General features: G+C 60.6%; 45 protein-coding genes and 1 pseudogene. 14 read left to right on the top strand and 32 right to left on the bottom strand.

The genetic code is table 11. From position 1 onward, the window contains the following. Positions 1-8: 8 nt before the first annotated feature. Both msrA and BM017_RS10025 read right to left on the bottom strand, forming a co-directional pair. Positions 9-704, bottom strand: coding sequence for a peptide-methionine (S)-S-oxide reductase MsrA (gene msrA, locus BM017_RS10030; RefSeq protein ID WP_092243472.1), 696 nt, complete (start codon positions 702-704; stop codon positions 9-11). Positions 705-719: 15 nt separating this feature from the next. Continuing rightward, on the bottom strand, positions 720-2,420 hold the full coding sequence (locus tag BM017_RS10025) for a cytochrome c biogenesis protein DipZ (RefSeq protein ID WP_092243469.1): 1,701 nt from the start codon (positions 2,418-2,420) through the stop codon (positions 720-722). A gap of 245 nt (positions 2,421-2,665) precedes the next feature. On the opposite strand from BM017_RS10025, the gene BM017_RS10020 reads away from it, so the two are divergent. Beyond that, on the top strand, positions 2,666-3,376 hold the full coding sequence (locus BM017_RS10020; protein WP_092243466.1) for a response regulator transcription factor: 711 nt from the start codon (positions 2,666-2,668) through the stop codon (positions 3,374-3,376). After that, positions 3,373-4,839: a sensor histidine kinase gene (locus tag BM017_RS10015; protein ID WP_092243463.1), complete on the top strand. Its 1,467-nt coding sequence runs from the start codon at positions 3,373-3,375 to the stop codon at positions 4,837-4,839. Before BM017_RS10020 ends, BM017_RS10015 begins: the two co-directional genes overlap by 4 nt. Before the next feature lie 38 nt (positions 4,840-4,877). Here the strand turns inward: BM017_RS10015 and BM017_RS10010 are convergent, their stop codons facing one another. Beyond that, positions 4,878-7,133 carry an ATP-dependent DNA helicase gene (locus tag BM017_RS10010; RefSeq protein WP_092243461.1) on the bottom strand — a complete coding sequence of 752 codons (2,256 nt, stop codon included), beginning with the start codon at positions 7,131-7,133 and terminating at the stop codon, positions 4,878-4,880. Further along, positions 7,130-8,776, bottom strand: a complete 1,647-nt coding sequence (locus BM017_RS10005; protein WP_092243458.1) for a VRR-NUC domain-containing protein — start codon at positions 8,774-8,776, stop codon at positions 7,130-7,132. Before BM017_RS10005 ends, BM017_RS10010 begins: the two co-directional genes overlap by 4 nt. A gap of 186 nt (positions 8,777-8,962) precedes the next feature. On the opposite strand from BM017_RS10005, the gene BM017_RS10000 reads away from it, so the two are divergent. After that, entirely contained in the window at positions 8,963-9,187 is a 225-nt protein-coding gene (locus BM017_RS10000; protein ID WP_071488353.1) for a YgdI/YgdR family lipoprotein, read from the top strand. A 47-nt stretch (positions 9,188-9,234) separates the two neighbouring features. On the opposite strand, the gene BM017_RS29085 is transcribed toward BM017_RS10000, so the two are convergent. The 11 genes from BM017_RS29085 to BM017_RS09950 all read right to left on the bottom strand — a co-directional run bounded on the left by BM017_RS29085 (position 9,235) and on the right by BM017_RS09950 (position 26,391). Further along, entirely contained in the window at positions 9,235-9,399 is a 165-nt protein-coding gene (locus tag BM017_RS29085) for a hypothetical protein (protein WP_165447925.1), read from the bottom strand. 135 nt (positions 9,400-9,534) lie between these two features. Continuing rightward, positions 9,535-10,965, bottom strand: a complete 1,431-nt coding sequence (locus BM017_RS09995; RefSeq protein WP_092243453.1) for a polyurethane esterase — start codon at positions 10,963-10,965, stop codon at positions 9,535-9,537. Between the two features lie 87 nt (positions 10,966-11,052). Continuing rightward, on the bottom strand, positions 11,053-14,163 hold the full coding sequence (locus tag BM017_RS09990; protein WP_092243450.1) for an autotransporter serine protease: 3,111 nt from the start codon (positions 14,161-14,163) through the stop codon (positions 11,053-11,055). Between the two features lie 43 nt (positions 14,164-14,206). Next, positions 14,207-17,164: an autotransporter serine peptidase EprS gene (locus tag BM017_RS09985; RefSeq protein ID WP_092243447.1), complete on the bottom strand. Its 2,958-nt coding sequence runs from the start codon at positions 17,162-17,164 to the stop codon at positions 14,207-14,209. A gap of 30 nt (positions 17,165-17,194) precedes the next feature. Then, positions 17,195-18,529 carry a TolC family outer membrane protein gene (locus BM017_RS09980; protein ID WP_092243444.1) on the bottom strand — a complete coding sequence of 445 codons (1,335 nt, stop codon included), beginning with the start codon at positions 18,527-18,529 and terminating at the stop codon, positions 17,195-17,197. A 2-nt stretch (positions 18,530-18,531) separates the two neighbouring features. Further along, positions 18,532-19,845: an HlyD family type I secretion periplasmic adaptor subunit gene (locus BM017_RS09975; protein ID WP_092243441.1), complete on the bottom strand. Its 1,314-nt coding sequence runs from the start codon at positions 19,843-19,845 to the stop codon at positions 18,532-18,534. Continuing rightward, on the bottom strand, positions 19,842-21,593 hold the full coding sequence (locus tag BM017_RS09970; protein ID WP_092243431.1) for a type I secretion system permease/ATPase: 1,752 nt from the start codon (positions 21,591-21,593) through the stop codon (positions 19,842-19,844). Before BM017_RS09970 ends, BM017_RS09975 begins: the two co-directional genes overlap by 4 nt. A 103-nt stretch (positions 21,594-21,696) precedes the next feature. Further along, positions 21,697-22,071, bottom strand: coding sequence for a protease inhibitor Inh/omp19 family protein (locus BM017_RS09965; RefSeq protein ID WP_092243428.1), 375 nt, complete (start codon positions 22,069-22,071; stop codon positions 21,697-21,699). Between the two features lie 43 nt (positions 22,072-22,114). Continuing rightward, positions 22,115-23,548 (bottom strand): serralysin family metalloprotease, encoded by a 1,434-nt coding sequence (locus BM017_RS09960; RefSeq protein WP_071488361.1) that lies wholly within the window; start codon positions 23,546-23,548, stop codon positions 22,115-22,117. Between the two features lie 362 nt (positions 23,549-23,910). Next, complete coding sequence (locus BM017_RS09955; protein ID WP_092243427.1) at positions 23,911-25,017, bottom strand: DmpA family aminopeptidase; 1,107 nt, start codon at positions 25,015-25,017, stop codon at positions 23,911-23,913. A 9-nt stretch (positions 25,018-25,026) separates the two neighbouring features. Continuing rightward, complete coding sequence (locus BM017_RS09950; protein ID WP_071488363.1) at positions 25,027-26,391, bottom strand: APC family permease; 1,365 nt, start codon at positions 26,389-26,391, stop codon at positions 25,027-25,029. A 201-nt stretch (positions 26,392-26,592) separates the two neighbouring features. Between BM017_RS09950 and BM017_RS09945 the strand changes: the two genes are divergently transcribed. Then, the gene (locus BM017_RS09945; protein WP_092243423.1) at positions 26,593-27,378 is read left to right on the top strand and encodes a helix-turn-helix transcriptional regulator; all 786 of its coding nucleotides are present in this window, start codon (positions 26,593-26,595) and stop codon (positions 27,376-27,378) included. Positions 27,379-27,409: 31 nt separating this feature from the next. Here BM017_RS09945 and BM017_RS09940 read toward each other — a convergent pair whose 3' ends face one another. From BM017_RS09940 to BM017_RS09925, 4 genes are read right to left on the bottom strand one after another with little or no spacing between them, the layout of a single operon-like run. Next, positions 27,410-28,489: a polyamine ABC transporter substrate-binding protein gene (locus tag BM017_RS09940; protein ID WP_092243420.1), complete on the bottom strand. Its 1,080-nt coding sequence runs from the start codon at positions 28,487-28,489 to the stop codon at positions 27,410-27,412. A gap of 60 nt (positions 28,490-28,549) precedes the next feature. After that, a complete protein-coding gene (locus BM017_RS09935) occupies positions 28,550-28,891 on the bottom strand; it encodes a cupin domain-containing protein (protein WP_092243414.1) in 342 nt (113 codons plus the stop codon). Positions 28,892-28,917: 26 nt separating this feature from the next. Beyond that, the gene (locus BM017_RS09930; RefSeq protein ID WP_092243409.1) at positions 28,918-30,324 is read right to left on the bottom strand and encodes an NAD(P)/FAD-dependent oxidoreductase; all 1,407 of its coding nucleotides are present in this window, start codon (positions 30,322-30,324) and stop codon (positions 28,918-28,920) included. Positions 30,325-30,373: 49 nt separating this feature from the next. Continuing rightward, positions 30,374-31,183, bottom strand: coding sequence for a helix-turn-helix transcriptional regulator (locus BM017_RS09925; protein ID WP_092243406.1), 810 nt, complete (start codon positions 31,181-31,183; stop codon positions 30,374-30,376). Between the two features lie 257 nt (positions 31,184-31,440). On the opposite strand from BM017_RS09925, the gene BM017_RS09920 reads away from it, so the two are divergent. Further along, on the top strand, positions 31,441-31,713 hold the full coding sequence (locus BM017_RS09920; protein WP_058425948.1) for a DUF1652 domain-containing protein: 273 nt from the start codon (positions 31,441-31,443) through the stop codon (positions 31,711-31,713). A 76-nt stretch (positions 31,714-31,789) separates the two neighbouring features. Here BM017_RS09920 and BM017_RS09915 read toward each other — a convergent pair whose 3' ends face one another. Beyond that, positions 31,790-34,237, bottom strand: coding sequence for a UvrD-helicase domain-containing protein (locus BM017_RS09915; protein ID WP_092243403.1), 2,448 nt, complete (start codon positions 34,235-34,237; stop codon positions 31,790-31,792). Between the two features lie 218 nt (positions 34,238-34,455). On the opposite strand from BM017_RS09915, the gene BM017_RS09910 reads away from it, so the two are divergent. Continuing rightward, on the top strand, positions 34,456-35,151 hold the full coding sequence (locus BM017_RS09910) for a pirin family protein (RefSeq protein ID WP_092243400.1): 696 nt from the start codon (positions 34,456-34,458) through the stop codon (positions 35,149-35,151). A 114-nt stretch (positions 35,152-35,265) separates the two neighbouring features. Here the strand turns inward: BM017_RS09910 and pgm are convergent, their stop codons facing one another. From pgm to BM017_RS09885, 4 genes are all read right to left on the bottom strand, one after another. Further along, positions 35,266-36,909, bottom strand: coding sequence for a phosphoglucomutase (alpha-D-glucose-1,6-bisphosphate-dependent) (gene pgm / locus BM017_RS09905; protein ID WP_092243397.1), 1,644 nt, complete (start codon positions 36,907-36,909; stop codon positions 35,266-35,268). A 106-nt stretch (positions 36,910-37,015) separates the two neighbouring features. Further along, positions 37,016-38,422, bottom strand: coding sequence for an aminotransferase-like domain-containing protein (locus BM017_RS09900; RefSeq protein WP_092243394.1), 1,407 nt, complete (start codon positions 38,420-38,422; stop codon positions 37,016-37,018). Further along, positions 38,419-39,843, bottom strand: a complete 1,425-nt coding sequence (locus BM017_RS09895) for a hypothetical protein (RefSeq protein ID WP_092243390.1) — start codon at positions 39,841-39,843, stop codon at positions 38,419-38,421. The genes BM017_RS09900 and BM017_RS09895 overlap by 4 nt, the downstream gene beginning before the upstream one ends. A gap of 704 nt (positions 39,844-40,547) precedes the next feature. Continuing rightward, positions 40,548-41,570: a zinc-dependent alcohol dehydrogenase family protein gene (locus BM017_RS09885; RefSeq protein ID WP_071495692.1), complete on the bottom strand. Its 1,023-nt coding sequence runs from the start codon at positions 41,568-41,570 to the stop codon at positions 40,548-40,550. 247 nt (positions 41,571-41,817) lie between these two features. Here BM017_RS09885 and BM017_RS09880 point away from each other — a divergent pair, with 247 nt between their 5' ends. The 3 genes from BM017_RS09880 to BM017_RS09865 all read left to right on the top strand — a co-directional run bounded on the left by BM017_RS09880 (position 41,818) and on the right by BM017_RS09865 (position 44,755). Next, positions 41,818-42,732, top strand: a complete 915-nt coding sequence (locus BM017_RS09880) for a LysR family transcriptional regulator (RefSeq protein ID WP_010210548.1) — start codon at positions 41,818-41,820, stop codon at positions 42,730-42,732. A 152-nt stretch (positions 42,733-42,884) separates the two neighbouring features. Continuing rightward, entirely contained in the window at positions 42,885-44,135 is a 1,251-nt protein-coding gene (locus tag BM017_RS09875) for a tyrosine-type recombinase/integrase (RefSeq protein ID WP_092243384.1), read from the top strand. Positions 44,136-44,512: 377 nt separating this feature from the next. Continuing rightward, positions 44,513-44,755: a hypothetical protein gene (locus tag BM017_RS09865; RefSeq protein ID WP_139216850.1), complete on the top strand. Its 243-nt coding sequence runs from the start codon at positions 44,513-44,515 to the stop codon at positions 44,753-44,755. Between the two features lie 470 nt (positions 44,756-45,225). Here BM017_RS09865 and BM017_RS09860 read toward each other — a convergent pair whose 3' ends face one another. Continuing rightward, positions 45,226-46,080 (bottom strand): LysR substrate-binding domain-containing protein, encoded by an 855-nt coding sequence (locus BM017_RS09860; protein WP_092243375.1) that lies wholly within the window; start codon positions 46,078-46,080, stop codon positions 45,226-45,228. Positions 46,081-46,242: 162 nt separating this feature from the next. On the opposite strand from BM017_RS09860, the gene BM017_RS09855 reads away from it, so the two are divergent. The 3 genes from BM017_RS09855 to BM017_RS09845 are packed head-to-tail and all read left to right on the top strand — an operon-like array spanning position 46,243 to position 49,121. Then, on the top strand, positions 46,243-47,226 hold the full coding sequence (locus BM017_RS09855) for a hypothetical protein (protein ID WP_092243372.1): 984 nt from the start codon (positions 46,243-46,245) through the stop codon (positions 47,224-47,226). A gap of 18 nt (positions 47,227-47,244) precedes the next feature. Then, positions 47,245-48,213, top strand: a complete 969-nt coding sequence (locus tag BM017_RS09850) for a 2OG-Fe(II) oxygenase family protein (RefSeq protein WP_092244407.1) — start codon at positions 47,245-47,247, stop codon at positions 48,211-48,213. Continuing rightward, entirely contained in the window at positions 48,207-49,121 is a 915-nt protein-coding gene (locus BM017_RS09845) for a DMT family transporter (protein ID WP_092243369.1), read from the top strand. Before BM017_RS09850 ends, BM017_RS09845 begins: the two co-directional genes overlap by 7 nt. Positions 49,122-49,364: 243 nt before the next feature. Here BM017_RS09845 and BM017_RS09840 read toward each other — a convergent pair whose 3' ends face one another. The 3 genes from BM017_RS09840 to BM017_RS09830 form a co-directional block, all read right to left on the bottom strand. After that, positions 49,365-50,522, bottom strand: a complete 1,158-nt coding sequence (locus BM017_RS09840) for a hypothetical protein (protein WP_139216849.1) — start codon at positions 50,520-50,522, stop codon at positions 49,365-49,367. A gap of 224 nt (positions 50,523-50,746) precedes the next feature. Next, positions 50,747-50,983, bottom strand: a complete 237-nt coding sequence (locus BM017_RS09835; RefSeq protein WP_092243363.1) for an alcohol dehydrogenase catalytic domain-containing protein — start codon at positions 50,981-50,983, stop codon at positions 50,747-50,749. A 38-nt stretch (positions 50,984-51,021) separates the two neighbouring features. Continuing rightward, positions 51,022-52,644: a class I adenylate-forming enzyme family protein gene (locus BM017_RS09830; protein ID WP_170856064.1), complete on the bottom strand. Its 1,623-nt coding sequence runs from the start codon at positions 52,642-52,644 to the stop codon at positions 51,022-51,024. Positions 52,645-53,004: 360 nt separating this feature from the next. On the opposite strand from BM017_RS09830, the gene BM017_RS09825 reads away from it, so the two are divergent. Continuing rightward, positions 53,005-53,658: a TetR/AcrR family transcriptional regulator gene (locus tag BM017_RS09825; protein ID WP_092243357.1), complete on the top strand. Its 654-nt coding sequence runs from the start codon at positions 53,005-53,007 to the stop codon at positions 53,656-53,658. A gap of 27 nt (positions 53,659-53,685) precedes the next feature. Next, the gene (locus BM017_RS09820; RefSeq protein ID WP_092243354.1) at positions 53,686-54,726 is read left to right on the top strand and encodes a phosphotransferase family protein; all 1,041 of its coding nucleotides are present in this window, start codon (positions 53,686-53,688) and stop codon (positions 54,724-54,726) included. A 239-nt stretch (positions 54,727-54,965) separates the two neighbouring features. Here the strand turns inward: BM017_RS09820 and BM017_RS09815 are convergent, their stop codons facing one another. The 4 genes and pseudogenes from BM017_RS09815 to BM017_RS09800 form a co-directional block, all read right to left on the bottom strand. Further along, positions 54,966-55,499 carry an FAS1-like dehydratase domain-containing protein gene (locus BM017_RS09815; protein ID WP_092243351.1) on the bottom strand — a complete coding sequence of 178 codons (534 nt, stop codon included), beginning with the start codon at positions 55,497-55,499 and terminating at the stop codon, positions 54,966-54,968. Beyond that, the gene (locus tag BM017_RS09810) at positions 55,496-56,698 is read right to left on the bottom strand and encodes an acetyl-CoA C-acyltransferase (protein WP_092243348.1); all 1,203 of its coding nucleotides are present in this window, start codon (positions 56,696-56,698) and stop codon (positions 55,496-55,498) included. The genes BM017_RS09815 and BM017_RS09810 overlap by 4 nt, the downstream gene beginning before the upstream one ends. Positions 56,699-56,797: 99 nt before the next feature. Further along, a pseudogene (locus BM017_RS09805) lies at positions 56,798-57,358 on the bottom strand (SDR family oxidoreductase); the annotation flags it as partial. A gap of 28 nt (positions 57,359-57,386) precedes the next feature. Continuing rightward, positions 57,387-57,671, bottom strand: a 285-nt coding sequence (locus BM017_RS09800) for an IS66 family transposase (protein ID WP_139216848.1), incomplete at its 5' end; no start/stop codon positions are given.

The following is a 57,671-nucleotide window of genomic DNA, read 5'->3' as shown; positions in this document are numbered from 1 at the left end:
AACCGGGGTTACTGGTGTTTTACCAGCACCGGCTCGGCGCGGTATTGGTCGGGAAAGAGTTTCTTGAGCTGCGCCACCTTCGGAAGATCATTGATCACGATGTAGGGGTAGGACGGGTTCTCGGTGAGGAAGTCCTGATGATAGGACTCCGCCGGGTAGAACACCTTGCCCATCTCGATTTTAGTGACGATGGGTTTGTCGAAAGACTTGGCGGCGTCCAACTGGGCGATGTAGGCCTGGGCGACGTTTTGCTGTTCGGCGTTCTGCGCAAAGATCGCCGAACGGTACTGGGTGCCGGTGTCGGGGCCCTGGCGGTTGAGTTCGGTGGGGTTGTGGGCCACCGAGAAGTAGATCTGCAGCAGTTTGCCGAAGCTGATTTTGCTCGGGTCGTAGGTGACGGAAACCGCTTCAGCGTGGCCGGTGTTGCCGTCGCTGACGGACTCATATTGCGCCGTGCTTGCAGCGCCGCCATCGTAGCCGGACACGGCGTTCTTCACGCCTTGCACATGCTGGAACACCCCTTGAACGCCCCAGAAACAGCCGCCGGCGAACACAGCGGTTTGCAGGTTGCCAGCTTCGGCGGGCAGGTCCAGGGCGGGCGGCGCGATCACCACGGCGTCGTCGGCGGCGCCAAAGGAAAAGGCCGGGCTTTGACCGACGAACGCTGCGAAGGCCAGGACTGGCAGGTATTTGAATACATTCATGGCAGGCACTCCGGGTTAACCAAAGGTGAAGGCATACGCCGACACGTTGGGGTCAAGGAATTCAATGGTGAAGGTGCGGTCCTGCACGGCGCCCGGCTGACGCACCAGTTGGTACAAACGCTGTTCGGTGACGGTGCCGCTGCCATCCGGTGCGACGTCGGTGCCATGGGCACCGCCCGGGGCCTGGCCGTCGATCGTGACCTTGAAACGCACCGGCTTGCCGTCGGCGCCCGGGCCGAGCACCAGGTGCAGGTCGCGGGCGTGGAAGCGGTAGACGATGCGCCCACCGGCCTGGTCGAGAGTGGCTTGCTGGCCGCCGACGTTCCATTGGCCTTGCAGGGTCCACTGGTTGAGTGCCAGGGTGCCGGACTTGACGAAGTTTTCGGCGCGCTGCGAACCCAGGTAGGTTTCCGGCGACTGCACCTCGTTCATGTCCGGCGCTTGTTGCACGCCCTTGGCATCGGCTTCGATCAAGCCGCCCGCGACGTTCTTCGCGCCGGCTTCACGCAACAACTGCTGGATCACCCGCTCCGACTCGGCGTAGTCGCCTTCACCGAAGTGGTGGTAGCGAATCTGACCCTTGGCATCGGCGAAATAATGGGCCGGCCAATACTGGTTGTTGAACGCGCGCCAGATCTTGTAGTTGTTGTCGATGGCCACAGGGTAAGTGATGCCCAGGTCCTTCATGGCCTGGGTGACGTTGTTCACGTCGCGCTCAAAGGCGAACTCCGGCGCATGCACGCCGATCACCACCAGGCCCTGGTCGCGGTATTTCTCGGCCCAGGCCTTTACATACGGCAAGGTGCGCAGGCAGTTGATGCAGGAGTAGGTCCAGAAGTCCACCAACACCACCTTGCCCTTGAGTGCTTCGGTGGTCAGTGGCGGGCTGTTGAGCCACTGCACGGCACCGTCGAGGGGCGGCAGCGCGCCTTCGATCGCCAAGGTGTCGCTGTGATTGGCGGCCATCATCATCGCCCCGCCCGGCTGCACCGGCTTGGCGTTCAAGCGATCCACCAGGCTTTGTTCCAGGCCACCGGTGGACGCGGTCGACAGCCGCGACAGCACGCCCGTGTCGAGGCCCAGCGCAATCGCGGCCACACCGGCCAGCATCAACCCACCCAGGCCCCGGCGCAGCCATTCGCCGGCACCGAGGGACTTCTTCATGAAACCAAACACCTTACCGCCGACCAGCAACGCCAGCGCGAGGGAGGTGGCAGCACCGGCGGCGTAAGCCAGCAAGAGCAAGGTAGTACCGATGCTGGCGCCCTGCAGCGCCGCGCCGGTGAGCACCAGCCCCAGGATCGGCCCGGCGCACGGTGCCCAGAGCAGCCCGGTGGCCACGCCGATCAGGAACGACGCGCCCGGCCGCGGCCGGGCATCGGCCCCGGCGGCTTGCGACAAACGACTGCCGGCGGCCACCAGCGGGCGCGTCAGGCGTTCCGACAGTTGCGGCAACAACAACGTGAGTCCGAACAGGGCAACGCACAGCAACGCGAGCCAGCGCCCGTATTGATTGACCTGCACCACCCAACCGCCGCCCACTGCCGCCAGCGAGGCCACCAGGGCGAATGTCACCGCCATCCCCGCTAACAGCGGCAAGCCACTGCGCAAAAACGGCTGCCCGGTGCGAGCGAAGACAAAAGGCAGAACAGGCAGGATGCACGGACTGACGATTGTCAGCACGCCGCCCAGGTACGCGAGAACCAGAAGCCACATGGGATGGACCCTTATAAGAAAAAGACATTGGCTTACGCCGTCGCGAACGTCATGGCGACATCCAGGTCGCCACTGGCCAGGAGTATTTGTCGGCGTGAGTACATGGTGTTTTCCCTCTTTGAAGTAACGGGAATGTTGGGCTGTTTACCGTCGCGAAATCCTCACGCAGAGTTAAACAATTCGTGATAACTACACTGTTGCAAAAGCCGCACAATGCGCGAACTACAAGCGAAGGTTTCTCTTACATGGATCAGCCCAAACGTGTCCTGGTGGTCGAGGACGATGCCCATATCGCCGACCTGATCTGCCTGCACCTGCGTGATGAACAGTTCGACGTGGTGCACAGCGCCGATGGCAATGAAGGCCTGCGCCTGCTGGAGCAAGGCGGCTGGGATGCGCTGATCCTCGACCTGATGCTGCCTGGCGTGGATGGCCTGGAGATCTGCCGGCGCGCCCGTGCCATGACGCGCTACACCCCGATCATCATCACCAGTGCACGCTCCAGCGAACTGCACCGCATCCTCGGCCTGGAGCTGGGCGCGGATGATTACCTGGCCAAGCCGTTTTCCATGCCGGAACTGGTGGCCCGGGTGAAAGCGTTGCTGCGCCGGGTCGACGCCATGGCGCGCAACCTGAAGATGGACGCCGGCAGCCTCGACCTCTGCCAGTTGTTCATCAACCCACTGACCCGTGACGCCACCCTGCAAGGCCAGCGCCTGGACCTGACCCCACGGGAATTCGACCTGCTGTACTTCTTCGCGCGCCAACCGGGCAAAGTGTTCTCGCGCATGGACTTGCTCAACGCGGTGTGGGGCTACAGCCACGAAGGCTATGAACACACGGTCAACACCCACATCAACCGCCTGCGGGCCAAGGTCGAAGCCGACCCGGCCAACCCGGCGCGCATCCTCACGGTGTGGGGCCGTGGCTACAAGTTTGCCGAGAGCCCGCCATGAAGCTCACCCTTACCCAGCGCCTGTCGCTGGTGTTCGCGGTACTGCTGTTGATCTGCAGCGGCACCTCGGCGTGGCTGCAGGTGCGTTCCAACCACATGCACGAGCTGGAGGTGGTGCAAGGCCTGTCCCGCGATCTCGCGGCGCACATCGCCCGCGACACCCAATTGATGGACACCGACGGCCTCAAGCCCGACGCCGTGCGCAACCTGTTCAGCCAGTTGATGCTGGTCAACCCCAGCGTCGAGGTGTACCTGCTCGATATCGACGGCCGCGTGGTCGGCAACGCCGCACCCAGCGGCCACCTGTTGCGCGACAAGGTCGACCTGGCGCCCATCCGGCGCTTCCTCGCGGGCTTCATGCTGCCGATCCTCGGGGACGACCCGCGCAGTGTCGATGGGCGCAAGGTATTCAGCGCCGCGCCACTCACCGCCGGCGGGCAGCAGATCGGGTTCCTGTATGTGGTCCTGCTCGGTGAAGCCCACGATGCGTACGACGCCAAGGACGCCACCGGCATGGCCTTGAAGATCGCCCTGTGGTCCATCGGCCTGGTCGCCCTGCTCTGCCTGATGGCCGGCCTGATCGCGTTTGCCTGGATCACCCGACCGCTGCGTCAACTCACTGACAAGGTTGGCCAGTTCGACATCAATGGCGCGCCCAAACCGGCAGAATCCGTTGCAGTGCCACTCACCAGCGGCGATGAAATCGCCGTGCTGGATCGCGCCTTCGCGCAAATGGAGAACCGCCTGGGCGAACAGTGGCGCGCCATCACCCACCAGGACCAGGAACGCCGGGAAATGGTCGCGAATATCTCCCATGACCTGCGCACACCGCTGGCCTCGTTGCACGGTTACCTGGAAACCCTGTCGCTCAAGGATGCCAGCCTCAGCCCTGAAGAGCGCCGCCGCTACCTCGGGATTGCTTTAGACCAGAGCCGCAAAGTCGGCGGCCTGGCGCAATCGCTGCTGGAACTGGTGCGCCTGGAGCATGGCTTTGTGCAGCCGGTGATCGAAGGTTTTTCATTGCCGGACCTGGTGCAGGACATCTTCCAGAAATTCGAACTGACTGCCGAGGCACGCGGCATCACGCTGACGGCCAGCCTGCCGCCGCAGGTGCCGACGGTGCAGGCAGACCTGGGGTTGATCGAACGGGTGCTGACCAACCTGCTGGACAATGCCCTGCGGCATACCCCGGTGAACGGCGAAATCGAGGTCATCCTGACGCCTCAAACCCACGCGGTAGCCGTCACCGTCAGCGACAGCGGCCCGGGCATCGACGCCGAATTACGCGAAGGCCTGTTCCTGCGCGCATTCACCATTGGCGGCGCCCGGCGCGACGGGGGGTTGGGCCTGCGAATCGTGCACCGCATCCTGCAACTTCACGGGCGCAGCATCAGCCTGGTGGACCGCCCCGGCCGAGGCGCAACCTTTACGTTTTCCCTGGAAACCCGAGCATCAGCGCGTTGACCGGCCCCGGCACCAGCCTCATTGATGGCAGGAAAAACTCAAGCCAGCGCCCACCAGCGCGGCAACAACTGGCGTACCTGGCCTTCGCCGAAACGGTCATCGATCAGCATCACCACGCCACGGTCCTGCTGGCTACGGATCACCCGCCCCGCCGCCTGCACCACTTTCTGCAGGCCGGGATACAGGTAGGTGTAGTCGTAGCCAGCGCCGAAGATCGCGCCCATGCGCAGTTTCATCTGTTCATTGACCGGGTTCAGTTGCGGCAACCCGAGGGTGGCAATGAACGCACCGATCAAGCGTGCCCCCGGCAAGTCGATGCCCTCGCCAAATGCGCCGCCCAGCACGGCAAAGCCGATGCCCTGGCTGTGTTCGGTGAACTGGTCGAGGAACGCCTGGCGCTCGGCCTCGGCCATGCCGCGTGACTGCTGCCATAGCACGATCTGCGGATGTCGCTCGGCGAGCAACTGCGCAACCTGTTGCAGGTAATCAAAGCTTGAGAAAAACGCCAGGTAGTTGCCAGGTTGTTGCGTGTACTGGCGGGCAATCAGCTCGACGATTGGCTCCAGCGAGGCCTGGCGGTGCACAAAGCGCGTGGAGATTTCAGCGACGATGCGCACCTGCAACTGCTCGGCCTTGAACGGTGACTCCACATCGACCCAGGCCGTATCCGCCGGCAAACCCAGCAAGTCGGCGTAGTAATGTCGGGGGCTCAGGGTCGCGGAAAACAGCACGCTGCTGCGGGCAGCCGTCAATCGCGGGCGGATGAATTCGGCGGGCACCACATTACGCAGGCACAGGGTGGAACTGCTGCGTTTGCCGCTGAGCTGGCGCTTGCTGATGTCGAAAATGAAGTGCTCGTTGAACAGCTCCGCCACCTTGGCAAATTGCAGCACATCGAAATAGAAGGCTTGCAGGTCGCCGCTGAGGGACTCGGGGTGCTCGTTGAAGTATTCGCCCATGGCGCTGGCGCACAGGCTCAGGGCCTGCAACAGTTTGTCCGGGCGGGCGGCGTAGGCCTGGTACGGCGCAAGCTGGTCCTTGTGCAGCGCGTTCCACTCACGGTTGAGGCGCTGCAAGGGTTTCTTCAACGGTTCCGGGGCGCTGTCGCGCAGGGTCTTGAGGTGGTACTGGTCGAGGCTGGCGCTGTACATCGAACGCGCCCGTTCGACCAGGTTGTGAGCCTCGTCCACCAGCACCGCTACACGCCATTGGTTGAGCTGGGCCAGGCCGAACAGCATGGCGCCAAAGTCGAAGTAGTAGTTGTAGTCAGCGACCACCAGGTCAGCCCAGCGCGCCATTTCCTGGCTCAGGTAATACGGGCAGACCTGATGCGCCAGGGCCACGTCACGCAGGTTGCGCTGGTCGAGCAGGCGCACCTTGGACGCGGCGATGCGCGCGGCGGGCAAGCGGTCGTAGAAGCCCTTGGCCAATGGGCAGGAGTCGCCATGACAGGCTTTGTCCAGGTGCTCGCAGGCTTTGTCCCGCGCCACCAGTTCCAGCACACGCAACGGCAAGCCGGGGCTGCTGGCATACAGCACTTGGGCGGCGTCCAGGGCGAGTTTGCGGCCGGGAGTCTTGGCGGTGAGGAAGAACAACGTGTCCAATTGCTGGGGCGCCAGGGCCTTGAGCAACGGGAAAATCGTGCCGATGGTCTTGCCGATGCCGGTCGGTGCCTGGGCCATCAGGCAGCGGCCGGTGCTGACAGCCTTGTACACCGACTCGGCCAGTGAGCGCTGGCCAGGGCGAAAATCCGCATGGGGGAACGCCAGGGTCTGCGCGGCGCCGTTGCGCGCTGCGCGGTGTTGCATTTCCTGCTCGGCCCAGCCGAGGAACAGCGCGCATTGCTGGTTGAAGAACGGCTCCAGTTCACTGGCTTGAAAGCGCTGGTTGAGCAAGGTCTCGCCCTCACCGACGATATCGAAGTACACCAGCGCCAGGTCGATTTGCGCGAGCCCGAGTTTGCGGCACATCAACCAGCCATAAACCTTGACCTGGGCCCAGTGCAATTGCCGATGGTTGGCGGGCTGGGCATCGAGGTCACCGCGATAGGTCTTCACTTCTTCAAGGCGGTTGGCATCCGGGTCATAGCCGTCCGCCCTGCCCCGCACCGTGAGTTGCTGGTATTGCCCCTCCAGCGCCACTTCATTCTGGTAGTGCTGGCTGCGCCGCGACGCTACGGTACGGTGGCCGGCGATGCCTTCCTGGGCGCTCGGCGACGGTGTGAAGCGCAGGTCGAGGTCACCGACCTTGGCCGTGAACTCGCACAGCGCCCGCACCGCGACGGTGTAGCTCAAGCGGATTGTGCCCAGCGCACATAGCAGACCGTCACCGGCATCTGGTACTCGCCGCAGAACTCCAGCCAGCGCAGCTGGTTGTCTTGCAGGCGATCGCCGGGGCCTTTCACCTCGATCATGCGGTAGGTCTTTTGCGCGGGCCAGAACTGGATCAGGTCGGGCATGCCGGCGCGATTGGCGCGGATGTCCAGCAGCAGCCGCTCGAACCAGTAGCGCAGGTGCTCGGCGGGCAAACAGGCCAGGGCCTGCTCCAGCAGCTCTTCGCTGAGCAGGTTCCAGAACACGAAGGGCGACTGGATGCCCCATTTGTCGCGGTAGCGTTGGCGGATAGTGGTTTTGTAGCGCTCGTCCTGCAGTTGCTCGAAACACGCGGCGAACAGCGGCGCACGGCGCTGGTGAAAATCCGCGCTGTGCAGGTCGGCGGGGCCGCGCTGGAACGGGTGGAAAAACGAACCCGGCAACGGCGCAAAAATCACGTCCCAGCACAGCAGGCCGAACAACGAATTGATCAGGCCGTTTTCCACATAATGTACCGGCCCATCCGGCTCGCTGAGGTGCGCCTGCACGCAGTACTCCACCGACATCAAGGGTTCCGGCGGAGTGAGGGCCAGATCCAGGCGCGTGACCGGCCGTGGCTTGACCTTGGGCAACGCCGGCTCGCCCAGTTTGCGGCGCAGGCGTGGGATGACACGCAGCAAGTGCTGCTGTTCGGCGGCGCTTTCCGGGGCCTGTTGGGCCGTGTTCGCCAGGGCCATGGCCTGGGCGTAGTCCTCCTGGCGCTCCAGCACGCGGATCAACCGTGAGCGGGCACCGGGGTAGGTGCAGCTCCGGTAAATCCGCTCCGCCACGGCCAGCTCGGCAGTGCGTTCGCAATATTGACCAATCTGGAACAACAGCTTGGCGCGGCGTTTTTCCAGCCAGGGGTTATCGGTGTCCAGCGTGGCGATCCCGGCCAGTACATCTTCCAGCGGCTCACCGGCCTCGAAGGCCTGCTGGCAGTGGTGCAGGAACAGATACCCCTGCACATCGTCACGATGGCGCAAACCACGGGATTCGGCGCAGAACTCGACCTTTTCATAGGTGTAGATGCCCAGGTCAGCCAATACAAACTCGGACCAGTCCTGATGCAGGTTGCCGAAGAACATCAGGCGCAGACGGTCGCACAGCTCCATCACCGTGAGGCTGAACAACCTGTCGGCCAGCTCGGGGCACCAGGTGGCAAAGCTGCGGCTGTCCATGAATTGCGCCGACAGCCCTTCCAGCCAATCGGTTTTCTTGCCTTTGGGCTGGTCTATCCACGGCTTGAACGCGGCCAGGATTTCAGCTTTTTGCAGCACGGCGAACAGCTCTTCAAAGGCCAGTAGGTACTGATCGTCCACCCAACCCAGTTCCATCAGCGGCCCGGCAGCCGCATGGGGGCAACCAATCTCCAGGTAATTGAGCTTGCCGGCCCGAAAATGCACGCCCTTGCGCATCACCATACGCACCAAAAGCGCCTGGGACGCCTGCGGCAACCTGTCAAATTGCTGAATAAAAAGCTGTTCGTCCGGGTCCAGCAAATCGGCATAGCGCTGTGCCAGCCAGAGCAGCACTCGGCGGAAGTTATGCAGGTAATACAGGGGATCGTCGAGGGGGTTGGCCATTTCACGCGCTGATCGAATACTGGTTATGCATACAGAGTGCCGTCCCAAATGCCCTGTTGCAATCGGTAATAGATAAATGGCACCTGCAACTTTTCTCATAAAAGTGATCAGATGGGAGAATCGATGGCGTAACATTTGTCGCCCGCCGCCTCTGGCGCGGGACTTTTCAAGGTCAAGGTAAGGGTTATGAACATGAAGAATCTGGGGCTGCCGCTGGTTGCACTCACTTTTCTGGTACTGGCCGGTTGCGCAACGCAAACCGTAGTGACGCTGCAAAATGGCACGCAGTATTTGACCAAGGACACCCCCAACGCCAAGACCGCCGACGGTTTCTACGAATTTACCGATATCGCCGGCAAGCGCATCCGAGTCAAAGCCGCCGATGTCGCGACGGTTATCAAAGAAAAATAACAATGAAAAGCCCCGCAGTGCGGGGCTTTTTTTGCATTATCGCTCGGTTAATAGCGGTAATACGGGTGGTAGTACGGGTGATAGTAGGGATGGTAATAGTACGAGTGGTAGTACGGGTGATAGCAGCACGGGCCAGGATACGCCGGGTACACCGCACACCCAGCCAACCCCAGCAGTACCAGGGCGCACAGCAACAATCGCAATCGGGACATGCTCGGTTCCTCCCACGTCATCACGCGAAACGGCTCGCTTGATCGTTAAACGCAGGCACACCGAGCGATCCGTCGCGACAACCAGGTAGATATTTATTTACCGAAGGATTTCCACGCCGCTGCGTTTAGCCTTATTCAACCGATACTCACACCGTCCGCCCAGAGGCCGCCTTGCCCGATGCCGACCAAGGTCACTGAGTCGGCGCCAAAGGTGAGCACCGTATCCGCGCCGACCACTTTTGCATGGTCACGCAAGTCGGTGCTGCCTTCCACATCCTTGAACACCAACTTGTCCGTGGGTTGATAGCCGATCACCCGATCGTTACCGAAGTGGCCGCTGAACAGGAAGGTGTTGTGCCCACTGTTGTCGCGAATGGTGTCATTACCCTTGCCCCCCTCGATAAAGTCCACGCCCTTGCCGCCCTGGATCAGGTCATTGCCGTCGCTGCCGATGATGAAGGTATCGCCTTTGTGCGGCTCGGCATTGCGGTTGAGGTCCTGCACCCAGGTGTTAGCCCGTGCCGGGTCGGACAGGTTGGCCACAATCACCGTGGAATCGCGGGTCATCTGCTCGTAGAAGCCCGACTCCAGGATGCGCGTCATGCCATCGCCATAGCCGGTGGGCAGGTGCGAGATCCAGGTCGGCAGGTTGACGATGGAAAACGGCATCACATTCCACAGCGTCGACGCATAGTGGTCGTTGAAGCTGACGATGTTGTCGGTAGTCGACGCATGGGGGGTGTCGTGCACGCCCAGGGACGACAGGTTGAAGGACGAACCATCCAGGGCCCGGAACACCGGGTCGTTTTCGTAGCCGATATTGAGCACCTTGTCGCCGGCACTCTGGGTCGGCGAGGCATAGGCCACGTAGTTGGCGTCCTTATAGAAGCCGGACCATTTGCTGTTGCTCAGGTCGGCCATGCTGTTGACCGCCAACCCACCCAGGCTATGCCCACTGACCACCACGTCCTTGCCGCTCAGGCCATGGGCGCTGGCGTAGTCGGCGACATTTTTGAGCAAACCGCCAAAGGCTTCGCCGGCGTAGTTCTTCGCGTAGTCCTTGGGCCCCAGGGCCGCGAGCAAGTCGCTGACCAGATCGCCGATAGAATCGCTGACCAGGGTTTCCCGTGGTCCGGAGGTGCCGCGAAAGCCAATGCCGATTTCCAGCAGCTTGCCGGCATCATCGTACTTGCCCAGCACCTCGACCTGGGCCGTGGTGTAGCCGGCCTTTTCGCCGAAGAAGGTACCTCGTGCATCGACGTTGCCGCCGTAGCCCAGGGCACTGGCGCTGATCGGCGTCCATCCGGCCTTGTGCACCGCGTCCAGGGCGGCTTTTTCCGAATCCGGGTTCCACGGGATGCCGGGGATCACGCCCTGGGAATCGGTGCTGCCGAGCAATGCGCCGACCAGCGTGGCGGGCAGGCCAAGCCCCAGGCCATTGTGCTGGTACCCCACGGCAAAGCCGTTATCCAGGTTGTGATAGGTGTACAACGTGATCGCCATTGCATCGGCGAACAACGCCTTGGAGCCCTCGGCACCGAGGTTTTTATAGTCAAAGATCCCCATGGGGTGTGCCTCTCTTTTGTTGGAGTTGTCGAGAAAGCCAAACCTGCGGGTGCCGGTGTGCCGGCTCCCGCAAAGGTCGCTGAACCCTCAGAACGCCCAGTCCAGGCTCAAGCCCACGCCATGGACTTTTTCCTTGCTGGCCAGCAGGCCGTTGTAGTCAAAGTTCACTCGCGCCTGCTTGTTTAACGTCAGGCTCACCCGCGCCCCGACCAGCGCCGCATCACGCACCATCGGCGCACTTTCCACCGCAAACGACGGGCCGCCCGAGGCAAACGCCAGGTGCTGTTCAGAGTCATTGCTGCTGAGGTTGTGCTGCCAGCCCAGGGTGCCGGACACCTCCAGTTGCTGGTGGTCATTCACGGTGAAGGTTTTCAAGGCACGCATACCCAGGGTGCTCAGCACCAGGTCGCGGCTGTCGTCGCGACTTTTGAGTGCAGCAGCGTCGCCTTTTTCGGTCACGCCATCGCTGTCCAGGTGCACGTAGGCCAGGTTGGCGAACGGTTCCAGGGCCAGCGGTTGCAGATTGACCCGGTAGGCCGCTTCGGTGAACACCTGGGTGCTGCGTGCATCAACCTTGGCTTTCTGTTTGCCTGAAACATCGCCGTATTGCAGGTCACGTTTCACGTCTGCGCGGTGCCAGCTGTAGGTGGCGCCGCCGCTCAGGCGCCAGGCGCCGATCTCATGCCCGGCGTACGCACCGAAGTGATAGCTGTCGACCGAAGCACGGGAATGGGTACCGCTGCCCATGTTGAGTGACGTGTCGCTGTAACCGGCGACCAGACCGATGCGCGTGGCCTCGTCGAGCGCACCGTCCACCCCCGCGAGCATGCCGCCGACGGACGTGGTGTAGCCGGCCGTATCGCTGCGACTGTCGGTCTTGCCCCAGGCGCCCAGGGCCTTCACCCACACGTTGCCACGGCTGTCGAGCGTCTCGCTGGGTGCGCCCATCTCGCCATTGCGCAGGCGCTCGCCCACGGCTTCACGCACGTAGCGGCTGTCGTTGACCAAGGCCGTTTCCAATGCCGGGTAGATTTCCCCAGACAGCTGCTGGAAAGCCCCTTGCGCCGATGCCGCGTTCGGCGCCGACAGCAGGCTTTCATACACGGCGTTGCCCGCGCCCAGTTGCTCAGCGGCGCTGGCCACGGCGCGCTGGTTGTCCGTGGCGCCCACGCTGGCAAAACTGTTGGCGTTACGCGCCACGTCCAGTTGCACGCCGTTGGCCGCGTAATTCAGGTTGCCGCCAAGGAACAGGTAGTTGGGCAGCACCGCGCCAAAGCTGCCGGTAATGCCGCCGGCGGCTTGCAGGATGTTGTACTGGCGCCCGATCAGGCTTTGCGCCTGGGCACCGCTGAGCAGTGTCGGGCTGTTTTCCAGCGCGAGGGTCACCGTGCCGCCGTTCAAGGTGGCAGTGCCTCCCGCCACAATGCGATCGCTGTTGGTGGGCGACAGCTCCACGGCATAGGTCGACCCGGGCTCAAAGGTGACGTCCCCGGCCACGTTCAGCGTGCCGATGGAATTGCCCGGCGCTACGGTGCCGCCGTTTTTCGCCAACAACGAACCGATGCGCCCGCTCCCCCCAACCACCCCACTCTGGCTGACGGTGACGTTCGAAATGACTGAGCCGTTGATGGCCAGCAGGCCCTGGTTGACCAGCGTCGGGCCGCTGTAAGTGCTGGAGCCGGTGAGCACCAAGGTGCCGATACCTTGTTTGGTCAAGCCGCCGTGTCCGGCGATGTCATTGCTCCACACGTCCAGCCCGCAATGCACATCGTTGCACAGCCGCTGTGTCGGTTTGCCGGCATCGACCACCGCGCCCACGCCCGGCAGATCCGCGACAAACTGGCCGCTGCCATAGGCGCCGTCGATGCGGAACTCGGCGGGGATGTCCTCGGCCGTGACAAACATGCCTGGGCCATTGATCGCCTTGCCCAGATTGATCATGCCCCAGCCATACAGCGAGTCGATGCCCGGTGCGCCGAGGTCGGTGGCGGTGGTCTTGAGCAGCGTCGAGATCTGGTCGCCGCTCATGTACGCAAAACGCTGCATCAGCACGGCCGCGCTGCCGGCCACGTGAGGCGCGGCCATGGAGGTGCCGTTGAAGTTGGCATAGTCGGTGGTGAGGTTGTCCAGATTGGTGCCATTGATGACGGAGCTGTAGATCCTGGTACCGGGGGCCGACACGCAGAAGCTCGCCGCGTAGCCGCAACGCGAGGAGAACGTACTGATCACATACGGGTCGGCGCTCGCAGTGTCCGGGTTCTGCTGCAAGGCCGCGACGGACAGCCAGTTGGGCGCAATCTCGGGCACAAAGTACGCCAGCCCGGAAATCGCATCCGGGTTGTTGCGGTTGTAGTCGTTGCCGGCGGCGAAGATCGTCAGTACGCCGCTGCGGGCCGCGTCGATGGCGCCCTGGTAGGCGCCCCCGGCGATCGTACCGAGGATCGGCCGGATGTTATTGAACTGCGCCTGCGCTTCATTGACCGTGAAATTCGGGAACGCCGGGTCGCGTCCGCCCTGGGCGTATTGGTCGCCGATGCCGATGCCCCAACTGTTGTTGATGATCCGTGCGCCACTGGCGACCAATGCGTCCCAGCCGGCCTTGTACACCGCGCCATCGTTGCCAAGGATGATGCCGTCTTCCGGGCCTGGGTCGCCGTTCTCGGCGCTGATGATTTGCGCATCGAAGGCCACGCCATGCATCGGCCCGCCATCGCGATTGCCCGCGGCGATACCGCCGACATGGGTGCCGTGGTTGCCCAGCTTGCCGTTGGAGCCGAGCGACGGCGTGCCGTCATAACGAAACGCATCGCCGGCCTTCACCGGGATATACGGGTCGGTGTACTGGCGTATGCCTTCAGTGACAATCGTCACGACTTTGCCGGGGCTGGCGAACTCCGGATGCTGGGCGTACACCGGCTGGTCGAAGATCCCCAGCTTGACCCCCTTGCCGGTATAGCCCGCGGCATACGCGGCGTCGGCATGCACGGCGCCCAGGCCCCAGTCGGCCTTGAATTCAGTGCTGCGCCAGCTGGCGGCGTCACCCAGCTTGCCGGTTTCCACATAGGGTGCGGCCTGGGCGGTTCCCAGGCTTGCCAGGCAGCACAGCAAGGCACCGTATGGCACGCTGCGGGTCGCGTTGAGCGGGTAGCCCAAGGCGGTGTGGATGGCGGTTGTTAACCCTGACTTGCTTTTGTTCACGCTGACCTTCCTTAGTTTTCTTATTGAACGTGTGTAAGTCGCTTCAGAACTGCCAGTTGAGGCTCAGCCCCACCCCCTGGGTTTTCTCCCGTCCACCCAATTGGCCGTTGTAATCAAGGTTGACCCGCATGGCCGGGCTCAACGCCAGGCTGGCCTGCACGCCGACCAGCGCGGCGTCCCGCAGCAACGGCGAACTGCCCACGGCGAATGACGGTCCACCGGCGACAAACGCCAGGTGCTCTGCGGATTCGACGGCGGTGAGGCTGTGTTGCCAGCCCAGCGAAGCGGAAAGCTGCAGTGGCTGGTGATCGTTCAGGGCAATGGTTTTCAACGCACGCACGCCAAGGGTGCCGAGCACGGCGTCCCGGCGATCACTGCCACGCTCAAGCGCGGCGGCGTCGCCTTTTTCGTGGAAGCCGTCACTGTCCAGGTGCACATAGGCCAGGTTGGCGAACGGCTCCAGCGCCAAGGGGTGCAGGTTGATCCGGTAGGCGGCTTCGGAGAACAGTTGCGCCGTGCGCGCCTCCAGTTTGGTTTTCTGCTTGCCGCTGACGGCGCCGTAGTGCAGGTCGCGCGTCACGTCACCGCGATGCCAGCTGTAGGCGCCACCGGCACTGATGCGCCAATCACCCAGCTCGCGCCCGACATACGCGCCGAGGTGATAGCTGTCGATGGACGCCGAGGCATGCGTGCCGCTGCCCATATTCAAGGAGCTGTCGCTGTAACCGGCGACCAGGCCCACGCGCGTCTGCTCGTCCAGCGCACCATCGACCCCGCCCAGCAGGCCACCGAGGGACGTGGTGGAACCCGCCGTTTCGCTGCGGCTGTCGCGCTTGCCCCAGGCACCGAGTGCCTTGAGCCACAGGTTGCTTTCAGCAGTGACCGGCACGTGGCGCAAGCGCTCGCCCACGGCGTCGCGCACTTGCAGGCTGTCGTTGATCAGCATGGCGCCGATGGCCGGGTAGATTTCACCGGACAGTTGCTGAAAGCCTTGTTGCGCCACCTCGACGGAATCGGACTGCAGAATGCTTTCATACACCGGGTTGCCCGCGCCCAGTTGCTCGGCGGCGATCGCCACATTGCGTTGGTTGCGGGTCGCCGCGACGCTGGCAAACGTGGCGGCGCTGCGGACCACGTCCAATTGCACGCCATTGGCGGCGTAACCCAGGGTGCCACCGAGGAACAGGTAGCCGGGCAACACCTGGCCAAATCGGCCCTGGATGCCACCCGCCGCCTGAAGGATGCTGTACTGGCGGCCGATCAGGCTTTGCGCCTGTGCGCCGCTGAGCAGGGTCGGGCTGTTTTCCAACGCCAGGCTGACGTTGCCGCCGCCCAGGATCGCCTTGCCCCCGGCGACGATACGGTCGCTACTGGTGGGCGTGAGCTCCACCGCATAGGTGGAACCCGCGCCCAGGTTCACGTCACCCGCCACCTGCAAGGTGCCCACCGAATTGCCCGGCGCCACTCGTCCACCCGTGTTGACCGACAGCGCGCCGATCCGTCCGGAACCGCCCAATGTGCCGCGGTCATTGACGGTCACCGCAGACGTCAGTGAACCGTTGACCGCCAGCAGCCCGCCGTTGACGGTGGTCGCACCGCGATAGGTGCTGTCGCCGTCGAGTACCAGCGTGCCTGCGCCGGACTTGATCAGGCTGCCTGCATAAATCCGTGTCGCGGCCGCCTGGTCGCGTGCTGTGCCGACCGCGTAATCGGTCTGGTCCTGCTGGCTGGCAGCGGCGCCCACACCGTTTTGCCAGCCCTTGTCGATCAGGGTCTGCTGCCAGGCGCTGTGCTCGGCGGCGTCTTGCGCCTGGCGCTGGAGCAGGGCCTGGTCGGAAATGCCATTGCTCCAGACATCGCTCTGCCCGGCCGCCAGGCTGACGTTCATCGGCCCGAGTAACTGCCCCGGACCGTGCATCGCCCGTCCCAGGTCCGGTACGCCCCAACCCACCGTGGTGTTGGGCGCCTGGGTAATCGAACCATCGAGCTGCGTGGCGGTGGTCAGCAGCACTTGCAATGCCTGTTCGTTGGTCATGTAGGGATAACGCTCCATCACCAATGCCAACGCACCCGTGGCATGCGGTGCCGACATCGAGGTGCCGGACTTCACGCCGTAGCCACCGCCGGGAACGGTACTGTTGATCAGCGCGCCAGGCGTAGAAATGCACCAGTACTGGGCGATGCCGCATTTGTTGTATTTCTGGCTATTGGCTTTATCCAGCCCCGATACCGCCAGCCAGTGCCCCTCCAGTTCCGGCTGGAAATACGGCAACGCCGAGCGCACGCTGGCATTCGCGTAACCACTGTTGCCGGCACTGAACACGTTGATGACACCGGCCTTGGCCACATCCGCCGCCGCATCCAGCCAGGTGCCCTGGTTGTAATGCTGGGCGTAGGCGGCGTGCAGATTACCCAGGGTCTGGTAGCTGACATCCTTGGGTTGGCTGCCCCAACTGTTGTTGATGGCGCGCACGCCGGAATCCACCAGGGCGCTGTACACCGCCTTGAAGTACTTGGGGTCCGGGGTCGGACCAAACAGAAAGCTATCGTTGGCGTTGGTGTTGCCCACGAAGATGTGCGCGTTATAGGCCACGCCGTGCATGCCGACGCCATCACGGGCCGCGCCCATGGTGCCGGTGACATGAGTGCCGTGGGAGTCATTGTTGGGGTTGAGCGCGCCGCTGGTGCTGAAGGGGCTGCCATCGACGTAACTGCCATTGGCGGTGACGGCGTGATAGCGATCCTTGGCGGCTTCCGGGTGGTCGGGATCGAAACCTGAGTCCAGCGCACCGATCTTCACCCCGTTACCCGTGATACCAGCGGCGTAAGCTTCATCCGCCTTCATGCGGCCCAGCCCCCAGTCGCTCTGAAATTCGGCGGAACGCCAACTGGCGGCGTTCCCCGGTTGACCGGCCTCGGTATAGGCCGCCTGCGCCACAACGGACACCAGCAGCAAGGAACCGGCGGCAAGCGGTTTGAAACGGTGTGAGTCGCAGAGCATTGAAACCCTCCTTATTGTTGTTATGGCGGCTTATTTCATCGGGCCGAACGCTTCATCCACTTTGGCCAGATCGGTATCGCGCAGGTTGCCCGCGTAGTAGTGCAACTTGGTCCAGGCCATCAGGTAGTCATACCGCGCCTGGGCCAGGTCGCGCCGGGTGCTGTAGAGCTGCTGCTCGGCGTTCAGCGCGTCGAGGTTGACCCGCTCGCCGCCAAGGATGCTCTGCCTGGTCGACACCACCAGTGCTTCGGCCGACGCCAGGGCCTTCTGATACGCGCGCAATTTGCTCACCCCCGACAGGCAGGCGCTGAACTGCCGGCGCAGTTCGATCAGGGTTTCCCGGGTCTTGCCCTCAAGCTCGTACTCGGCCTGCTCCATGGCACGGCTGGCCTGGCGGGTGGAGGCCGAGATGCCGCCACCGGCATACAGCGGCAGGCTGACCTCGACGCCAATGGTGTTGGTGTCGTAGCGCTGGTTGTAAGTGTTACCGCTGTCGGATTCCTGCTGGCGCGAACTGGCATACGCCGTGACCTTGGGCAGATGCCCGGCACGGTTGCGCTCCACTTCATAACGCGCCACTTCCAGGGCCTGGCGCTGGGAGGCCAGCGTGGGGTTGTTGCTGAGAGCCAGCTCATGCCAGGTGTCGTAGTTGGCCGGGGTCAGGGTGAACGCGGCAAAACCCTGGTTCAGTGGCGCCAGGTCGTGGATGTCGACGCTCTGTACACCGATCAAGGCGCCCAGCTCGCGCAAGGATGCGTCCTGTTCATCCAGCGCCTGGATCTCTTCGGCGGTGGCCAGCTCGTAGCGCGATTCGGCTTCCAGAATGTCCGTGCGAGTGCCCTCGCCCTGTTGGAACAAGTGCCGGTTCTGCTGGAACTGTTGCTCGAAGGCCTTCTTCTTGGCGCGAGCGATGTCGATCTGGTCCTGGGCGAACAAGGCCTGGGTGTAGTAGGTCAGCACCCGCACCAGCAACGCCTGGCTCTTGTCACGAAAGCTTTCATCGGCAAACAGCGCCTGGGCCACGCCCTTGCGGTAGTTGGCGTAGGCCTCGTAGTCGAACAGCGGCTGTTGCAGGCTGAAGGTGGAGCCGTAGCTGTTGTAGTTACGGTCGTCGTGATAATTGCCACCGCGCCCGTCCGGCAAGGTGGCCTGGGAGTTGTTACGGCCCTTGTTGTAGTTGTACGACAGCCTGGGCAGTAGCCCGGCGCGGCCGATGGTGCGGTTTTCCAGGCCGGCGTCGCGCTCCTTGATCGCGCCGAGAAACACCGGATCGTTACGCAGGGCCTGCTCGTACACATCGAACGGTCCCATGGCCGCCTGGGCACTCGCGCAGGTCAACAGCAAGGCAATAAACACCGGTTTCATGTTCATTCCTCGGTCAGCGCCGAGCCGGCGCGGTCGAGCAGCGGCTTGAACAGGTAATTGAGCAACGAGCGCTCGCCGGTGCGCACGAACATCTCGGCGGGCATACCCGGCTTGATCACCAGCCCATGGAGTTTTTCCAAGGCCGCTTCGCTGACCGTGGTGCGCAGCACGTAGTAAGGCGCACCGGTCTTTTCATCGAGCATCTGGTCCGCGGAAATCAGGCTGACCTCCCCCGGCACCCGGGGCGTGCGGCTCTGGTTGAAGGCGGTGAACAGGATGTCCACCGGCAGGTGCGTGCCAACCTTGTCCACCAGGTGTACCGGCAGGTGCCCTTCCACTTCCAGGCGCGTGCCCTGGGGCACGATCTCGAGCAGGGTTTCGCCGGCGCGAACCACGGCGCCCTCGGTGTGCACGCTGAGATTGACCGCAATGCCGTCCGCCGGGGCGTTGATTTCGCTGTGCTGCAGGTCGAAACCGGCCGAGGTGAGTTGCTGCTCCAGGGTCAGGCTGCGCAATTGCGCATCGGCCAACTGGCTGCGTACCTCTTTTTGATATTCCTCACTGTGTTGTTGCAGCTTGAGGCGCGACTCGAGAATGCCCTGCTCCACACGGCCACTTTCGCCGGTGTTTTGCGCCAGGTCCTGTTGCACCTGGGACAACTGCCGCTGGTACTCCATCAAGCGGTTGCGCGGGATGTAGCCGTTGTCGGCCAGGGGTTGCAGGTTGCTCAGTTGATCGCGCAGGGACTGGGCCTGGGCGGTCAGGTCAGTGCGCGCACGGCGCATACCGCCCAGCTGTGCGGTGGCGCCCTCGATATTGGCGCGGATGCCGGCCTGCTCGCGGGCGAAAGCTTCGCGGCGACTGCTGAACAACTGGCGCTGGCCTTCCAGCACCAACGCCAGGGCGGGGTCGGGATCGGCACTGAGTTCGACGGGAAAGCGGATGCTGGCGAGGTTGTCGCGCTCGCTCTGCCAGCGCGCCACGCTGGCCCAGGCCATGCGGTACTGGGCTTGCAGGGATTGCACGTCGGCCAGGTGCTGGGTCTGGTCAAGGCGGAACAGCGGCTGGCCTTGTTTTACAAGCTCGCCCTCCTTCACCAGGATCCGGCTGACGACGCCCGGGCTGAGGGTTTGCACGGCCTTGCGCTTGCCCGACACCACCACCGTGCCCTGTACCGGGATGCCCTGGTCCAGTGGTGCCAGGCTGGCCCACAGGAAAAACCCGCCGGCGCCGACCACGGTCAGCAACCATCCCATGCGCGTGAAAAACCTGGCGTCGTGCTCTTTGAAGCGTGGTTCAACTGTGATGCTACTCATGCGCCTGGATTCCTTGCGGCCTGGTACTGACGACTGAAACTCACGCCCGGTTTCTCCTTGGGCGTTTCCTGCTGGCCGGACAATGCGCGCAACACCTCCTGGCTCGGCCCGAACGCTTGCAAATGACCGTCGCTGAGCACCAGCAACTTGTCGGCCTGGGCCAGCGCCGACGAACGATGGGTCACCAGCACCACGCTGCTGCCCTGGGCTTTCATCTGCACGATGGCGCTGGCCAGGGCGGCTTCGCCCACGGTGTCGAGGTTGGAGTTGGGCTCATCCAGCACGATCAGGCGCGGCCCGCCGTACAGGGCGCGGGCCAGGGCCACCCGTTGCTTCTGGCCGCCGGACAGGCCGCCGCCGTTGTCGCCCAGCACGGTGTCGTAGCCCTGGGGCAAACGCAGGATCAGTTCATGTACGCCGGCCTGCTGTGCGGCCCGCACCACCTGCTCGGGGTCGGCCTCGCGAAAGCGTGCGATGTTGTCGGCGATGCTGCCGCTGAACAACTCGATGTCCTGGGGCAGGTAGCCGATGTGCGGGCCCAGGTCGTCGCGGTCCCAGCGATGGATGTCGGCGCCATCCAGGCGCACGGTGCCAGCCAGTGTCGGCCATACGCCCACCAGCACACGGGCCAGGGTGGATTTGCCGGAGCCCGACGCCCCGAGCACACCGAGCACTTCGCCAGCGCCCAGATTGAAGCTGACCTGGTGCAAGGTCGCCATACGCCGCCCGGGCGGGCCGGCGCTGACCTGTTCGAAGCTGACCTGGCCCTTGGGCGCCGGCAGCTTCATCTGCTCGACCTCCGGGGGGAACTCGCGCAGCAAGTCATCCAGGCGCTGATAGGCCAGCTTGGCCGAACTCCATTGCTTCCACACCGCGATCAACTGGTCGATGGGGCTGAGCACCCGGCCCATCAGGATGGAGCCGGCGATCATCATCCCGGCGGTCATATCGCCCTTGATCACCAGCAATGCCCCCAGGCCGAGCACCAGCGATTGCAGGCACAGGCGCAGGGATTTGCTCAGGGAGGTGATCACCGAGCCGGTATCACTGGCCTTGTTCTGCAAGCCAAGAAACTGCGAATGCAACGCGAACCAACGGCTGCGCAGTGCGCCGAGCATGCCCATGGCCTGGATGGTCTCGGCATTGTGCAGGTGGCTGGTGGCCAGTTGCGTGGATTGCTGGGAGTAACCACTGGCTTCGCCCAAGGGCTTTTTGGTCAGGTATTCATTCAGGCACGCCAGGCCGATCAGCAGCACGGCGCCGGCCGTGGCCAATACACCAAGCCACACGTTGAACAGGAAAATCACAAACAGGTAGATGGGAAACCACGGCGCATCAAAAAACGCGAACAGCGCCGGCCCGGTGATGAATTGGCGAATATGGGTCAAATCGCCCAGGGACTGCCCGGCATGCCCCTGGCCGCGTTGCAGGTTGCGTTCGAATGCAGCCTTGTACACGCGCAAGTTGAAACGCCGCTCCAGTTGGCTGCCGATGCGGATCACGATAAAACTGCGGATCACCTCCAGCAGGCCAATAAACGCAAAGAAGCCCACGACCATCAGCGTCAGCATCACCAGGGTGGTTTCATTCTGGGAGGACAGCACGCGGTCATACACTTGCAGCATATAAATCGACGGCACCAGCATCAGCAGGTTGATCAACGCCGTGAAACAGCCAATGCTGATCAAAATACTCTTGTACTCACCCAGCGCCTTGAACAACGGCGCGGCGGCATGGGACTTTGCCATGGTGTCTGATCTTCCTTGAACCAAATTACGCGCAATAGTTGCCCCAGCCCCGGCGAACGAAGCGGTCAACTAATGAAATCAAGTTATTTACTTATAACGGCAACTAAGGTGCGCGTTGCAGTACAACTTCAAGGCCCGTCGGCGTGCGGCCTTTATATTCACCTTCCTTCTGTCGGTTGAGGTGAGTAATACCACTGCCTTCGGCGTTCATCAGCCAGATACCGTCGGGTGTTGGCGTCCAGGTCAGGGGCTTGTCGCCCAACCAGTTTGCGACACACGCCACATCGCCGCCCAAGGCATTGGCCTGTTCCAGCAGGTCCAGCGCGCAGACCTGGTCCTGCTGGTGCAACTGCCAATGCCCGGCCAACTGGGCGGAGGTAGGTAATACGAGACTGCTCGCCATTGCGTGGGCTCCTGCCGACACGAACATCACCTGCAACACGCAGGCGATCACATTAAACATACGCCGCATCTTCATGCTCCATCCGTAAGGCGCGGCGCCGAAGCGCCGCGCCCGTGCATCACGCTACGATGTCGCTGACCGCAGCCTGGCCGACGGTGGTGACGAGGAAGTCCGCCACGCCGTGCCCGGAGAAGTCCACAGCCAGGGTGCCCAGGTTGGTACCTGCGGCGTAGGTGAGGACTGCATCGCCGGCATGCCCGGTAAAGGCATTGACGAAGGTCAGGCCTGCGCCCTTGGTGATGCCGGACAGGTCGATCTTGTCGGAACCGGAGGTAAAGTCAAAGATCTTGTCCGCCGCGCCCGGCCTGGAATCGGAGCTGGCACCGAACACAAAGGTGTCGTTGCCCGCACCGCCCCACAATTGGTCCGCCCCGCCGCCACCGTAGATGAGGTCGTTGCCGGCACCGCCCTTGATCACGTTGGCCGCGTTATTGCCGATGATCAAATCGTTGCCGGCACCGCCGAAAGCGTTCTCGACGGTCACGCCCTTGGCGATGGACACGTTGCCCACCAGGCCGCCCACGTCGGAGAACGACGCTTCATTGAGGTTGATCTTCTGGTTCTGGGTGAAGCCGGAGAAGTCCAGGGTGTCGTTGCCACCGCCGTCCCACACCGAGAACACCAGCTTGTCGGCATTGGAGGTGGCGCTGTAGAAGTCACGCCCGGTGTTGGAGTTGAAGCCGTAGGTGGTGTCGCCGGCACGGGTGTTGTAGTTGGCGCCGTAGAGCTTCTGGATCGCCGCGATGTCGTCGATCAGCGGAGCGGACGCGTAAGCCTCGACCCCACCCTTGCTGAAGTTCTGGTTGGTGTTGCTCTCGCTCCAGTAGCTCATCAGGCTGTAGCCGCGCGTGTCCTGTCCATAGGTCGCGTCGTTGTAGGTCGGGTTGCCGTTCCCGGCGTTGTAGTCGCCAGGGTGGGCCAGGCCCAGGGTATGGCCGATTTCGTGAGTGAGGGTCTGCCGGCCGTAGTTGTTCAGGTCCGGGGTCTTGTTCGGGGTGTAGCTGTTGTTGGTCAGGTACCACGAGGTGCCGTCGTAGCCTGCGCCGGTGCCGGGCAGGTAGGCGAAGGCTGCCGCGCCGTCCTGGCCGCTGCTGTAGTTGCCGAAGGTCATGTGGCCGTCACCGCCGGTGGCTTTCTCGGTGAAGGTGACGTTGGCCACGTCCGCCCAGGATTGCATGGCCAGTACGGCCTGTGCTTTCTGCTGGGCATTGAACTGGCTGAAGCCCGCGATGCCATGTTTGTTCATGGTGCTCGAGGAGGCCGAGGTCAGGAAGGTGTAGGTCAGGTCGATCTTGCCGTTGCCGTCAAAGTCCCGGTACGCGGCGCCGTCGCGCAGCAGCTGGGTGGCCGCCTGGTCAACGGAATAGGAGGGTTTGCCATTGATCGTGAGGTTGCCGCCACGGTCGTACAAATGGCTGAAGCTATCGATTTGCGAGTAAGCGGTGCTGGCTTGCGCCGCCGACACGATAGCCTTGTCTTTTACTTTTGACATAAACGTACTTCCTTGTTTGCAAGTGCATCAGTCTTTGATCGATAGGAACCCCGCGGGCGAGATCGTCCTATCACTCGCCTCTTTTGAAGGCGTAAGAAAACTGACACAACTTCAAATCTTTCGTCTACATCTTTTCCTGCACTAAAAATCGGCAGGCAAACACCCCGGATAAGTTCCGCTCCATGTTTATTGGGCAGTACCGATGTTGTCCGACAAAAACACCGCGCCGGTATTTAAATATTAAATAGCACTAATGCCGCTCAAGTTGAGCGGCATTCGCTATTAATGGATCCAATATATTGCCACGGTGCCATTGGCAACATTAAACAGCCACTACTTACAGTCACCATTAAGTGTGCCCCCTATTTCAGGGACACACTCCAGCCGGTGTGGTGCAATGCCGCCAACAGCGTGTCGGCGTCCAGGCCCGGCACGCGCACGCCTTGATCGGTGAGCATGTCCTCCCCGGCCAGCATCGCATTGATGATTGCCTCCTCCACGGCCTCCGCCGCCGCGCTGAACAGCGGCGAAATATGGTCATTGTTGACCATCTGCAATGCACTGCTGAACGGCAGGCCCTTGCGCCCGTAATCGGCCGGCGGCAAGTCCTGGTTACCCGTGGCAAACGCCAGGAACAGATCGCCGCTGGAGTCCTCGGTGCCGCCGCCGGTGCGGGCGATGCCGATGGATGCACGTTGTGCCAGGCGCTGGCATTGGTGCGGCAGCAACGGCGCGTCTGTGGCGATGATCACCACAATCGAACCCATGCCCGGCGTGCCTTGCTCGGCGAACGGCGACGCAATGTCCATCAGGCTGCGTCCCACCGGGTAGCCATCCACCCGCAGTTCCTGGCGCTTGCCATGGTTGGCCTGCACCAGCACGCCGACGGTCCAGCCGCCCTGCTCCGCCGGCAGGCACCGCGAGGATGTGCCGATGCCGCCCTTGAACTCGTGGCAGATCATCCCGGTGCCTCCGCCGACCGCGCCCTCCTGTACCGGGCCGGTTTCGGCGTTGTCCACCGCTTCACGCACATGCTCGGGCCCCACGTGCTGGCCCCAGATGTCGTTGAGCAGGCCGTCATAGGTTTCCATCACCACCGGCATGCACCAATACACTGCCGGATCGGCCAGGCGCTCGCGCTCCAGGGCAATCAGGCTGTCGCGCACGATGCCGATGCTGTGGGTGTTGGTGATCGCCAGCGGCGTGGTCAACAGCCCCGCTTCGCTGACCCACTCGAGACCGGTGGCGTCACCATTGCCATTGAGCACGTGGTACCCGGCAAAGCACGGTTGCAGGCGTGCTTCTCCCGCGCGCGGCTGGATCACACTGACGCCGGTGCGCACCTGCTTGCCATTGATGCGGGTCTTGAGCGTGCTGTGCCCGACCCGCACCCCCGGCACATCGGTGATGGCGTTCCACTCACCGGGCGTGCCCAGCCCTAACGTGATGCCCAATTGACGTGCGCGCATAACCACTCCTTACAATTTCTGGAAGACCGGACTCAACCGGCCACTGATGCAATACAGGATCACCGACAGGGCCAGCAGGCCGAGGATGATCATGATGTCGCGGACCGAGGCCGCCACGATCAAGGTCATTAACAGATAGCCCGCGCCCAGCACTGCCACCAACGCCGGCAGCGGCCACAGCGGCATGCGGTAGGGATGCTCGCGGTCACGCAGCAGCACGCGGCTCATCAACGCGCTCAACGCCACCACCAGGTACACCAGCATGATCAGCAATACGCTGAACGAGGTCAGGTCGGCCAGGTTGGAGCTGAAACTCAGCAGCGCCGAAGGGATCGCCAGGAACAGCGTCGCCAACCACGGCGAATCCCAGCGCGGGTGAATGCGTGTGAACAGTTTGTTGATGCCTGGCGTCCACAGCGCATCGCGCCCGCTGCTGAACACCACGCGGCCGATCTGGATCACGATGGCGACGATCGCATTGAACACCGACAGGAAGATCCCGGCACTGACCAGGCGTGACAGGGTTTCATTGCCGTGGCTGGTCAACAGGTAGCCGATGGGGTCAGGGCTGCTGATCATCGCGCTGAGGGATGGCGCGCCGATCAACAGTGCGGTGATTGGCACCAGTTCGATGACCACCACCAGGCCAAGGGACCACAGCACCGCCTTGTGCACGCCTTTGCCGCCGCATTTCATGTCTTCGGCGAGCAACACCGCCGGGCCGTAGCCGTTGTAGGAAAACAGGCCGATACCCACCGCGCCGATCACCAGGGCCCAGGGCGCCAGGTGCAACACGCCGTTTTCGACGATCTGCGGCTGGAACAGCACGCTGGCCGGTTGTACCGGGTTGCCAAAGCCGATCACCACGATCACCAGCAGCGCTGCGACTTCCAGCAACAGGCAGGTGCCAGTGATCCAGGCATTGAGCTTGATATTGAGGATGCCCAGGGCGTAGCTGCACACCACGATCACCAGGGCCACAGTTTGCGAATCAAACTTCGTGCCCAGGGCGTTATTCAGGTAAGTTGCCGCGCCCGTAGCCAGTACCGGTGGAATAAACAGCAACATCACCAGCACGGTCAGGAACGTCGCATAACCCGCCATGCCGCCGAACACACGCTTGGCGTACACATACTCGCCACCGGCGCTGTTGTGGGCACGGCCCAGTTCGGCGTAGCAAAAGGCAAACATCAGCGCGAGCAGACCGGCCATCACAAACGCCAGGAACACCCCGCTGCCGGCCTGCTGGATGGCAAACGGTGCGATCACAAACACGGAACTGGCCGGCGTCACCGCCGATACGGTAATGGCGACCACATCGAACACACTCAAGGTGGGTTTCAGCACGCCTTCAGGCGTGGGGGAAGTGCTCATATCGTTATCCTCTGTCGTTGTTCTTGGTATGAGGCAGAAACGAAAAATCTGATAAGTCACGGGATATGTTTCCCGCTGAATGATGCGGACGTTAATACGTGAGGGGATGTCGGCCAATTCCCCTATTGGCGTACTCCCCTTGACGCCACCCGGCAAAAGCCGAACCCTTGGCCGATCTTTTTGCCGGCAGGAGCCTGTCACATGAGCCTGTTTCGCGAGGTGGGGATGCACGCCGGCCTGGGCCGCACCGTTGCGCACATCGGCACTGAGCGTTTCTGGAAGCAGTTGGTGCTGTTGCTGCACCAGTGCCTGCCCTTCGATAACGCCCTGGCGATCTTCTACCCCTTGGAGGGCCCGCCACTGGCCCTGGAAGAATACGACGCCCAGCCCAGCAGCAAACCAGCGTCGATGCTGGCGTACCTCAATGGCTTGTATTTGCTCGACCCGTTCTTCCAGGCCTGTCGCGAGGGGTATGCCAGCGGGGTGTACCGCCTGGAGGAAGTGGCGCCGGATCATTTTCGCCAGAGTGAGTACTTCCTCAATTACTTCCACGACAACGTGCTGGAAGACGAGGTGCAATTCATCCTGCAACTGCCGGGCGCCGGCACGTTATCGCTGTCGTTGGGCATGCAGCGGCGCTTCAGCTTTGAGGAGACCGGGTTGATGACCACCGTAGCGGCCTGGGTGTTGCCGCTGATGCAACAGCATTGGCAGCAAAGCACCCAGCGCGCCCCGGCGATGGACAGCCAGATCCGGGATGCGCTGAGTCAGTTCGGCTGCGGGGTGCTCTCGGACCGCGAACTGGAAATCGCCCGCCTGGTGCTGCGCGGGTTCTCGTCCAAGGCCATGGCCGAGCGTCTGAACATCTCGCCGGACACGGTGAAGGTGCACCGTCGGCATTTGTACGCCAAGCTGGATATCTCGTCACAGCCGGAGCTGTTTTCGTTGTTTATCCAGTCGTTGGGGCATGATCTGGAAAATCCCTGAGCTGTGCGTGGGCCGCTCACCGCCCCGCCCTTCAGCGGCCGGTACGGACGGTGTTCCACACCCGCGTGCGCACCCGGTCGATATTCAGCGGCATCGCTTCCAGCGCAAACAACTTGCCCATCATTGCCGGGCTTGGATACACCTTGGTATCCGCCTTGATCGCCGGGTCCACCAGGCTGTCGGCGGCCTGGTTGCCATTGGCGTAATGCACGTAGTTGGTGATGCCGGCCATTACTTCCGGGCGCAGCAGGTAGTTCATGAACGCATAACCAGCTTTTTCATCCGGCGCGTCGGCGGGCATCGCGACCATGTCGAACCAGATGGCGGCGCCTTCCTTGGGGATGTTGTAGCCGATGTTCACGCCGTTCTTGGCCTCTTTGGCGCGGCTTTCGGCTTGCAGGATGTCGCCGGAGAAGCCGACGGCCACGCAGATATCGCCATTGGCCAGGTCGGCGGTGTATTTCGAGGAGTGGAAGTACGCCACGTAAGGCCGCACTTTCATCAGCAGGTCTTCAGCCTTCTTGTAGTCCTCGGGTTTCTTGCTGTGGTGCGGCAAGCCCAGGTAGTTGAGCGCGGCCGGCAGCAGTTCCGGGCCGTTGTCGAGGATCGCCACCCCGCACTTCTGCAGCTTGGCCATGTTTTCCGGCTTGAAGATCAAATCCCAGGAATCCACCGGCGCATTGTCGCCCAGTACCGCCTTGACCTTGTCGATGTTGTAGCCGATGCCGGTGCTGCCCCACAGGTACGGGAAACCATGGGCATTGCCCGGGTCGTTGTTTTCCAGGGCCTTGAGCAGCACCGGGTTGAGGTTTTTCCAGTTGGGCAACTGGCTCTTGTCGAGTTTCTTCAAAGCGCCGCCCTGGATCTGCCGGGCCATGAAATGGTTGGACGGGAACACCACGTCGTAGCCGGATTTACCGGTCATCAACTTGCCGTCGAGGGTTTCATTGCTGTCGTACACGTCATAGGTGAAACCGATACCGGTTTCTTTCTGGAAGTTCTTGGTGGTGTCCGGCGCAATGTAGTCCGACCAGTTGTAGATTTTCACCGTCTCGGCGGCCTGGCTGATAGAGGCCACCAACATCAAGGGCAACAGGGCAATGGCTTTCATGGTTCGATTTCCTGGCGGTTTTAGGGCTGTTTTTATGGCAGGCGATCAAGGATCAAAGCGTTACAGGATCAATACATAGGTCTTGCGCACGGTCTCCTGGATATCCCAGATACCGGTGCTGTTGGCCGGCAACATCAGTGCATCACCGGCTTGTATATGAACGACTTCACCGTTGTCCGGGGTGAAGGTGCAGCGGCCCTGGACAAAGTGGCAGAACTCCTGGGATGTGATCTGTCGACGCCAGCGCCCGGGGGTGCACTCCCAGATGCCGGTCTCGACGCCGTCGTCGCGCTCCACGCTCAGTGTCGACGCAACGGCGATGGGTTCGCCCAAGGGCACGGCGACGGGCGACGAGTCCGGCAGGGAGGCGTTCAGCGTGTCTTTGAATTGAGTGATGCTCATGGGCTTTCCCGTATTGATGAAACGACTTAGTGCATGAAACCTTCCATGAACCCGGCCACGCCGGTCGCCAGCTTGCGACGCCAAGGCGCGGTATTGGGGTTGGCCAGTACCTGGTCTTCATGGACAAAACTGCGAATGATCGCGTTGTAACCCAGCCAGCGGCAGGGCTCGGGCTCCCAGGGCTTGAGTGCCTCGAGGCCGCGTTCGCGGATGACCCAGGGTTGATGGGTCAACGGGGTGCCGCGCCCCAGGATCAGGTCGGCCAGGGTGCGGCCGCCCAGGTTGGTCGCGCCAACGCCCTCCCCGCCGTAACCGCCGGACAGCGCGATGCCGGTCTTGTGATCGCAGAGCATGTGCGGCCGGAAATTGCGCGACATGCCCAGGTTGCCGCCCCAGGAATGGCTGATCCTCACGCTCTTGAGCTGTGGGAACAGCTCACCAAACAGGTAGCGACGCAGCTCGACTTCGCTGTCGGTCAAATCGAAGTCATGGCGCAGCTTCCCGGCAAACTGATAACCGCCGCGCGCACCGAACACCAGGCGGTTGTCCGCTGTACGCTGGCCGTAGGTGACCTGACGACTGCTTTCGCTAAAAGCCTGGCCATGGCTCAGGCCGATCTCATCCCAGGTACTGGCCGGCAATGGCTCGGTGGCGACGATCAGGCTTTGCACCGGCAGTTGGTAGCGGCCCAGCGGCGGCAAGGTGGTGGCATAGCCTTCCACCGCCGGCACCACCCAGGCGGCACGCACGTTGGCCTTTGCGGTGCGCAGGCTGCCGGACTGCCAGTGGGTGACCGGGCTGTTTTCGTAGATTGTCACGCCCATGCTCTCGACCACCCGCGCCAGGCCGCGCACCAGCTTGGCAGGGTTGATGGTCGCAACGTGGGGGGCGTAAATGCCGCCGTAGGGTTTGGCGATGCGGATCTGTTCGGCCAGCTGCTGCGGGCCGAGCCAGCGGTAGTCGGCTTCGGTCAGGCCCTGGGCGTAGAGTTTTTCCAGATAGCGGCGCAGGCTGCCTTCCTGCTCGGGGTAACGGGCGGCGCAGTACAGCACGCCGCCCTTTCGGTAGTCGCAGTCGATGCCTTCACGTGCCAGCACTTGGGCCACTTCGTCGGGAATGGCGTGCAACAGGTCAAACGACGCACGGCGTTGCTCGGGATTCAGGCCGGCGAGCAAGCGATCTTCGCCCAGCAGATTGCCCATCAGCCAGCCGCCATTGCGACCGGAGGCGCCGAAACCGGCGGTTTGCGCCTCGATGATGGCAATTTTCAGCTCCGGGGCCTGGCGTTTCAGGTAGTACGCAGTCCACAGCCCGGTGTAACCGGCGCCAATAATGGCCACATTGACGTCCAGGTCATGCTCCAGCGCCGGCCGCGATTGCAGCGGGTCGTCCAACTGGTCCATCCATAAACTGATAGTGCGCCATGCCGGCATGCCAGGTTCCCCTACCTCGTTTTGATAGGGTCGATCCTAGAGCGCCGTGTCATGGGTTGTCTTGCGCGCGTGCACGCACAGAAATTTGTTTGACGTAGGCCTTGGGCGTCTGGCCCGTATGCTGGCGGAACGTACTATAGAATGCCGATAGCGAATTGAAACCGGCGGCAAACGCCAGGTCATCGACCTTTATCGGCGGCAGGGCCTGATCCAGCGCGGCCAGTAAATGCTGAAGCCTTGCCTGGTTGACGTAGCGGTAGAAGCTTTGTCCCAACACCTGGTTCAGCAGGTAGGAAATCTGATTGCGGCTGTAGCCGCACTCCTTGGCTACTCGCTGCAGGTCCAGCTCGGGGTCCAGGTAGGGTTGTTTGCGTTCGAAATACTGCTGCAGGTCATTGGCCATGTGCCCCAATTGCTGGGGCGACAGGCCCAGGCGGCTGACAGAGGGCCGTGCGGCCTGGGCCGGCTGCTCATGCACCAGCGACGCGTATTCGTTGACCCGCCAGATCAGCCCGTCGCGCACCGTTATGGCTTCGCTGGTGCGGAACGACACCAGGCCCTGGCCGCCCCGCAAGGTGATGCGGTACTGGATGAACGCGGTATCGCCGTCGGCGCGGATACGGTCGCTGTGCTCGATCGCTTCGTCGGCCTCACGGGGCATGCTGGCTTGCAGGTAATCGCGCAAGCCGGCGAAACCGATGACACGGTTCTGGAAAAAGTCGTGGTATTGGATTTCCGGGTGGTAGTAGGACATCACGCCTTCCAGGTCCCGGTGGCGCCAGCAAAGGTGGTGGCGCAGCACCAGCTCGCGTGTGGCGTGGGATTGCTGGCAATCATCGTCTGCAGCGATGTCGGGCATGGAAGGCTCTGCGGCGGGTAAACCCTGGAGATTGCCGAATTTCTGCGGGTGCTTCAATGGCCAATTGGCACTTCTGACTAATGGCCTATTGCCCAATCACAAGCAGGACATGACCCAAATCAACCTTATGGAAAACAACTGCCGAACGGGGCCGAAAAAGTCACCTTGTGGTGACGAACGAATGCTATTTTTAAGCTCTACAACGCCACGACCAGTGAAGGTCATGGCCCCCTGCCGCGAGCTAAAGGAAGCGCTCAATGAACAAGGTGGGCAACATGAACAAAGTGACGTTCCCCAACGCCTGCCAGCTGATGCGCTGGCATTTCCATCCAATGGGCTTCGAGGGCAGCATGGACGCGCCCGGCAGCATGATCGCCCGCCTGTTCGACCGGGCCAGCGGCGAGACGTTGATCGCCATCGCCGGCATCCCCTGCGCCACGGTGATGAATGCCGCCGATGTGGAGCGGATCATCGAGGCGGTGGAGGATGAGTTGGAGTCGTTTGTGCCGCCGCAGTCCCTGCGGGCCTGAACTCGATCCTACATACAGCCCATATCTTCTGTGGGAGCGGACGAGCCCCCTCCCACATTTGAACGGCATCGATCCGTTAATTGCGTTGGTCGTCGAAGAAGGCTTTCTTGCCATCTACCCGCTCTGAGGCCTTGGGCACATTCACTGCCTGGCCTTCGGGTTTTTCCACATACCAGTAGCAATGACTCACCGCCCGGGTGATGCCCACATACGCCAGGCGCAAGACCTCGTCTTTCTGGGCGTTGTCATACGGTTCGCTGTCCCCGTCCTTGCCCAGGCCCGCCATGCGGTACACCTGGTTCTTATACGGGGAATGGGTGATATGCTGGCAATCCCCAAGCAGGAATACCGCATCGGCCTGCAGCCCCTTGGCGCTGTGGTAGGTCAATTGTTTCAGCTTGCGCGCTGAAGGCGGCAAGCTAGAATCCACATTAACTGCAGGCTGAATATGCTCTTTAATCAGTAACTTATCGCTACTTTTTCGATAAAGCATTAACACTGATTCACCGCGTTGGTAATGCTCCAGCAACTGCCGCCCCAATGCTGCGTCGTCGCGCTCCAGCACCTTGACCGGCACCAGATCCTTGGGCGCCCCGCTGGCCTTGGCTTTCTTGCCGTGGATAGCCGGTGCGGCACGCACGATGTGCTCGGCCGCGTCGATGATGTGCTGGTGACTGCGGTAGTTCTCGCCCAGCATCACTCGGGTGGTGGCCGGCGACGGGAACTCCTTGTTGAACTCCATGAAGTACTTGGGCGAACTTCCACGCCAGCCGTAGATCGACTGCCAGTCATCCCCCACACACAACAGTGATGAATGCTGGGCGCCGCGCCCGACGTGCATGGCCGGGCCACGGCTGCGGATCTCGCGCAGGCTTGCGCGGATCCACGAGACGATCTGTGGCGAAACATCCTGGAACTCGTCGATCATCAGGTGCGACAGCGGCCGTAACAACGGATCGCTGAGCAGCTTGAGGTTTTCCGGGGTGTTCTCGCCGAACAGCGAAAACATGCGGTTGTAGGTCATGATCGGCGGCGACTGGTCCAGCAGGTGATCTTCCAGGGCCTTCCAGAAAATGCTCAGGGCCTCGAAGAAGAAGCGGTCTGGATCATCCTTGGCAAAATTCATCTGTCCAACCGCAGTAGGCACATCCAGCCCGAGGTTCTCGATAAATCCGGCCGCCATCACGAAACTGTCCAGTAACGGCGCCGACGCCAGTTCGCCTTTGACTTTGTAATCGAAGCCTGGCCCCGCAGCGGCATCACCCGCCAGGCTACTCAAAAGGCGCTTGGACGACTCATAGCTATCGAGCCATATCAATGGCTTACGACAGAAAGCTTGAAACAGTGTGCGCTTTACCGCCCACTCGGCGCGCACTGACAGTTTCGCGTTGGGCCGGCTGAGCTGAGCATTTTCCCGAGCATCGAAACCCAGCACCACCCAGGCGTCCAGCTCGGGGATATAGCCATGGCAATGAAATTGCGCGCCATTGATCTCCACGGTCTGGCGATTGGGTTCGATGCCTTTGATCGGCCAGGCACCGGCGCGGAACCACAGGTCCTCGATCACATCACAGAGTTCTTCATCACGCTTGGCTGCCAGTTCGGTCACCGCTACGCGTTTTTGTACGTCAGGGTGATCACGCTCCAACTCCTTGAGCTGCAGCCCATGGCGCGCCAGCGGCGCAATCAGCTCGCGAAAGCGTGCGTGCCGCCCGTGCAGGTGGTGATAACAGGCATTCATCTGCTGGCGTTGGGCGTCGTTGATACGCAAGTCAAAGGGGTTGCTGTCGGCGTCGTCAAAACCCGAGCTGAGGTTTTCGAACGCTTGCAGGCGTTCAAAGCCCGGCAGGCTGCGCACCATCGGCAGAATGCGCGAGTGAAAGGTGCGCACCACGGCCTGCGCTTCTTTCATACCCAGGGGTTGGCCCCACAGGCTGAGAATTTCCATGAGCTTGTTGATGAAGTCTTTGCGCGACTCCCGGGTAAAGGTCACCACCGTCATAGAGCTCAGCTCAAAGCCCAGATAATGGGTCAACAACAGGATACGCAGCACCAGCGAGGTGGATTTACCCGCGCCGGCCCCGGCAATCACCGACGTTGAGGGCGTATCGCTGAAAATCATCTTCCACTGCGCCGCGCTGGGCTGGGCATGGGCCGGCAGCAATCGCGCGACATCCGCCTTGATACGCTTCTTCAACTCGGCGGTGAGTGGCAGGCGCCAATCATCGAACAGGCTATCGTCCACGCCCGGCGCACGGTGCTCATCCGGGCGGAAATCACGAATCAACAGGACCTGCCGGCCTTCCTCGATGCCATCGGCCTTGCCTTCGCGGTAACCGTACTCCACGCCCGCCTCGTGCCCACTGCGAAAACCGTCGGCCTGCCCGTGCAACCAGGAAAACCGGTGCTGGGCGCGCAAGCGGGTCAGGCCGTGGCCAAACAGGCGCGCGGCCAGGCGTTTCAATAGCGGCATTTCGGCCAAGGGGCGCAGTTCGGGAGGAAGATCAGGCTTTTGTTGCGACACGCGGACTCCTGCGATGAGCTGGGTTCTGACAAGTGCGCCATGGTCGCCGGAATCGACGTTCAGTGCCAGCCAATTGCTTTGCGGTCATGCAGTTAGGCGATGAAGTGAAAGTCAAAACGCCGCTAACCAATCCATTAAATCGATAGGAATCAGGCATTTTTTACGCTTTTTATCGATCATGGGCTGCAGGATCATAGGGCCATCCACAGGAGACGATCATGCTTGAACTTCGACCTTTCAAATCCCTGGGCGGTGCCCACCATGGCTGGCTTGACGCCCATCACCACTTTTCGTTCGCCGAGTACCACGACCCCAGCCGCATGCACTGGGGCAACCTGCGGGTGTGGAACGACGACATCATTGCGCCCGGCACCGGCTTCCCGCAGCACCCGCACCGCGACATGGAGATCATCACCTATGTGCGTGAAGGTGCGATCAGCCATGCCGATAACCTTGGCAATAAAGGCCGTACCGAGGCGGGCGATGTACAGGTGATGAGCGCGGGCACCGGCATCGCCCACAGCGAGTACAACCTGGAAGATGCGCCGACCAAGATTTTCCAGATCTGGATTATTCCGAATCAAGCCGGTTTGCCGCCTTCGTGGGGCGCCAAACCGTTTCCGAAAGGTGATCGCGAGGGGTTTGTGACACTGGCCAGCGGTAAGGCCGGGGACAACGAGAGCCTGCACATTCGTGCGGATGCGCGGCTGGTGGCAGCGAACCTGAAAGCTGGGGAAAGTGCTGAATACCGGTTGGACAGCGGACGTCGTGCGTACCTGGTGCCGGCGACGGGCGTGATTGAAGTCAATGGCCTGCGTGCGCAAGCGCGAGACGGTGTGGCTGTAGAGAATGAACAGGTATTGCGGGTAACCGCGATCGAGGACAGCGAAATCGTCCTGGTAGACCTGGCCTGACCTCGATCAACTGTGGGAGGGGGCTTGCCCCCGATGGCTGTGTTTCAGAAAAAGAGATGCAAACTGACACACCGCTATCGGGGGCAAGCCCCCTTCCACATTGTTATTACGGCGTTATCCGGAGATGGCGCCGTCGACCAACACCTGCGCCTCTTCGACCAACTGCTTGAGGTGATCGTCATCGATGAAGCTCTCGGCGTAGATTTTGTAGATATCCTCGGTGCCCGATGGCCGCGCGGCAAACCAGCCGTTTTCGGTCATCACCTTCAAGCCGCCGATCGCCTGGTTGTTGCCCGGTGCGTGACTGAGGATCTGCTGAATGCGTTCCCCGGCCAGTTCGGTCGATGTCACCTGATCCGGCGACAGCTTGCCCAGCAAGGCTTTCTGCGCCGGGGTGGCCTTGGCGTCTACACGAATCGCGAACGGCTCGCCGAGGGCATCGGTCAGGCCGCGGTAGATCTGGCTCGGGTCCTGGCCTTTGCGCGAGGTCATTTCCGCTGCCAGAAGTGCGGGGATCAGGCCATCCTTGTCGGTGCTCCACACCGTGCCGTCCTTGCGCAGGAACGAGGCGCCGGCGCTTTCTTCGCCGCCAAAGCCCAGCGAGCCTTCGAACAGGCCATCGGCAAACCACTTGAAGCCGACCGGCACTTCGTACAGGCGACGGCCGATGCGGGACGCCACGCGGTCGATCAAGCCGCTGCTGACCACGGTCTTGCCCACCGCCGCGTCTACGCGCCAGTCCGGACGGTTCTGGAACAGGTAGTCGATGGACACCGCCAGGTAGTTGTTCGGCGCCAGCAGGCCGCCGGACGGCGTGACGATACCGTGACGGTCATGGTCCGGGTCGCAGGCGAAGGCCACGTCGAACCGTTCCTTGAGGCCGATCAGGCCCTGCATGGCGTAGCTGGAGGATGGGTCCATGCGGATCTGGCCGTCCCAGTCGACGCTCATGAAGCGGAAAGTCGCGTCGACTTCGGTGTTCACTACGTCCAGGTTCAAGCGGTAGTGCTCGGCAATCGCCGACCAGTAGCGCACCCCTGCTCCGCCCAGCGGGTCAACGCCCAGGCGCAGGTCGGCGCTGCGGATAGCGTCCATGTCGATCACGTTGACCAGGTCGGCCACGTAGCTGTTGAGGTAATCGTGGCGATGGGTAGTGTCGGCCTTGAGCGCCTGCGCGTGAGTGATGCGCTTGACCCCGGCCAGTTTGTTGGCGAGCAGCTCGTTGGCCTTGGCTTCGATCCACTTGGTCACGTGGGTGTCGGCCGGGCCGCCATTGGGCGGGTTGTACTTGTAACCGCCACTCTGCGGCGGGTTGTGCGATGGCGTGATGACGATGCCGTCAGCCAGGCCGCTGGTGCGACCACGGTTGTAGCAGATGATGGCGTGGGAGATGGCCGGGGTCGGCGTGTATTCATCGCCTTCGGCGAGCATCACGTGCACGCCGTTGGCAGCCAGCACTTCCAGGGCGCTGGCACCGGCAGGTGTCGACAGTGCATGGGTGTCAAGGCCGACAAACAGCGGGCCGTCGATGCCTTGTGCTTCGCGATACAGGCAGATGGCCTGGCTGATGGCGAGCACATGCCACTCGTTGAAGCTCAGTTCGAACGAGCTGCCGCGGTGCCCGGACGTACCGAATGCCACGCGCTGAGTGGAGATTGCTGCATCAGGCTGGCCAGTGTAATAGGCCGTAACCAGTCGCGGGATATCCACCAGCAACTGGGCTGGCGCCGGCTTGCCCGCAAAAGGACTGATTGTCATGCATAAACCTCGGAAAGAAGGATTCGGAAAAAAATGGCAGTTTACTGAGAGTTGGACTGCTGCGCGACGGTATCGATCCTACAACAGTAAGAGAAACTTCACGCAATCATCCCATTTGAGCCTGACGCAGGGCCTCGCTTATGGCAGCCAAGGCGATCTCCAGGTTGGGCTGCCCATGAAAGGTATGGCTCACGCGCAAGTGCTGATGATGCAGCCCACTGACACTGAACAGCTCACCGGGTGCAATCACGACCTGCTGGGCAAGCAGGCGCTTGAAGACCTGACGCATGTCGACGGCCTGGGTGGAGCCCAGCCAGAACGCCGCCCCGGCAGTCGGCATCCGATAACTCACCTGCTGCCCCAGATGCTGGTCAAGGCGCCCGCTCATTTCAGCCGCTTGTGCCTGCAGTAGTTGGCGTAATGCCCGCAAGTGCGGGTCTATTCGCCCGCTCTGATAAAGGCGGGCGATGGCGCGCTGGCGGATCGACGATAAGCGGAATGAGCGCAGCAGAAACTGGCGCTGCAACTCACTGCTCATGCGCCGAGATAACAGATAACCGTAGGGCGCTTCCGCCCCCAGTATTTTCTCGAACGAGGAAAACACCATCAGGCGCTCCGGGTTCACCCACTCGCGCAGGGCCGCCTGGGGTTCCTTGAAACCCAGCTCGCCAAAGGTGTCGTTTTCCAGCAGCCAGCAACCGTACCGGTCCAGCATCTGTGCCAGGCTGAGACGGTCATGGGCAGGCAGGGCATTGCCTGATGGCAGGCTGACCTTTGACGACAGCAATACCAAGTGCACCGGCTCATCGCGCAACAGTTGGTCAAGGGTCGTCAGGTCCAGGCGCCCTTCCGGGGTCCAGGGCAACTCGATGATGCGCACCGCGCAATCCTGGAACAGGCGCAAAATCAGCCAGTCACAGGGGGATTCAACGATCACCGTGGTACCCCTGAGGCCCAGCACCTCAATCAGGATATCCAGCACCCCGCGCAGGTCGGCCCCGATGTAGATGTCGTCGGCGTGCCAGCAACGCGTGGGCGACGAAGTGTACCGCGCCGCCAGTGCCGCACGCAGTTCCCACACGCCACACGGCTGTGACCAGGGTTGCAGATGACGCGGGTACTGGCGCACCAGCTCCCGTTCGAGGCGCAACAGCGCCCCATCCAGCGAAGCCAGCAGCGCCGGTTCATCGCCGCTGAACACCGCCATGCAGGGGTTACGTGCCGCCGCGTAGAGCCGGTCAAGCAAATCGCCGCCGCCCCCAGCCATGGTGCTTGATGAAAGCGGCCAGGCGTAATAACCCGACTTGGCCACCGAGTAGACCCTGCCCTCCTTCTCAAGCAGCGAGTAGGCGTATTGGATCGTCGAGATCGATACGTTCAGGCGCCTCGCCAATTGCCGCAGCGATGGCAGCTTTACACGGGTATCGGTGCTGACTTCGTTGATCAGGTTGATCATGTAGCGGTAGACCGCCTGATACGCGAAGTCGGCTTGTCGCTCGCCGCGCAGTGTCATCGCCCGGACAATTGGCAAGCAGGCGTGTTGCCATGGTCCATGACGCTTGCATTGCGCGATTTCCCACTCGCGCCCGGCACCGGACGCTTGCGATAGAGGTGCTGCAACAAGGGCATCGGCAGGCCACTGGTGTCGCTGACCCACTGTTGCAACATGTCAGCCGATTGCTTGCCCTGCAGAACCTTGTGCAGCTCAGGCAAGGCCACCAGCATGCCAGGATGGCATTGACGCAAATAACCTTCCAGCCGCTCCCCATGGTGGATAAACGGCGAGAACAGCAGGCACACCAACTGTGTTTCATCCAGCCCAAAGAACTGCTGCGCGGCGGTACTCGGCAGGGCAGCGTCTTCACCGATGCCAACCTGCGCCAGCCACTCCTCGGGCAGGTGCTGGCGACGCAGGAATTGCGAGGCCTGGCGGATAAAGCCTTGCACCCCCTCTTCGTAGTCAAGGTCTCGCAGGCAGCGGGCCTGCAAGCCACGCAGATGAGCCATCATCAGAGGATTGGAGTAGCCAGGATGGCTGAAATGAAATCCAAGCGGGTCGGGAGCAAACGCCATGAATTCAGTCAATATCGGCGACATTTGCGTATCCACGTCCTCTAGCAGGTCGGCAATGCTGATGTAAGCCAGGTGACGGTGACCCGCCTTGCTGGGGTTGGCACTGGCGACATAATGTTCACCGTACACCTCGCGGTAGTAGCTGGTGCTCCACTCGTCCATGCGCGCAAACAACCCGGTAAGCGACAACGGCCAGGTACTGGCGATCGGAACGCCGACGCTCTGGGCTGTTTTCTTCAGCCAGGCCAGAAACTGCCCTTGCTTGCGCGGGGAATCACCACTGACCAGGGCATGCACCCCGCCATTCCAGGTGGTCACGCGCTGGTAGAAATCCCCGAGTGCCAGATACGTGTCGCTGCACAAAGTGGCACGGCAATCTCCCGAACTCAGGTGCCCGATCATCAGCATGTTGCGCTGGCTGGTTTCTCGCCCCATGGCAGAGACCGGCCGTTGATGGTTGAAGGGCAGTACTTCCTGGTTCTCCACCATCAGCAGTTCAACCCTCGGATCATCGTGCAGGAACAAGCGCCCGTAACCCTGATTGAGGCTGTCGAGCCTGCTTTCGGTCATGCCCGAATGGCGCAACGTTGCCACCCGCAGCTTGAAGGTTCGTGGCGCTCGCCCGGCGATGGTCAGCTGTGCAGCACGCAGCAATGCCAAGGTACAGCTGCTGACTTCGCCTCCGCCATGGGCCATCAACACCTTGTATTCCCCCACCTGCTCCATGCCACCCGCGGCCACGACAATTCGCTGGACCAACAACTGAAGCGCTGTTCGCTCCGCACGATTAAAGTGCCCGATCAAACGCTGCAGAACTTGCTGGTAAACATAATTCATAGCCTGTTCGTGAATAGTGCTCATCGTTCTACTACCTGAATTGAAATGTCAGTTTCGGGCAACTACTGAGCGTGTTTGCCCGATCTATTACACGCATAGAAAGTTCCACATCACATTGTGAAGCGCTAAATAAACAGTAGCACCGAGCAACAAAATGACACGGAGATTCCCGGGTATCAGCCCAGCCTTGAAATCCTCCACCCCTCTATTTATCTAGGCCCAAACGAGGCCGAGCTGGAAACCTAGGAAAATTCCGACAACTTCCTACACGTCTTTAGCCAGTCAATCAAAGACGTGTCTGACAAATAAAACTGCGAACTTTCCAACTTATTGGATTGAGGTTCGTCCTGGATATATCTACTTCCCTGATTCCACACAAGCGCAGCAGCCTCTGCTTCGAGCACTCGCGATTGCAGTGTCGGATATTCAATCATTGCTCAGTCCTTGAGATGAAAGTTAAGGCGCAATTATCAGTGCTGGAATAATGATTAATAGATACAGAACCTGGCCGAAAACCAGTGCAGATAAAGCACCGGCGCCTGTATTAATCACACGCACACAAAGACGCCGCGCTGGATTTCAGGGCGGCGTCAGAGAGGAAGGCCGGATTCAGGGGCTAAAGCGCCAGCTGGGCGCCTGGCGGGCGATGCAGGTTCCATCCTGTCAAATGGCGCATTTGCCTCACGCGGCGGATGGCAGGAACGCTTGTTTACGAATATTCCTACGCCCTAAACAGCTTCAACCTGCAACGCAACGCGTTCGCGGCACGGGCATTCGTCCATGTAGCGGTGCGCTTCCACAAATTGGCTGAAGGGAAACACCGTGGTTTTCAGCGGCACCAGCACGCGATCGGCGGTCAGTTGGTTGATATCCCGCAGGGCGCGCTGCAAAGCGACCTGATCCTGGATGATGCCCAGTTCGGGTTTGCCGGTGAAGTTACCAATGCAGTGCACAAAGAACTGAATGTTCTTCTGGAACGCCGCACACGCGGGGAATGGCGTCTGGTTACCGCCCTGCAAGCCATACAGCACCAGGCTGCCGCGCGGTGCCAGCACATCGCCGAGCAACGACATTTGCGGGCCGCCCAAGCCATCGAACACCACGTCGACACCGCGGTTGTCGGTGAACTTGTTGATTTGCATGAGCAGGTCCTGCTCTTCGGTGACGATGACCTTCTCCGCACCGAGGGACAGCAGGTACTCGCGCTCCGCACTGTCCTTGGTCGCGGCAATCACCCGTACACCCAGGGCCTTGCCCAGTTGCACAAAGGAAGGGCCGGCACAGTGACTGGCATCGGTGACCAGGGCAAACTGCCCAGGCTTGACCCGAGCCAGATCCACATAGGCAAAGTAGGCAATCAGCAGCGGCGTGTAGTGCACGCTGGCTTCAATCGGGCTCAAGACATCCGGATAGCGGGTCAGGGCCGAACGGGGCAGGACGATCTGCTCGCCATACACCGGGTAATCATTGGGGCTTTCAGCCGGAAAACTGGCGACTTTGTCACCCACGGCCAAATCATCCACGCCATCGCCGACGGCGACCACAACCCCTGCCATCTCATGGCCAAGGCCGGACGGCAAGCGTGCATGGGAAGACGCCAGGTTCTGGCGCCACAGAATGTCATACCAGCTGATGCCAATCGCTTCGACACGCACCTGCACTTCGCCCGGTGCGGGCTGCGCAGCTGCATGCTCTTCGCATTTGAGCACCTCGGCCGGACCAAACTTGTGAAAACGGATCGTGCGGGACATCGCAAACCTCGTCAAAGTAACCTCTAATGCCATGAACTCTATCTGGGCTTTGCGGGTAAGACCACCGGTCGCCATTAATAGTCGACATGCCTGTCATTGATTCCGCAACTGAGGAATAGACCCCAGAGCTTGTAAGAAAACTCAATTTTCCTGTGCAGAGTAACAGCCTTTACCCGTAAGATTCATGCCGGTCATTCTTCTTATATGGCTGCTCTCGTCAAGTTTGCTGACTCTTCCAGGACACAAGATGAACCGTAACGACCTGCGTCGTGTCGACCTTAACCTCTTGATCGTATTCGAAACCTTGATGCACGAGCGCAGCGTGACCCGCGCCGCCGAGAAACTGTTCCTCGGCCAGCCGGCCATCAGCGCGGCGTTGTCGCGCTTGCGCGGGCTGTTTGATGACCCGCTGTTCGTGCGCACCGGTCGCAGCATGGAGCCGTCGGCCCGGGCGGTGGAAATCTTCGCCCTGCTCTCCCCGGCCCTGGACTCGATCTCCACCGCCGTCAGCCGTGCTGCCGAGTTCGACCCGGCCACCAGCACGGCGGTGTTCCGCATCGGCCTGTCCGACGACGTCGAATTCGCCCTGCTACCACAACTGCTCAAACGCCTGCGCGCCGAGGCGCCCGGCATAGTGCTGGTGGTGCGTCGCGTCAATTACATCCTGATGCCTGGCTTGCTGGCCTCCGGCGAAATCTCCATCGGCGTCAGCTACACCGCCGACCTGCCAGCCAACGCCAAGCGCAAAGTGCTGCGCCGCAGCCTGCCGAAACTGCTGCGTGCCGACAGCGTGCCGGGCTCCCTGAGCCTGGATGACTTCTGCGCACGGCCCCACGCACTGGTGTCCTTTGCCGGGGACCTGAGCGGCTTTATCGATGAAGAGTTGGAAAAGCTCGACCGCAAACGTCACGTGGTGTTGGCGGTGCCGCAGTTCAACGGGCTGGGGACGTTGTTGGCGGGTACTGACATCCTGGCGACTGTGCCGGATTATGCGGCAGAGGCATTGACGTCTGCGGGTGGGTTGCGGGCGGAGGATCCGCCGTTGCCGGTGCGCAGCTTCGAACTGCACATGGCGTGGCGCGGGTCGCAGGATAACGACCCGGGAGAGCGGTGGTTGCGGTCGCGGATTCAGATGTTCTTCGGGGACCCCGAGAGTTTGTAACTGAATTCCACTGAGTTCCAAAAAACCCTTTATAACAAACAGTTATACGCCTTAAAAGTCCATTGCCGTTTATCTAAATCCGCTGAGTTCTGAAGCAGCTGGGGGCACAATTGGGGGCAAATTTCGGTTCCTTAAAAAGGATGCCCCCACCGATGCCCTCAGAAAATGCAGTCGTTTTCAAACGAAAACTCAGCGACGCCTTCATCCGCTCGCTGACCGAACCCGGCAAACACGCTGATGGCGAAGTCCCTGGTCTCTACTTGGAGGTGAGGGCGTCGAGTAAGGTCGGCAAAGCTCCCTCCAAGTTCTGGCGCTTGAAGTATCGACTGCACGGCAAGGAGAACCGCTTCTCCATCGGCGCTTACCCCGATATCGGCCTGAAGGAAGCCCGCGACATTGCCCGCAGCGCACGGCGCGATGTAGCTAACCACACCGCCCCTCTCAAGGCCAAGACCGCCAAAATCGAAGCACAGTTGCTCAATGAAGAGCGCACCTTCGAGTACGTAGCCAAGCAGTGGCTTGCATTCAAGTCTGCCGAACTGGTGTCCAAGTCCATCTTGGGATTTAAAGGAGCGCTGAACAACCACGTCTTTCCTGCGATTGGTAAAAAGCCGGTCAGCGAGATCAAGTTGGAGCACATCACCACAATCATTACGGAGTTGCGCCGCCAGCGCACCATGGCCATGGCCCGACGTGTGCGTACCCTCATCCGTGCCGTTCTGGGCTTTGCCGAGGGGCGCGGATGGGTGGAGCGCAATGTGGCGCTCAGCAACATTGAGGAGTTGAAAATCCGTCATGTCGTGACCAGCAACCCAGCGATCGAAAGGCCTGCAGACCTGGGTAGGTTTCTCCTGCGTCTAGATGACCTCAACGACGGCAGCGTTGCCGCTGCAATGCGCTTGCTGGTCATGTTGCCGGTCCGACCGGGCGAACTGGTGAAGATGCGCTGGGAAGATGTCGACTTGGTAGGCGCCGATTGGCGTTATGTGGTTAGCAAGACCAAGCATCTGGATAAGAGCAAACACATCGTGCCGTTGCCTGAACAAGCCTTGGTTCTTTTACGCGAGCTACATAAAACCCGCGTGGTGGATGAAGAAGGCAAAGGCTGGGTGTTCGTCTCACCGATCTATCCGGGACGTCCCATAAACCCGACCTCCATGCTCAAGTCCTTTCAGCGCATCTGGCCGGAGTACGGCATCACAGCTCACGGCTTTCGTGCGACCTACAGAACCATTGCCCACGAGCACCTGGGTATTGATCCAATCGTGCTTGAACTGTCTTTATCCCACCGAATGCCAGGGGCGCTCGGGGCAGTGTATGCACGGGCTCAATTGCTGACGCAACGCCGAGAGGCTGCCCAACAATGGGCGAACTACCTAGATCAGTTGCGTCAAAACGCTTGAGATCAAACGCTTTCGATGGACAGGATTCTGGGCTGGATTGACGGGCATGGCTTGGCAGTTGAACGGCGTCTAGTCGTCCACAGCGAACATCGAACGGCGCAATGTGAAGCCAGATTCCATTGTTGCAGCAATTATGTATCCCAGTCTTGACGCGATCACTGGTGCGAGTTCACATGCGAGCGCCTTATCTCCCGTAACCACTGCGGGAGTGCCGACAAACTTATACCTATGCTGGCGCAGTATGGGTAAAAACAACCAGAGGTTCAGGTCACCTGCCCGATTGCGTAGGTACGGCAAAGCTCTATGGCAAAGCACGGGACCTCAGCTTTCTATCTGTTCCGGTTGGCCCTCCCACCTACAAACCAGAGCTCGGAGCATTGAGCAAAGCTCTGCTCAAGGGAATCCAGCTAGGGAGCGAGCGAGGAATGCTAACTGGCGCATCGTGGGCAAACATATCTACAGGATTTGAGGAAGTCCTCGCCGCTCCAAACAATCAGCTCATCTGGAGCTATTTCAACAAGGGTACTCACGATGAGGTCGATCGTGAAGACTTCGAACTTCCAGCTGTAAGACATACGTTAATGGCGCTGAAGAAGATCAGCGTCGGCCTGCCCGATTGAGCGGCTGACGGCATTTCTCGCCTGCAATGGACAGGGCCATCATCGCAGGTCCGCGAACGGCACGCGGACCTGCTATTTGGCCAGGCACCAAGCTCCCCTACCGCGCCTCCGGACTCCCAATCACCCTAGCCACCGGCTTGTTCTCATCATCGATGAAGACACACAGCAGCTTGATCGCCCTGTTGCTCTGGCCACTGGCGAAATGCACATCCCCGTCGGTAATCATGTAGGACATGCCCAGTACAAAATGCTGATCGGGCCTACCCCCCGTGACCAGATCAGACCCCCATCCAGTACGTAGGTCAACTCCCGGCCAGACTGCGCGTCCGGTGAGACACTGGTGCCCTGAGGTGATTGACGGTGAAACCACCAGGGAATGCGCGGGGAGACCTGCTCGATAGGCGTCGGGGCACGATGACGCACTGGGAAATACATCTGGGTCAAACACCAAGATGACTAGTGCCCCGCATCTACCCAGCCTGCTGCATCGTTGATCTCAACAGCCCGTGCAAATGCAGGGCGGCATGATGGGAGCTATCTGTAAGCAGATAGACCTGGTGCTCAGGAAGAGCAGGAAGATTCAGCCCCACCGCGAGCCCAAGCGACATATCACCGGCGTCCAGTTCCTCGACGACGCCAACCGCCAGCCCGCTCTTCATACACGCCAACACCGCATGCCAGTTCGCACTCTCCAGCAAGATGCGGTACGAAATGCCCCGTGCCTTGAGCGCCGACAGTGCCACTTCTCGATACGGGCAGCCCTTTAGTTGCAGGGCTAGAGGCAGCGGGCGATTAGGGTCGTGCGTGAAGCCTGGCGCCGCCACCCAGCAAGGGCGCGTTGAACAGAGCCTTTCGCCCTGCGCCAGCTCCTCACCACTGACCGCCAGCGTCAGATCCAGATGTTGCCGCGCAAACAGATCGATGAGCTCCGCACTGGATCGCGCCACGACCTCCAGCTCCAGCTGCGGGTGGCTGACGACAAACACCGGCAGGAAGTCGCTCATGAGATCCGCAGCATAACCGTCGGGAACGCCCAGACGCACCTTTCCCGTCATCTGCTGGAGTGAAAGTGTCGCTAATAGCCGGTCGTGCGCCATCAAGAAGCGCGTGGCCTCCCCCAGCAACTGCCGCCCCGCCGGGGTCAGTTCAACGGCCTGGTTGCTGCGCAAAAAAAGTTGCCGCCCGAGCTTCTCCTCCAACCGCTGGATCTGCGTTGTCACCGCCGACGGGCTGCGGTGGACGTAATCGGCGGCCGCCTTGAATCGGCCAAGTCGCGCCACGGCCTGGAAGGTTCTCAGTACATCGACATCTAGGCCTTTTCCCATAGGGTCACCTGATTTCGTCGTCTCGAATTACCGGTTCACTTTATTCGGCTGTACAGCATTTTTCCCCCCGCCTATGGTTCGGTCAAGGTAGATCCTCTACCTGCCAACTGTGCTCAAACAAGGGTGAAACCGCCACGCGACTCACAGCACGGAGCCATGGGGATGAGTTTGAACAATGTCGTCGTCGATGCGCTCACGCGCTTCAACCCGTATCAGGGCCAAGCCATCTGGACCGTCGAGAACCACGCCAAGTACTCGACGTTGAAGAATGCGGCGGGGCATCAGCAGGATCATCGCATCAACCACCAGATCTTCATGTTGATGCGCGCCCTCAATGAGCAGGGCATCAGTACGAACGGACTCTGTGCAGACGCACAGGGCCATGGCTCACTAAAGAGTCTTCTGGCACAACTGACCCAACGCCTGGTTCATATGAGCCGTGGCAAACGCGTTCACTACGTCGAACTGGGGCCGGAGCCGGTCAAGACCTCGTACATCCTTACCCAGATCGCGCAAGCTGCGACGGCCGTGCGCTACACGGCGATCGACATCAACGCGACATCCGAAGGCGCCATGCGCGACGCGGTGATTCCAATCATCGCCGACCCCGCAAATTTTAACTATCTGGCGGCCGACTACCGAACCGTGACGCATGACACCCTGCGCCATGACCAGGATCTCACTCTGATCACCATGCTTGGCTTCCAGGAGGGCAACGAGTCGCCACTCGCAACTGGGCGCCTGATCCAGGCCTTGGCAGATGACACTACCTGCATCATCTCGGAGATGCAGGTCTATGAAGAGGGCCTAGAACACTGCATCCATGCCTTCTACGCCAATCCCCACATGCTGAGCTTCTCGCAACTGATTGCTCGCCAGCAGGGCTTCGTTCCCGCGGGCGATCACGAAACCACCCTGTTGCGCCTGACCATCGCAGGTGAGCTGCTGCATATCGCCGTCACCTTGCAACCGGCGGAGCACTTGCAGAAGCGCGGCTACCTACTGACCAACAGCTGCATCAAATACACACCAGACCAGTTCCGCCGCGTCAGATCACTGCACGGGAACTGCACCGTGCTGGATGAACTCGTCAGCGGCGATGGTTCGGTCCGCTACCAGATCGCCCAGTACCTCCCACCACTATGAATTAGGGAGCGAATGACCATGCATCGCACAGACCTCCCCCTCTATGCCCGCGGCCTTGATCGCGTGAAATTAGCGTTCAAATCGACGCTGCACCGCATGCCCCGTCACCCGGTTATTCAGCGGGACGAGCAAGATCATTGGCACGACGGCCTACTGACTGAGGCCGGCCCGGTGATCAGCGACAGTCGCACGCTGACCGAGCTGGGCTATACGCAGAGTCCCCATCCCAACATCGCCGTGGACACCATCACTGGCTTGAGCGCGGTGCATGGCCTGTTCACCCCCGACGCGGTGTCGGCACTGCAGCGTATCTGCGCCGACCTTGAGCAAGACGCCGGCGACAGCGACTGGATCATCTCGCGCCGCACCCGTGGCGTCACTGCACTTTCGCCATTCCTCCACTGCATGATGAGAAGCCGTACGTTCCTGCTGGCGGTCTCGAGGATCGCTGGGGTTCCGCTGGTTCCCTACCCCATGCTCAACGCCCGCGCCCAGGTCAACTACTTCTATCCCAAGGCGCCTGGCAGCCCGCGTGAACAGGTCGGAATGTGGCACACCGACGGCACCAACTACGTACTGAACATCGTGCTTTCCAACGCATCGGACTACACGGGCGGCGAGTTCCTGTTCCACAACCGCACTATCGACACTTTCGATGCCCTGGACCACCGAACCTTCGAGACCGCACCGCTGGTTGAGCCAGGTGACGCGTTGTTCATCTATGGCAGCCGGCTGTTCCACGGCGTATGCCCGGTGAAGACCGGCCGGCGCATGTCGCTGGTGTTGTCCTTTCACTGCCCCTATGCCCGGGAAGACTCCAACCGCTTTTGGCATCTCGCCTCCGATGATGGCATTCCCACGACCGTGCCCAACTGGCTGCGCCTGCATTGGTCCCTGCAACAATCCGCGGCCCGCCAGTTCGCGGCGCTCGGCATCGAGCCGATCACCTTCGAAGAGCTGGGACGGGTCCAGACGCACGCATGCTAGCCAACCCGCTGTACCTGCTCCTGCTGCAGGTGGTGTTTGTGCTCTCATGGAGTTCGGGATTCATCGGTGCGCGCCTGGGCACCGAGGATGTCGGCGCGATCAACCTGCTGTTCTGGCGTTTCCTGCTGGTCAGCCTCTGCCTGCTGCCATTGGTGTGGCATAGGCTGCGCGCGTTGTCATGGCCGCAGGTGCGCTACAACGCGATGATCGGCTTCCTAGCCCAATTCGCCTACTTGGTTAGCGTCTACATCGCCATTCGCGGCGGCCTGCCGGCCGGCATTGCCGCCATCATCTGTGCCTTGCAGCCGCTTATCACTGCGACTATGAACAGCCGGGGGCGACATGAGCGCAGCAGTGTGCAGGAATGGCTGGGGCTTGCGATCGGTTTCGCCGGCGTCAGCGTGGTGATCCTGGGCGAATACCGCTTTTCTGCGCAACGCTTGAACCTCGGGTTGTATGCCCTGCCACTGATCGCCGCGTTCACCCTCTCCATCGCCACCCTGTACCAACGGCGGCAATCACTGCTGGCCACCGACCACAGCAAGGAGGGTTTGCTGATGCCGCTGTTTCTGCAGTCGGCGGCGACCTTGATCCTGCTGACGGCCACTGGTCTGCCATTGGATCTGATAGAAGTGCCCAGAAGCACCCAGGCCTGGGTGGCTGTTGCATGGCTGACCGTGTTCTCGACCTTCATCGCCTATCTCAGCCTGTGGAGCCTGCTGAAGTGGATATCGGCGACAAGGGTGTCTGCACTGGTATACATGGAGCCGCCGGTGACCTTGATCTGGGCGACGATGATGTTTGGAGACGTGATTCAGTGGACCACTTATCTCGGCGTCGGCGTGGTCGCGCTGGACATCTTCATTACACGACGCCTCGGCAAGCCAGGTATTGCCTGCACAAACTAGTCAGATCAACAACCAGAAACACCACACTGAGGGATCACCCTGATTCAGCCCTGTATCAGAGTACTTCGTCCTCCTTCGGCCTACGGCCTACGGCATCTCAGGCCCAGCATCAGTTGGCCAGAGCATTGGCAGCTGACTCATGCAACAAGCTTGGTTGTACAAAATAAGGCAGCCAGCAATGCAGGCCTGATCAATCGATGAACACGCAAACCACACACTGCCTTATAGCTATCGCGGACAAATTCACGGCCTCTCCGCAGCCGCCAGCCACTCACTGACGCCGGAAACCCCGCGAGACAATAATTCGTCTTGCACCGAAACGACCCGTCGTAACATCACTCCTCCATCGGCTTCTTCCCACTCTTCTGCTTCCGCAAATAGACGCGTAAGTAGCTGAGTAAACTTGCCATCATGGTCATATATGTGCCCGCCCTTGTCACGCACGAAGCCTAGGTACAGTTCGAAGATCGTGAGCGCCTCAGCGGGATCTCTCTGCGCAGTGGAGTTTAGCCATTCATCTAAACCATAGATGTGCGCATTCGCTTTACCACTTGCCTCACGAGTACCGAAGTAGTGGCGCACGAGATCAGAGGGCACGCTCGCAGCGTCACCATGAAACAGTTGGCTCATCCGTTGCGCCACAGCGTTTCCATGTGAATCAGAAGACAGACCACACTCAAGGCCTGCAATGCATTGGCTGCGATACCTACTGAAATTACCGGCATTCGACCATACAATCGAAGCTCCATGCCACGCTGCTTCTTCATCTATAGCGGAAAGATCCCTCAGAAGCTCAGAAGTACGGCCATGGTCTGGCAAAGCGGCCAGAGCGGATATTCTCCCCCAGGTCTCGAAATCTTTTCCGACACCTTCTTGGCGAATGCGCTTCAGCCACTTCGATACACGCGCAAAATCATTGTAGTACGCATAGTAGAGGCACGGCTCAGCGACGTCCCATAAACCGGACGACCCGCCTCCCATGCAACGATCGAACAAATCCCAGCCTAAGCCAGACTCCAGACTCTGCAGATACGGTAGGCGGCGAATAATGACAGCAGCTATTGCTGGACTTTTCTCATCAGCAAAACTGCGCAGAAGCCCCAACAACTCGCCAGGTATCAGAGTGCCGCTCTCCAGCAGATTGGTAGCCAAAACAACGAGTGCCTCGGCAATATGCCCACGGGCCATATTTATCCCAACATCCAGATGGCCTACCCCATCTCCACTGATCGATGCTTCCTCTTGCATCTCCAGAAATTTCTCGCTCAGATTTACCAGCCGGAGGATCTCGTCCACATCAACAATCACATGAGCGCATGCATTCAACGCATTCGACGCCGCACGGTTCTGCGCCCAGTACTCTGCATGGTGCCGCAACGCATAAATGATCTTTTTCGCCAACGACGCTCCGTCTACCGCGGCAATAGGTGCCCAGGACGTTTCAGAGCGCAAGCTTCCGTGAAGATGTGCCAGGCAGTTTCCAACCCCACTCATGATCGCATCGCGGAAAACCGACGAAATCTCACCCCAGCTCTCTAGCATGATGCCAATGAATCGATCCGGGTTGCGAGACGCTGCCTCCCGAAGCATCGACGCAACCTCTCCTTCACCACCAACCAAGTGTTCTACAAATCCTCGCTCGTAACCGGTGTAGTGAATTCATGCCCCGGGATCTCCAGTCCTTTAGAGTCGACACGCACCAACTCCTTGCGATGGGCATTGGTGCGGTACATATGCATGTCACTCCCGCAAATGCCGCAAGCCTCCACGCGTATCAATACTTCACCTGGCATCACACTTGGCACCGTCGCCTGCGCATTCATTTCAATATGCCCAGGGTCATGAAAAACGGCTGCTTGCATGGACTCATTCCTTCTAGTTGGCGAACATGGCGTGCCCATCAACGCAATGCCTTGCGCATGATTTTTCCAGTGGTGGTTTTAGGCAGATCGTCGCGAAACTCGATTTGCCTTGGATATTTGTAGGCAGCCATGCGTGATTTACAGAACGCTATCAGTTGCTCAGGTGTTACCTGGGCGTCCGTCTTCAGGCTGACGAAGGCTTTTACGCTTTCCCCGCGATAGTCATCTTTAACGCCTACCACAGCGACTTCACGCACATCCGGATGACCGTATAGAACGTCCTCAACTTCACGTGGCCAGACCTTGAATCCGGAGGCGATGATCACATCCTTCATCCGATCAACGAGAAACAGCCAGCCCTCAGCGTCGACATACCCGACGTCACCGCTACGCAAAAAACCATCGCTCATAGCCTCCTGAGTCGCGTCGGGGCGTTGCCAGTAGCCCCGCATCACTTGCGGGCCACGAATCAAGATTTCCCCAATGCTGCCCGTCGGTAGCGACCGTCCCTGCTCGTCGGTAATACGCAAGCACGTCGAGTGAATGGGTAATCCAACCGACAACACTCCCTCTTCGTTACACACAGCCAAGCGATCGTGAGGCACGGCCGTTGCCACCGAAGTGGTTTCTGTCAGCCCATAGACCCCACGTATGTCATGTGCGAATTTTCGCTGGAAGGCACTGACCACAGCCTCTGGTATCGGTGCCCCTCCGGAGTAGATTTTGGACAGAGAAACAAGCTGTTCTGAACCGACCTTGTCTGCATTGAGCAGTGCGATAAACGCGGTGATGGCGCCGATCGTGAAGGTAGCCCGGTAAGTCTGAACAGCTTCGGCAAAAACCTCGGGATGAAAGCGTCCAGTCAGCACCAGAGGAGCGGAGCAAGCAAAGGCGACACCGATATGCAGAATCAGACCGGTAACGTGAAAGAGGGGTGCCAACGCCACAATCGGCACACCATCATCCAGCGCAGCCCAATCGCGAAAAGCCTCGCTGTTAAAGACGTACCCCACATGACTGTGTTCCACCCCCTTTGGGAGCCCCGTAGTACCTGAGGTGTACACAATAGTGGCAATGTCACTGCCCTTGATCCGTGGACAAACAGGCTTGGAGTCGGCCCATGACGTTGTCAGGTCATGCAGAAAAAATCCCTCTCCCGCAGGCACCGGGGGCACGCCAAAAATACGTGGATCATTACGACTCTGAAGCTCATGGTCTCCCACAACAATTAACAGCAAGTTGTCGGGTCGATGCTCAAGCTCAGCGACGACTTCATGATAGAGAGAATCATGAAGCATCAGGACTCTGGCCTGGCTATCCTCCAGCAGCAACGATAACTCCCGAGCCCGGTTCATCGGGTTGATGCTCACCGCAATGGCCCCCAGCTTCCAACTGGCAATCAGACCAATCACAAACTGCGGAACATTTTGCAGAAACAACCCAATGCGATCTCCGGCCACCACACCTTGTGACTGCCAGAATGCGGCCAACGCGTTGGCATCCCGGTTCAGTTGCGCGTAGCTGAGCGTGGTATCGAAATAATGCAAGGCAGCGGCTTGCGGCGCCTTGTCGTGTGCGGCTTCAAACATCTGCAAGGCATCGGTGAAACGTGCCTCGAATGCACATTGAGACAAAGGCTCAATGCATGGTTCAACACTCATATCGATGCGGCTCCCATTGCTCGAGAGTGGGCAATGCAGCCAGTCAAGCTGGCTGATCCATGTCCGAGCATTCCAAGGCATACATTGGTCTTCATCGCAGACCTCGCATTTTCTTGTTTTTCTGGATTGTCGCGGCGGATGAATCGAGCAACAGCCTTGGTAAACCCGATCCTCAGCACCGCAGTTGTTATAAGTGTTCGCCCCTGCCTCCTCTGACCGCATCGTCTGTTTAGACTATTTTTCAGACCCCTACCCGCGAGTAAGCTATTTCCTGGAAAGCACGAACAGCGTCTTTTGGGGCGAGTAGTTTTCGGAACAAATGGTGCCTTTCAGCCGCCACGTGTTTGAGCAGGGACTTCCATGACGGACACCATCGACAAGCGCTCACCATGGGCCAATAAGCAGGACCGCCTGGCCGAACGGGAAAACAAACGCGACGCCGTGTTACGTACGGCTGCCGAGCTGTTCAATGAGAAAGGCTTTCATGCCACCTCACTGGACGAAGTGGCTGAGCGGCTCAACGTGAGCAAGCCGACGGTTTATTACTACGTGAAGAACAAGGACGAAATCCTTTTCGAATGCGTACGCATCGGCTTGGAGATGTTGGAAAGCGCCTCGGACGAAGCGATTCAGGGCGGTAGCGACTCAAAAGAGAACCTGATCGCCGTGATGCGCAAATACGCCGAAATCGTAACGATGGATTTCGGTATGTGCCTGATACGTGTAGGCGAAGATCCGTTGCCTTTGGACAGTCGTCGCAAGCTGCGACGACTGAAAAGCCGCATCGATCTCAAGTTCCGCAGCCTGATTCAGCAAGGTATCGCCGACGGGGTCTTGAGGCCCTGCGACCCCAAAATAGCGGCGTTCACCATCGCCGGTGCGCTGAGTTGGATTGCCCGTTGGTATGACCCGAAGGGCCCGCTCAAGGTCGAAGAAATCGGCAACCAATGCATCGACTTACTGATGAACGGCCTCAATTGCAGATCAACCACCACCCGCAGCAGTGCCGACTGATCCAGTCCTGCCCGAGAGTTGCTCACAATGACAAAAAAAGAGTCCTCAATCATTACTGAATTCCATCCCGTACAACTTGAGACCTTTCTCAAGGACAACATCAGCGGGCTGCAAGGAGAGATGCGCCTTGAGCGTATTGGCGGTGGTCAATCCAACCCGACGTTTTTCGTCTCCTTTGACAATCGCGAACTGGTGCTGCGTAAAAAACCGAGTGGCGAGATCCTGCCCTCCGCCCACGCGGTAGATCGTGAATACAGGGTCATGACGGCGCTGGCACAGTCCCGGGTGCCAGTCCCCAAAACAGTTTTGTATCACGCAGAACCCGACATCGTCGGAACACCCTTCTATTTAATGGAAAGACTCCAAGGGCGCGTTTTTCCTGAATACAGCCTGCCCGGGGTCTCACCCGACGACCGTAGAGCGATGTATGAATCGATGGCCCTGACCCTGGCAGACCTGCACCAAGTGGACTGGCGGGCAATCGGTCTTTCTGACTACGGCCGGGAAGGCCATTACTTTTCCAGGCAGCTGGCGCGCTGGGGTACGCAATGGGAAACGGCCGAGCAACACGATAATCCCGAGCTCGACCGCCTGCTGGCCTGGCTTCGCGTCAACTTGCCCCAAGACGATGAAACCACGGTGTGCCACGGCGATTTCCGACTGGGCAATCTGATGTTTCACCCCACGGAACCGCGCATCATCGGCGTGCTCGACTGGGAGCTCTCAACCCTGGGTCACCCATTGGCCGATCTGGCTTACAACTGCATTGCCTGGCACACCCTACCGTCTGAGTACGGCGGCATCCGCGACCTGGACCTCCGGGCACTGGGCATACCCTCGCAAGCAGAGTATTTGCAGCAGTACTACCACGCCACCCAACGCAATCGAGGGGCCGAAACCTTTCACTTCGCTTTCGCGCTGTTTCGCCTGGCGGTGATTTTCGAAGGCATAGCCGCTCGGGCACGGTCCGGCAGCGCAGCGTCGGAGAACGCTGCAAGCGTCGGCCCCTTGGGAAAAGCGTTCGCCCGACGCGGCCTTGAGCTGCTCGATCACGCCATTGTCATCTGACCCGTCGAGACCCGCCCATTGACTGACGAAGCGCTCGACATAGGCAGCGCTTGAAAAGATGTTCAAGAAAAGCGCTGGATGCCCCAACTTCCGGGCCACATCGAGATCATGATGAATCGGATGAAAATCACGGGTAGCGATGGCCCTGGTAACAATGCTGCTGGTTGACACCTCTGCCCGCAATGATGGCAAAGATTGACCAACACAAATATCTTCAAAGCACACAGGCGAAGCACTGGTCATGATGCCTCCTTCGGCCTGTAGCACAACTGGCGGAAGTGAAGGACAGCAACCTTTTCATTGTCCTCAGTAAACACATCCTGGCGCACAGTAAAAAAGTATCCGTCACCCAACCCTGTCGTTTTACGATCACTCACCAACACAAGGGTGCTCACGCTATAAAGCCGTTCACCTACGCGAAGGTATCGCACAAACTCCTGGTCGACATTGACGCCGACCAGGCCGGTATAACCTCCCTCAGTGAACAGCCGGATAATTTCCGTCGCATCCACTTGCGCCGAACCTTCCGGCCGCCAACCAGAAGGGCCTGGCTGAAGCCAGACTTGCAACATGCTCGGAGGGGCCAACAACGTTCCGTCGCTGCGCTCTCCCGCGCCTACCCGATAGCGTGAGTCATTGACACCGTGCGCCTCGCACCAGTGTCGAATCATGCTTGGATTCACGGGATCACACGCCAATACCCGAGCATAAGGTTGATCGAGGCGCGCTTGAATCCTTGATAACCAATCACCGGTTAGGGCGCTCACACTCATAACACCTCGAAAAGCCCAGCGGCGCCCATGCCACCGCCGATACACATGGCCACAACGACATATTTAACGCCGCGACGCCGGCCTTCGAGCAAGGCATGGTTGACCATCCGCGTACCACTCATTCCAAAAGGGTGCCCAATGGCAATAGCTCCGCCGTTTACGTTAAGCCGGTCCTGGGGAATACCCAACTGATCGCGGCTGTAAATCACCTGACAGGCAAATGCCTCGTTGATCTCCCACAGGCCAATATCCTTGACCGCCAACCCATGCTGCTTGAGCAATTTGGGAATTGCATAGACCGGACCGATGCCCATCTCTTCGGGTTTACAGCCCGCCACCGCAAGACCGAGGTAAGCCCCCAGCGGTTGTAAGTTACGGCGTTTTGCTTCAGAAGCGCTCATCAGCAAACTGGCGGCGGCTCCGTCGGACAGTTGCGAGGCGTTGCCCGCAGTTATGTGCTGTCCTTCAGCAATCCAATTGCCCCCCTTCCAAACCGGTTTCAGGTTCGCCAGGCTCTCGAGTGTTGTCTCTGCCCGATTACATTCATCCTGGGTCAGGGTGACCAGTTCATGGCCAAGGCTGCTGCCTTCTTTGTCGAACAGTTGTTTGGCCGTGGTGATGGGGACAATTTCGTCGCTGAATAGCCCATCACGTTGAGCCGCTGCGACACGCTGTTGGCTTTGAAGCGAGTACTCATCTTGCAAGGCGCGCGGGATCTCATATTTCTTCGCGACGATTTCAGCGGTTTCAATCATCTGGATATAGGCGCTCGGCGCGACCTCCAGCACAGCTTTGGATTGGGACCGATAAGTGTTCTTGTGTTTGTTCTGGGTCAGCGAAATGGACTCCAGACCACCGGCCACCGCAATGTTCAGTTCGCCACATATGATGCCTTTGGCGACAGTTGCGATGCTCATTAATCCCGAAGCACACATCCGATCCACCGCCATGCCAGGCACCGTGTCAGGCAGGCCGCCCGTGTAACCGCACAGCCGCCCCAGATTGTAGCCCTGAGTTCCCTGCTGAGCTGCCGCGCCAATGACCACATCATCGACCTCGGACGATTCGATACCTGCCCGTTCAACCACTGCACGCACGACATGGCCACCGAGTACTGGCGCTTCAGTGTCATTGAACGCCCCGCGAAAGGCCTTGCCCATTGCCGTGCGAGCTACGGATACGATGACCGCCTGTGTCATTTGTCATTTCCTATTCTGAAAAGTAGAACCTGGTCCAGATGCTGGCCGAGAGAACCGGCAGGCTCATCGTCCATCGGGACTAGGACGAAGGATGCTGTCTCATTCGTTGTTCACACTGGCAGCATCGAGAAAGGCAGGACGCTCGCCCCCGCCATGAACCAGCAGGTCGACCCCACTGATGTAGGCCGCCTGTGAAGAAGCCATGAACAAGCAGGCTTCACCGATATCGGAAGGTTGTGCCATACGTCCAAGTGGCACGGTGGCGGACACCGAAGCGATGCCGTCATCATCGCCGTAATGCAAATGCGACTGCTCGGTTTGCACCAGCCCGGGGCTGACACAGACCACCCGGACCCTGGGCGCCCACTCCACCGCCAAGGATTTGGTCAAACTGAGCACGCCCGCCTTGGCCGCCGCATAGGTCGCACTACCCGGCCTGGCCGAGTAAGCGCCCACGCTGCCGATGAACAAAATGACGCCTCCCGTATCCTGATCCTGCATAAGGGCATTGGCCTTTAATGCAGTCAGCAACGGTGCGGTCAAATTCAGGCTGATCAACGACTCGTGGAAACGCGCTGAGCCGCTGGCCGCAAGAGCATATGGAGTGCCACCGGCATTTTTGACCAACACATCGAGCCGGCCATAATGCTCTTGAATGGTAAGCGTCCACGCATCCCGTCTTGCGCAGCTAAGTCGGTTGCCATCGATGCGGCAACAAATCCCCAATCTCACTCGCCCGCTGCGTCGGCAGGCGAGTAAGAACGTCCTTCAGATAAGCATATGCATCGTGGCCGTTGAGCTTGGCCGACTGGATCAAACTCATTAGCGCAGCAGCGCGTTGGCCACTGCGTAGTGAGCCAGCAAACAACCAGTTCTTTCGCCCTAGCGCCCATGGCCGTATCTGATTTTCGAGGTGGTTATTGTCTATGGGCACCGTGCCGTCGTTCAGATAACGGCTCAACGCAGCCCAACG

Source organism: Pseudomonas sp. NFPP04 (assembly GCF_900113815.1).
Lineage (GTDB): Bacteria > Pseudomonadota > Gammaproteobacteria > Pseudomonadales > Pseudomonadaceae > Aquipseudomonas > Aquipseudomonas extremorientalis.
The sequence above is the reverse complement of the archived record's forward strand: the minus strand, read 5'-3'. Positions and strand labels throughout refer to the sequence as shown.

Coding starts and splice junctions, on each gene's coding strand:
- msrA (WP_092243472.1), bottom strand. CDS start 704: ATGAATGTATTCAAATACCTGCCAGTCCTGGCCTTCGCAGCGTTCGTC.
- BM017_RS10025 (WP_092243469.1), bottom strand. CDS start 2,420: ATGTGGCTTCTGGTTCTCGCGTACCTGGGCGGCGTGCTGACAATCGTC.
- BM017_RS10020 (WP_092243466.1), top strand. CDS start 2,666: ATGGATCAGCCCAAACGTGTCCTGGTGGTCGAGGACGATGCCCATATC.
- BM017_RS10015 (WP_092243463.1), top strand. CDS start 3,373: ATGAAGCTCACCCTTACCCAGCGCCTGTCGCTGGTGTTCGCGGTACTG.
- BM017_RS10005 (WP_092243458.1), bottom strand. CDS start 8,776: ATGGCCAACCCCCTCGACGATCCCCTGTATTACCTGCATAACTTCCGC.
- BM017_RS10000 (WP_071488353.1), top strand. CDS start 8,963: ATGAACATGAAGAATCTGGGGCTGCCGCTGGTTGCACTCACTTTTCTG.
- BM017_RS29085 (WP_165447925.1), bottom strand. CDS start 9,399: ATGTCCCGATTGCGATTGTTGCTGTGCGCCCTGGTACTGCTGGGGTTG.
- BM017_RS09995 (WP_092243453.1), bottom strand. CDS start 10,965: ATGGGGATCTTTGACTATAAAAACCTCGGTGCCGAGGGCTCCAAGGCG.
- BM017_RS09985 (WP_092243447.1), bottom strand. CDS start 17,164: ATGCTCTGCGACTCACACCGTTTCAAACCGCTTGCCGCCGGTTCCTTG.
- BM017_RS09980 (WP_092243444.1), bottom strand. CDS start 18,529: ATGAAACCGGTGTTTATTGCCTTGCTGTTGACCTGCGCGAGTGCCCAG.
- BM017_RS09975 (WP_092243441.1), bottom strand. CDS start 19,845: ATGAGTAGCATCACAGTTGAACCACGCTTCAAAGAGCACGACGCCAGG.
- BM017_RS09970 (WP_092243431.1), bottom strand. CDS start 21,593: ATGGCAAAGTCCCATGCCGCCGCGCCGTTGTTCAAGGCGCTGGGTGAG.
- BM017_RS09965 (WP_092243428.1), bottom strand. CDS start 22,071: ATGAAGATGCGGCGTATGTTTAATGTGATCGCCTGCGTGTTGCAGGTG.
- BM017_RS09960 (WP_071488361.1), bottom strand. CDS start 23,548: ATGTCAAAAGTAAAAGACAAGGCTATCGTGTCGGCGGCGCAAGCCAGC.
- BM017_RS09955 (WP_092243427.1), bottom strand. CDS start 25,017: ATGCGCGCACGTCAATTGGGCATCACGTTAGGGCTGGGCACGCCCGGT.
- BM017_RS09950 (WP_071488363.1), bottom strand. CDS start 26,391: ATGAGCACTTCCCCCACGCCTGAAGGCGTGCTGAAACCCACCTTGAGT.
- BM017_RS09945 (WP_092243423.1), top strand. CDS start 26,593: ATGAGCCTGTTTCGCGAGGTGGGGATGCACGCCGGCCTGGGCCGCACC.
- BM017_RS09940 (WP_092243420.1), bottom strand. CDS start 28,489: ATGAAAGCCATTGCCCTGTTGCCCTTGATGTTGGTGGCCTCTATCAGC.
- BM017_RS09935 (WP_092243414.1), bottom strand. CDS start 28,891: ATGAGCATCACTCAATTCAAAGACACGCTGAACGCCTCCCTGCCGGAC.
- BM017_RS09930 (WP_092243409.1), bottom strand. CDS start 30,324: ATGCCGGCATGGCGCACTATCAGTTTATGGATGGACCAGTTGGACGAC.
- BM017_RS09925 (WP_092243406.1), bottom strand. CDS start 31,183: ATGCCCGACATCGCTGCAGACGATGATTGCCAGCAATCCCACGCCACA.
- BM017_RS09920 (WP_058425948.1), top strand. CDS start 31,441: ATGAACAAGGTGGGCAACATGAACAAAGTGACGTTCCCCAACGCCTGC.
- BM017_RS09910 (WP_092243400.1), top strand. CDS start 34,456: ATGCTTGAACTTCGACCTTTCAAATCCCTGGGCGGTGCCCACCATGGC.
- pgm (WP_092243397.1), bottom strand. CDS start 36,909: ATGACAATCAGTCCTTTTGCGGGCAAGCCGGCGCCAGCCCAGTTGCTG.
- BM017_RS09900 (WP_092243394.1), bottom strand. CDS start 38,422: ATGACACTGCGCGGCGAGCGACAAGCCGACTTCGCGTATCAGGCGGTC.
- BM017_RS09895 (WP_092243390.1), bottom strand. CDS start 39,843: ATGAGCACTATTCACGAACAGGCTATGAATTATGTTTACCAGCAAGTT.
- BM017_RS09885 (WP_071495692.1), bottom strand. CDS start 41,570: ATGTCCCGCACGATCCGTTTTCACAAGTTTGGTCCGGCCGAGGTGCTC.
- BM017_RS09880 (WP_010210548.1), top strand. CDS start 41,818: ATGAACCGTAACGACCTGCGTCGTGTCGACCTTAACCTCTTGATCGTA.
- BM017_RS09875 (WP_092243384.1), top strand. CDS start 42,885: ATGCCCTCAGAAAATGCAGTCGTTTTCAAACGAAAACTCAGCGACGCC.
- BM017_RS09860 (WP_092243375.1), bottom strand. CDS start 46,080: ATGGGAAAAGGCCTAGATGTCGATGTACTGAGAACCTTCCAGGCCGTG.
- BM017_RS09855 (WP_092243372.1), top strand. CDS start 46,243: ATGAGTTTGAACAATGTCGTCGTCGATGCGCTCACGCGCTTCAACCCG.
- BM017_RS09850 (WP_092244407.1), top strand. CDS start 47,245: ATGCATCGCACAGACCTCCCCCTCTATGCCCGCGGCCTTGATCGCGTG.
- BM017_RS09845 (WP_092243369.1), top strand. CDS start 48,207: ATGCTAGCCAACCCGCTGTACCTGCTCCTGCTGCAGGTGGTGTTTGTG.
- BM017_RS09835 (WP_092243363.1), bottom strand. CDS start 50,983: ATGCAAGCAGCCGTTTTTCATGACCCTGGGCATATTGAAATGAATGCG.
- BM017_RS09830 (WP_170856064.1), bottom strand. CDS start 52,644: ATGAGTGTTGAACCATGCATTGAGCCTTTGTCTCAATGTGCATTCGAG.
- BM017_RS09825 (WP_092243357.1), top strand. CDS start 53,005: ATGACGGACACCATCGACAAGCGCTCACCATGGGCCAATAAGCAGGAC.
- BM017_RS09820 (WP_092243354.1), top strand. CDS start 53,686: ATGACAAAAAAAGAGTCCTCAATCATTACTGAATTCCATCCCGTACAA.
- BM017_RS09815 (WP_092243351.1), bottom strand. CDS start 55,499: ATGAGTGTGAGCGCCCTAACCGGTGATTGGTTATCAAGGATTCAAGCG.
- BM017_RS09810 (WP_092243348.1), bottom strand. CDS start 56,698: ATGACACAGGCGGTCATCGTATCCGTAGCTCGCACGGCAATGGGCAAG.